A 40,823-nucleotide genomic window follows, 5' to 3' on the forward strand; every position below is an offset into this window, starting at 1 on the left:
GGTTCGACCATCTGCTGATCGAGACCGACCCGGCCGACGAGGACACCCTGCGGGTCTCGTACTACTCGCTCGTCACGCAGACCGACCGCGAGGGCAACGTCGCCTTCGAGCCGACGTTCACCGTCGAGGACGAACTGGTCCGCCAGGACGGTGTGTTGTTCACCAGGCGCCGGGTCATCCACCGCGACACCCCGGTGGCGCCCCCCGGCGGTGCCGCCGGCTGAGTCCTTCGCCCATGGGCGAGCGTCTCGTGCGCGCGGAAGGGGCCCTGAGTGATTCAGGGCCCCTTCCGCGCGCTCGAGACGAGCCGGCACCCGTCAGTCGATGCCCCGGCAGATGTGCGGTTCACTTCCGTCGTCGTCCACGTCCCCGGCCAGCAGCAGTGGCGGGGGGCCGTGCAGAGGGGACGGCAGGTGGGGGAAGTCCGCCTCCACGGACGCTGGTTGAGCGTGGGGCCGCGGTTCCGCGACGGGGGGCCGGTCTCCCGTCGGCAGCAGCCGTTCCAGCTCCATCGTCGTCATGGGCCTCTCCTCATTCCTCGTGGGTCATGCGTGACAAGCAGGCGGTCCTCCGTTGAACGCGACCATCTCCTTGAAGGACGTCAACACGTCGAGGCGTGCACCCGGCGCCAGGCCCTGCTGCTCGGCGTAGGCCCGGTGCAGATTCCCGACCAGGCGCTCGGCGTCGACCAGGGCCGCGAACTCCCCCAGGTCGGCACGCCGTGCCGCCTCCAGCGGGGTGAGGTCGTCTTTCAGTCCCTCGACGGTCAGCCGCTGCAGCAGACGCAGATACGCCTCCGTGAAGTCGAGCAGCTCCGGCCCGCCGACGGGGCCGTGACCCGGCACCACCGTGCGCGGCTCCAGCGCGCGCAGCCGCTCCAGGGCGCGCAGTGAACCGGTCACCGAGCCCATCAGGATGTACGGGGTGACGCCCGACCACACGACGTCGCCGGCGAACAGCACCGAGCGGTCCGGGACCCAGGCCACCACGTCGGTCTCGGTGTGCGCGGGGCCGACCTGGATCAGCTCGACGCGGGGACCACCCGTGTGCAGGGTGAGCCCGTCGCGGAAGGTGAGCGACGGCAGGGTCAGGGGCGTCTCGCCCCAGGCGACCTGAGGCCACAACTGCCTTAGGTGCAGGCCTGATTCGGCGCTGTCCGCGCGGGTCTGCTCGTGCGCGACGACCACCGCGCGCGGCGTGAACTGCCCGTTGCCGAAGGTGTGGTCACCGTGGAAGTGCGTGTTGACCACGAAGTCGACGCCGCCGGGCGCGACGTCCTCGACCGCCGCGCGCAGCCGCCGGGCGCGGCTCTCCGTGGCGGCCGTGTCGACGAGGACCACGCGCTCGGCGCCCACGACGAGGCCCGCGTTGTTCACGCACCACCCGCCACCCGGCTGCACGTACGCGTACACGTCGTCCGCCAGCGGCTCCAGCGAGGGCGGGGTCAGGACCGGGGCGCTCATGCGGCCCTGCCCTGGCTGGCCGACTCCGGCTGCGCCGGGCCGATTCGGGCGTATCCGCCGCGGTGGAAGAGGAGTGGGTCGGGGGCGCCCGCACAGTCGTGCAGGGCGATGACGCGGCCGATGAGCAGGACGTGGTCGCCCGCCTCGTGCTCGTCGTACAGTTCGCACTCGAAGGACGCCTCGGCCGAGGGAATCACCGCGTGGCCGAGGTCGCCCTCGACCGCACCGGTCCGCAGCATCGCGGCTTGCCCCTCGGGACGCTCGTGGCGGCAGAACTCCTCGGCGAGCGGCCGCTGCGCCTCGCTGAGCACGTTCACGGCGAACCCGCCGCCGCGCCGCACGCGCGGCAGTATCCGGGCATCGGTTCTGACCGAGACGAGGAGCAGCGTGGGGTTCAGGGACACCGAGGTCAGACTGTTCACGGTCGTCACGACCGTGTCGTCGCCGCTGCCCTGGGTGAGCAGGGTGACCCCGGTGGGGAAACGGCCCATCGCGGCACGGTAGGCCGCGAGGTCGGGAGTGGGTTCGGCGAGCAGCGCGCCACCCGTGTCGGTCATCGTGGTGCTCCGTCTCTCGTACGTAGCGGAATCAGGGCGGAATCGACGGGTGTCAGTAGTTGCCCAGGCCGCCGCAGACGTTGAGCGCCTGCGCGGTGATGGAGGCCGCGGTGTCCGAGGCCAGATAGCCGACCAGGCCCGCCACCTCCTCCGGGGTCGAGTAACGCCCCAGCGGGATCTTGGCGTTGAACTTCACCTGGATGTCCTGCTCGCTGACGCCGTAGTGGTTGGCGTAGCCCTGTCGTACGCGCTGGGCCATCGGCGTCTCGACATAGCCGGGGCACACCGCGTTCACCGTGATGCCCGTCGGGGCCAGCTCCTTGCCCACGGCCTTGGTGAAGCCGATGACGCCGTGCTTGGACGCCGAGTACGGGGCGGCGAGCTCCACCCCCTGCTTGCCGCCGGTGGACGCGATGTTGATGATGCGCCCCCAGTCGCCGTCCCGCATCAGGCCGGTGCTCAGGACCTCGCGGGTCACCCGGAACGTGCCGTTGAGGTTGGTGTCGATCACGTCGAGCCACAGGGAGTCCTCGAGCTCGGCGGTGACGCCGCCACCGCCCCGGCCCGCGTTGTTGACCAGGATGTCGATCCGCCCGTACGCGGCCACCGCCGCCTGGACCGCGGCCTTGATCTGCTCGCCCGACGTCACGTCGCAGACCGTGCCGGAGACCTCCAGGCCCTCCTCGCGCAGCTGCTTCACCACCGTGCGTACGCTCTCCTCGCCGCGTGCCACGCCGAACACCGCCACACCTTGGCGGGCGAGCAGTTCGGTCACGGCGAGGCCGATCCCGCTGGTCGCGCCGGTGACGAAGGCGACCCGTCGTCCCGCGTCTGTCATCGTGCTCTCCGTTCGGTCGAGGGTGTCTGGAATGGGCTCGACCGTGACCGCGTCGCCTAGCGCGTCACTCGCCTCCCGCCGGAGCGGCAGCGGTCCGGCCCCTCCGAGCCGGGCTCGACCCCCGGTCGAGCCGGACGGGTCAGCGTGAGGCGTCCTGTGCAGACGACTGGCGAGGAGGGCCGCCGTGCCCGAGCAGACGCAGACCATCCACGACGTACGGAAGTCGGTGACGGTGGCGGCCACGCCCGCCGACTGCTTCCGCGTGTTCACCGAGCACCCGGGTGAGTGGTGGCCGGACTCCCACGTCCTGGTGAAGAAGGAGCGGGCGGGCCTCGCCTTCGAGCCGGGGGCCGGCGGCCGCTACTACGAATGGGACGTGGACGGCACCGAGATCGACTGGGGCCGGGTCCTCGAATGGGAGCCGGGCCGCCGGCTCGTCATGACCTGGCGGATCGACGGCAACTGGCAGTCCGTCCCCGATGACGAGCGGGCCAGTGAGATCGAGGTGGACTTCGTACCCGTCGACGCGGCGCACACCACGGTGTCCCTCGCGCACGTCAAGCTCCACAAGCACGGAGAGGGCGCCGAGCGGATCTTCCGTGCCCTGGACGGGGCGAGCCCGGGGGAGACGCTGGATCTCTTCGCCAAGGCGGTCGCGCGGGGGGTCTGAGCCCTCACGGTGCGGATGTCCTGAGCCGGGTTCCGGCCTCCGAAGGCCGGTCCCGGGGGATCTCTGGGCACGGTGCCCGCCCGGCATCCGCCCGTACCCGTTCCAGCCGAAGTGCAGCTCCTTTCGAGCGCTCGGTGCGACGTTGCGGAGCGACAACACCAGGAACGAGCCATCAAGGAGTCACGAGGATGCGGACCGACACTGGCACGGGGCTGCTGCCGGCAGCGGAGAAACTGCGTGATCTCGCGGCCGAGAGCGCCTCAGGGGCGGACCGGAACCGGCGCCTCGGCCGCGATGTCGTCGACGCCATGGGCGCGGCGGGATTCGCCCGGCACTTCGTCGCCCGCCCCTGGGGCGGTACCGAGGGCTCGTTCACCGAGCTGACACAGGCGGTCATGACGGTGGGTGAGGGCTGCGCGGCCACCGCGTGGTGTGCCTCCCTGTCCGCGTACTCGGCACGGTGCGCCGCCCACCTGCCCGAGGAAGGCCACCGCGCGATCTGGGGCAGCAGCCCCGACGTGTTCATCGCCACGGCTCTGGTGCCCGGCGGCAAGGCCACGAAGGAAGGCGACGACTGGCTGCTCAGCGGACGCTGGGGTTACGTCAGCGGCGTCGACTTCGCGGACTGGGTGCTGGTCTGTGCCCAGGCGGCCGGCCAGGACGGCCCGCCCGAGCTGCGCTTCTTCGCGCTGCCGAGGGGGGCGTACCGCGTCGACGAGACCTGGGACAGCGTGGGCATGCGGGCAACCGGCAGCCATACCGTCACGATCAGCGATGTCGTGGTGCCCCGCCATCTCTCCTTCGCCCGGGCGGACATGCTGACGGGGCGCAGTTCCTGGTCCGAAGTCCCGAGCCACCATGTGCCGTTCCAGGCCGTGGCCGGACTCACCTTCATCGCGCCGGTGGCGGGCGCCGGTACCGGCGCGCTGCACGCCGCGGCAGCCGGAGTGACTCCGAAGCGGCGCACCCCGACCACCGAGACCAGGCTGGTGCGCGCCTCGGGCCGGATCGACGCGGCCAGGCAGCTGGTCGAGCAGAACGCCGCGGTTCTCGACCGCCGCGACTTCACTCCGGAGCTGATGGCGCGCAATGAACGCAACGCCACCTTCTCCGCCGAACTCCTGCAGGAAGCCGCGGAGTTGCTGATCCGCACCGCGGGCACGGTGGGGCTCGGCGAGACCCACGCCCTGCAGCGGATATGGCGTGACATCACCTCGGCGACCAGCCATGTGGCTCTGCAGTACGACACCTCGGCACGCAAGAACTACGGTGCGGTGCTGCTCGGTCCCGACAACAGCTGAGGGGCAAGCCGGGCGGATCACATGGTCGTTGCACAAGTGACGCGGTGATCTCCGCACGTCGGTTTCCCGATCCCTCCGACGGCGGAGACACCGACGCGCGGTTGTCGGGCCGGAGCACGCAATCCGCACGTCGTAAAGGCATTCTCTCAGCCATTTCTTCCGGTCCGGAAGTGCGCGGACAACAGTTATGAACTCGAACTCCAGTACAGATTGAGCAGTGACCGTCCCGGCTCCTCGAGCGGGACTCGAGTGCAAAGTGGGATGCTCAATTCCGACACTGGAGAAGGAGATCGGTATGCCCAGCCCGAAGATTCCTGCGAAGTCCCTTGAAGTTCGCCTCGCCAGGCACTTGGAGGGGCCAATCACCCTGGACCACTTCGATGTGGTGCAGGCGGAACTCGCCGAGCCCGGAGACGGGGAGGTCGTTGTCCGCAACGACTTCATGCAGCTGACCGCGGTCATGCAGGACCTGATGACCCCTGCTCCTGATCTTCCGATGCCCCCTTACGAGGTGGGCAAGCGCCTCTGGGGCGGCGGCGTCGGCACCGTGGTGCACTCGAACAGCCCGGACCTCGCGGTCGGTGACCTCGTGCAGAACATGGACGGCTGGGCGGAGTACTCCGTCGGGCCCGCCGGCCAGTACTACAAGTCGGACCCCACTCTCTACCCCTCGCCGGAGTACTACCTGACCCAGGGGCCGACCGCCTACCACGGCATCGCGGACGTCGCCGAGGTCGGCGAGGGCGACGTGGTGTTCGTGTCCGGTGCGGCCGGCGGCGTCGGTTCGCTGGCCGGTCAGATCGCCAAGTGCCGTGGCGCGAAGCGTGTGATCGGCAGCGCCGGGAGCAAGGCCAAGGTCGAGTACCTGGTGAACGAGCTCGGCTACGACGCGGCCTTCGACTACCACGACGGCCCGGTCGTGGACCGCCTGCGGGAGCTGGCTCCCGACGGCATCAACGTCTTCTTCGACACGGTCGGCGGGGAGCAGTTCGAAGCCGCCGTCCAGGTCGCGGCGCAGGATGCCCGCTTCGCCCTGTGCGGAGCGCTGTCCGGCCAGGTCGGCAACAGCGAAGGCGCGTTCCCGCGCCTGGACATCATGACCGCGATCGTCCGGCAGATCGTTCTGCGGCCCTTCGCCACGTTCCACACGCCCGAGCAGATCTGGGCCTGGCACCAGCACTTCAGCCAGTGGCTCAAGGAAGGGAAATTCGTTCTGCCGGGGACGATCATCGAGGGCGGCCTTTCCCAGGCCCCCACCGGTCTTCTCAACCTGCTGACCGGAAAGTACCAGGGGAATGTCGTGGTGAAGCTTTCCGAGAGCTGATGCCGGGCGGCCTGCCCGGGGGCTTCGGCGGCCTCCGGGCAGGTTCCAGTTCCCCTCAAGGAAGTCGGCCGAGGATGTCGTACATGACACTGGAATCGCGAGGGCCGCACAGCTTCTTTGAGCAGCAGCCCCATTGGTCTCCGAGTACCTCAGACGACGGCCTTGAATTCGCTTTCATCGAGGCCCCTCTCGATTACAACGATCCAGCCGGCCCGCGTATCTCCCTTGCGATCAGCAGGCTCCGGGCGACCGACCCCGGCCGGCGGCGGGGGACGCTTCTGTCCCTCAACGGCGGCCCCGGCGGTGACGGCGGCCTCGGGCGGCTCCTTCCGGCCCGCCTCGGCGGCCGGACCCCCCTGAACGAGATCTACGACCTCGTCGGCTTCGACCCGCGCGGTACCGGCGCCTCCACCCGTATCGAGGGGGAGAACAGCCCGACGACCACCGCCTTCGACTCCCGGCCGCCGGACTCCGCGTTCGAGGCGATCACCGCCGATATGCAGGAGCGCGATCAAGGCTGTGTGCGGGCCGGAGGCGAACTGCGCCGTCACATCACCACGCGCAACAACGCCCGTGACATGGACCTGATCCGCAGGGTGCTGGGTGAGGAGAAGATCAGCTACGTCGGCTGGGCCTACGGCACGCTGCTCGGCGCTGTCTACGGCACGATGTTCGGCGATCACCTGGACCGCAACGTCCTGGACTCCTCCGTACACCCGGACTGGGACTGGCGCCGGCAGTTCATGTCGCAGGCCGATGCGGTGCGCGAGAACGTCGACAAGTGGGCGGAGTGGGCCGCCGAGCATCACGAACGCTTCGAGCTGGGTGCCACACCTGCTCGCGTGCTGGAAAGCGTCGAGAAGACGGCCGCCGCACTCGTCGCGATGTCGGACAACGCCGCGGCCCGCACCTCCTTCGACGGAGCCGTCGGCAATCTCAGCCCCGTCCGCCCGAAGTGGGCCGAACTGGCCGATCTGGTCCGCGAGTTGGGTGCCGCCGCCGACGCCGGAGACGTGGACCGCGCCCTGAGCCTCCTCGCCGGCCAGGTCAAATGGCGCCCCGGATACGCGGCGGGGCAACTCCGTGAAGCCGTCCTGGAGGCGGTGACCTGCGAGACGGAGTGGCCGACGGATCTGGAGATCTACTACCGGGACATGCGGCACTACCGGGAACACTGCCCGTACGGATTCGGCGTGATGCGCGCCCAGCCGTGGGTGGGCACCTTCCGGACCGCCCTTCCGACGGAGCCCGCGACCCGCCTCCGGCGCACCGGTTACCCGACCGGCATCGTCGTCCAGGCGGACGGTGACCCGTGGGACTACCACCCCGGCGCGCTGGCCATGGCGGAACGCCTGGGGCACCACCTGATCACGGTGGTCGACTCCGGCGGTCACGAAATCTACGGCCTCTCCGGCAACGAGCACGTGGACCGACTGGTCAACGACTACCTCATGAACGGGACGCTGCCTCCCGAGCGTGTCACCTGCCCCGGGGATCCCCGCCCGGACATCACCCCCCACCGAACGAGGAAGGCCCCCGATGGACACTGAAGCGATGCGGCCCGCGGAGCCCAAAGACGCGGGCCAGGCCCGTCCGGCGAGGCCAGGTCTGGTTCTGGCCGCCTGCTGCCTGAGCCAGCTGGTCGTCGTGCTCGACGGCTCGATCATGAACGTCGCCCTGCCGGCGGTCCAGAGCGACCTGTCGTTCGACCAGAACAGTCTGCAGTGGGTGCTCAACGCGTTCATGATCCCGTTCGCCGGGCTGCTCCTCCTCGCCGGACGCATGGCCGACCTGTTCGGCCGCCGGCGGCTGTTCCTGACCGGGATCGCGGTGTTCACGGTCTCCAGTCTCCTCGGCGGGCTCGCGGTCAGCTCGTTGTGGCTGATCCTGGCCCGGGCCGGACAGGGCGTCGGTGCCGCGATCATCGCTCCCGCCACTCTGTCCGTGCTGAGCACCACGTTCGTGGAACCCAAGGAGCGCGCCAAGGCGTTCGGCCTGTGGGGAGCCGCGGCGGGCAGCGGCGGCGCGATCGGTGTTCTCGCGGGCGGTGTCATCGTCGAATGGCTGTCGTGGCGCTGGGTACTCCTGGTCAACATCCCGCTGGGGGCGGTCCTGATGTTCATGGTGGCCTCGGCGGTCGCCGAGTCCCGTGACCCGCAGGCCCGGCGCCGGCTGGACGTCATGGGCGCGCTGTCCGTCACTCTGGGCCTCGCGCTCATCGTCTACGGCATCGCCGAGGGAGAGCGGTACGGCTGGGGGTCGACCCGGATCTTGACGGCCCTGGGCGCCGGTGTGCTGCTCCTCGTCTTCTTCCTGGTGGACCAGGCGAAGCTGGCCGAGCAGCCGATCATGCCGCTGAGCATCTTCCGCAGCCGCTCGGTCAGTGTGGCCAACGCGGTGACGTTCTTCGGCGGCGCGGCGATGCTCAGTACGTTCTACTTCATCACGATGCAGCTCCAGCTCGTCCTCGGATACAGCGCCCTGCACACCGGTCTCGCGTATCTGCCGCTTTCCCTGGCGACCTTCGTAGGGGCCGGCGGATGCTCTGTCGTGGTGGCCAGGACCGGGTCCCGCCCGGTACTCCTCGTGGGTCTGGTGCTGGCGGCGGTGGGACTGCTGTGGCTGAGTCGGGCGGACGAGACGGCTGCGTTCGCCGCCGATCTGCTGGGCCCCACCGTCATCTTCGGCATCGGCCTCGGCCTGCTCATCACCGGCACGGCCAACGCGGCGACCGCGGATGTGCCGGAGAGTCAGCAAGGGCTTGCCTCGGGCCTGCTCAACACCAACCAGACGCTGGGCAGCGCCGTCGGCCTCGCGATTCTCGTGGCCGTCGCCAACTCCCGGACCAAGGAGGCGATGAAGAGCGTGGATCCGGCGGACGCCGTGGCGCGCGCCCATGCGCTCTCCAGCGGCTACGAGCGGGCCTTCCTCGTCACCGCCGGGGTCCTGGCCGCGACCGTGCTCATCGCGCTCGCGGCTCCGAAGGCCCGCCGGTGACGGAGCCCAGCCGGTGACGGAGCCCAGCCGGTAAGGGCCGCGGGGACAGAAGTCCCCGCGGCCCCTTCGTGCTGGGTGCGTACGGCTGCGGGGGAAGGAGTCCCCGCGGCCCCTTTGTGCTGGGTGCGTACGGCTGCAAGGCGGAGGAGGGAGTCGTGGCGGCCGACGACAAGACGCCGGAGACGTGCGCACGACAACCCCGCGGCCTACCGCGCGATCGGCCTGACGGACCCCAGCCGCACGTTCCGGGTGCCGGCGCTGTCCGCGGCGAAGGCGAGGAGCCGCTCGCCCTCCTCCTCGAGCTCCGCACGCTGCGCCGCCGAGACCGGCCTGAAGGGCCGCACGTGCAACGTGGCGGTCGAGCCCTCCTGTTCGACCCGCCAGACGCCGTGGACGAAACCGTCCAGCAGAATCGTGCCGGGGATGACTGCGTTCTTCGTGGCGATCGCCTTGCGGTCCTCGTCGCTGATGATCCGTGTGCGGTCGGCGTGCGACAGGATCGCGTTGTCGTACGGGGCCAGGTACCGCGCGGGAGCCGGCGTGTCCGGATCCGGGCGCGGGGCGTCGGGCAGGTCGAACAGCTCCGCACCGGAGGGGTCCCGGAAGGTGACCAGATCGGGCCGGAGCCGCTCGATCACCGCACGCAGCCTGGTCAGGCCCGACCACGCCTGGACGTCCTTGACCGACGCCGGGCCGAAGGCCGCGAGATAGCGCAGGACCTGGTGCTCGGGAGTGGCTGTGGGCTCCAGCGGCGCACCGAGCCACTTCTCGGCCGTGGCGTAGGTGGTCTGCCCGCCGAGACCCCAGATTCCCCGGGGCGGGACCTGGACCAGCGGCAGCAGCGCACGGACCGCGTTGACCAGGGTGGACGGCGCGCGGTCGGGCCATCTCTCCTGGAGGAGCTTGCCCAGATCCGCGGTGGTACGGGGCTCCTCCTCGATGAGGTCCCGGCTCGCGACGGCGAGTTCGGCGAGGTCGACGCCGTTCAGCTCCTTGCCGAAGGTGGTGCCGAGGGAGCGTTCCATGAAGGGCTGCAGCCACGGCCGGATCCTCAGGCAGTCGCGGGCGGTGACGAGATGGACGGTTCCGCGCATCATGGCAATGCGGACCGCTTCCCGGCTCGTGAGCAGAGCGGCCAGTTCGTCCTGCCGGAAGTCCGTCAGCCGGGTCCACAGGCCGTAGTAGGGCGGCGTGGGGGCCTGGGCCTGCAGCCCCACGAGATGCTCGATCGCGTCCTGGGCGGGCAGCGTTCGGCGCCGCAGCAGCATCTGGCGGTCCAGAAAGGCCCGGTTCAGGGCCTTGAGGCTGAGCGCGCCACGGTCGTGGGCGGTGGTGTGGGTGGGCATGTGGCTCCTCAGCGCACGAGGCGGAAGAACGTGCGCAGTTCGTCTGCGAGAACGGCCGGCTTCTCCAGGGCCGGGAAGTGGCCGCCGCTGTCGAGGTCCCGCCAGTGACGCAGGTCCCTGAAGCGCTCGCGCGCCCAAGCCCGGGGCAGCCAGGCGTCCTTGGGGAAGACGGAACATCCGGTCGGCACCGAAGTGGGGTTCATTGGTTCCTTGCCGAAGCTCTCCCAGAACAGTCGGGCGGACGACGTGGCGGTTCCGGTCAGCCAGTACACCATCACGGTGTCGAGGAGACGGTCACGTGACACGGCCTTCTCGAGGTCACCGTCGTGGTCGGCCCAGCTCCAGAACCGGTCGAGAATCCAGCCGAGTTGGCCGCTGGGGGAGTCACTCAGACCGTAGCCGAGAGCTTGCGGCTGGGTGGACTGGATGGCCGCGTATCCGGAGCGGTTCTGGCCGAAGCTGGTCATCCGCGCCATGGCCGCCCGGTCGCGCGCATCCAGCTCGACCTCCTTCTCCGGTGCCTGGGCCAAGGGCATGGTCAGATGAATTCCGGCGAGGTGGTCGGGGTCGGTACTGCCCAGGGCCGCGCTGATCCACGAGCCCCAGTCCCCGCCGTGTGTTCCGTAGCGGGTGTATCCGAGCCTGGCCATCAAGGTGGCCCAGGCCGACGCTGTCCGGCCCACGGACCAACCGGTGTGCGCGGGTTTGCCACTGAAGCCGTGGCCGGGCAGGGACGGGCAGATCACGTGGAAGGCGTCGGCCGGGTCCGGTGGATCGATGAGCAGCTCGATCAGGTCGAGGTACTCGACGACACTGCTGGGCCACCCGTGGGTGAGCAGCAGCGGCATCGCGTCCGGATGCGGCGAGCGCACCTGCAGGAAGTGCACGTCGAGGCCGTCGATGGTGGTGCGGTACTGGGGGAGGGCATTGAGCCTGGCCTCGGTCGCCCGCCAGTCGTAGTGGTGCTGCCAGTACGTGCACAGCTCCTGCATGTAGGCGAGAGTGGGGCCCTGTGACCAGTCGTCGACCGTTTCGGCATCCGGCCAGCGGGTCGCTTCGAGGCGCCGTCGCAGATCCCGCAATGCGCTGTCCGGGACCGCGATCCGGAATGGTGTGACATCCGTGGTCATCCGGGAACCTCCAGATGGATGCAGAGTGATGGCAGGGCTTCGAGGCTAGGGAATCCGGCTACAGCTGGGGTCGAGCCGCATGGGCCCTGGCGGGGTGCATTGATTCTCTAGTCCGGCTAGAGGTATTTCGGTCATTCTTCCGCCTATGAAGAAACTGCCGATAGCCGCTGCAGCGGCTGCCCTGGGTTCACTGATGGTGTTGCCCGCGTCGGCCCAGGGCGCGAACGTCAAGGCCTCGACTCCGGTGGGTAGTTGGGAAGCCACAGTGACACGACCGGGCGCCACGGAAAACGTCCAGCTGTTCTTCTCCCACGCCGGAAAGGCATGCCTGCTCACTTCGGGCGGGGAAAGCGTGGGCACCTGGTCGCCGACGGGAGTGAATTCGTTCAACTTCCGTATCAAGGAAGCCCTGGCCGATGCCGATGGCACGCAGACCGGCTGGGTATACATCAACCAGTACGCCGCTCAGGTCGGCAGTCACTTCAACAGCTCCGGAGTTTCGAACATCTACGACCTGAACGGCAACAACGTGGGATCGGTGGTCTCCAAGCTCGCCGGCACCCGTGGGAGTGCCAAACCTCCGGCACCCTGCAGCTAGCTCCGCGGCCCCTGGCGGTGGGACCCGACCAGTGGTGCCGCAATGCGAAGTGCCTTCCAGCCGGGCCGACGAGATGGGCAGACCACTCGTTGACCCGGCTGGAAGGCACTTCTTGTGTCCGGAAGGCTTCTTCTGCGTGCGGAGTGAGCGAGGAACCGCTGCTCGTGCGCAACAGTGCCGCGCTCAACTCCCCATCCGGCCAAGCATGTGGACCACACTTCCGCGGGGGCGGGTGGTTCCCTCCATCGTCAGGTGTGGGCCGGCAGCTTCTCGCGTTCCGCGGCGCGTGCGCGCCCCGGCCCGGATGAAGCCGCCCTCGCGGCCAAGGACTTCAGGTCGAATCCCGGACTGCGCGCCTCGTCGGGAGACGGCCCCGCGCCCGTGGCGAGCAGCCGCCGCGCGATGCCGTGATCGGCGGGCCTGCCGACCGACTCGACGCCGATCAGCCGGCCCCGGAGGAAGGCGAGGACCGAGAAACGGGCCCCGTCGGGATCGCCGACGGAGACCGTTTCGTCATGGCCCGCGGTCAGTCCGGCCATCTGCAGGCGCAGCGTGTACTGCTCCGACCAGAACCAGGGGACCGCGCTGTACGGTGCGGGGCCGTCGCAGATGGCCGCGGCCACGCACCGGGCCTGGTCCGACGCGTTCTGCACCGACTCCAGGCGGATGTGACGCCCCTCGTGGGGACTGGGGAAACGGGCGCAGTCACCGATCGCGTGGATCGACCTGTCGTCCGTGCGCAGCAGCCGGTCGACGACCACGCCGTCGCCGACGAGAAGCCCGGCCTCGGCCGCGAGTTCGGTACGGGGCAGCACGCCGACGCCCATGACCACCAGGTCGGCGGGCAGTCGCGTCCCGTCGCGCAGTTCCACGACCTCGACCCGGCCGGCGGAACCGCGCAGGGCCGCCAGCTCGCCGCTGAGCAGCAGCCGTACCCCCCGGTCCTCGTGCTGCCTGGCCAGCCACCGCGACATCTGCGGGGTGAGAGCGCGGGAGAGGACCCGTGACTGGGCCTCGATCACCGTCACGTCATGCCCCAACCCCCGCGCGGTGGCCGCGAATTCAAGGCCCACGAAGCCCGCGCCGATCACCGCGACCTGGCGGGGCGGCCCCTCGATCAGGCCGCGCAGCTTGTCGGCGTCCGCGAGCGTGCGCAGCGTCAGCACGCCGGACAGGTCGGCGCCGGGCACCGGCAGCGTGCGCGGGCGGGCGCCGGTCGCGAGGACGAGCCGGTCGTACGTGAGGAACCCGCCCGAGGCCAGGACCACGCGCCCCCGGTCCGGCTCGATGCGCAGTGCCCGGTCACCGGTGACCAGGGTGATGTCCTGGTCCCCGAAGAACGACTCCGGACGCAGGGTCAGTTCGGGGTGCCCGACGGCGCCCGTCAGATAGCCCTTGGACAGCGGTGGCCGCTGGTAGGGCAGCACCGGTTCCTCGCCGACGAGGGTGACCGGGCCCTCGTACCCCTTGGCGCGCAGCGCGGCCGCCGTGTCCAGGCCGCCCTGTCCGGCGCCGATGACGACGACCCCCCGGGCGGCCATCAGCTCTGCGCCTCGGGCAGATGCACGAGGAGGCCGTCGAGCGCGTCCGTGACCGGCAGTTGGCAGCTGAGGCGGCTGTTGTCCTGCCGTGGGCACGCCGTCCCGTACAGCACGTCGTCCTCCACGTCGTCCATCGGTGGCAGCGGCACGGTGGACTCCTCGTCGACGTAGACGTGGCAGGTGCCGCACTGCGCGGAACCGCCGCACTGCGCCTCGATGCCGTCGATGTTGTTCAGCTTGGCGCCGCGCATGACCGTGTTGGGTGCCTGCACGTCGACGGCGGTGACGGTGCCGTTGGGATGCTGGTAGGTGATCTTGGCCATGGCGCTCTCCTCGGGAAATGTCGGCTGGCCCTGGTACGGAGTTCGAAGGGCGACTGTGGACGCCCGGTCTGGAGACGGCCTTGAGCGTTCCTCAGGCGAGTGGCGGCCGGGGACGGCTCGACCCGCCCCCGACCGGCGGTCGATCGCGGCGGCGCAGCGTGCCCGTGCGGCCACGTCGACCCCGCGGACCACACCGCGAGCAGCGGCTCAGGGTCCGGCACGAGAGGGCCCGGCACGAGAGGGCCCGGCACCGATCGGTACCGGGCCTCCTCGCCGTACGGACTCGGCGTTGTCACCACTCGACCGGCAGCTCCCACAGGCCGTAGATCACGGCGCCTTCCTTGCGCGGGATCTCCAGGAACGGCTTGGTGAGCTTCAGCGTGGGGATCCGCTGGAACAGCTTGCTCCACACGATCTCCAGCTCCAGACGCGCGAGGTCCGCGCCGATGCAGTGGTGCACCCCGTGCCCGAAGCCCAGGTGCTTGCGGCTGCCACGGGTGATGTCGAGCTTCTGCGGCTCGGGGAACACCTCCGGGTCGCGGTTGGCGGCGAGCCCCAGGCACAGGATGCCGTCGCCCTTGCGGATGACCTGGCCGCCGATCTCGATGTCCTCCAGGGCGACCCGGGGTACGGCCGTGTCGCCGATGGTCGCGTAGCGCACCAGCTCCTCGACGGCGGGCCTCGCCAACGACGGGTCGTCGAGCAGGAGCTGGAGCTGGCCGGGGTTCTCCAGGAGGCAGGCCGTGCCGAGCGATATCTGGCTGGCGGTGGTCTCGTGGCCGCCGTTCATCAGCAGCCGCACCATGTTGAACAGATCGCGGTCGGTGTACTCCTCGCCGGACTCCTCGTAATCGGCCATGGCCCGGCTCAGCAGGTCCTCGCCCGGCTCGCGCTTCTTGAGCTGGATCAAGTCGTTGACGTACTCGTTGACTTCCACGATCGCGGCCTGCCGCTCCTCCGTGGAGCTGTGCCCGCCGAGCAGCGCCGTGCCGTGCTTGATGAAGAAGTCGTGCCGGTCCTGCGGGATGCCGAGCAGCTCACAGATGACGGTCATGGGTACGGCCAGCGAGAACACCCGGTGGAAGTCCGCCGGCGGCTGCAGGGCGAGGAGCTTGTCGATGTGCTCGTCGACGATTTCCTCGATGCGCGGACGCAGCCGCTGCACCTGCCGGTTGGTGAACGTCAGCGCGGCCTTGCGGCGGGTGGAGCTGTGCGCCTTGCCGTCGTAACCGATGAAGGAGGTCTCGGTGCGGTACTCGGGCGGGGCGACGAAGTAGAACGGGAACTGCTCGTGCTTGCGCGAGGCGCTCACCCGCGGGTCGGTGAGCAGCTCGCGGATCGTCTGATAGCCGGTGATGGTCCAGATCCGCAGACCGGAGCCGGTCAGCGTGACCTGCGAGACGTCCTTCTCGACCATCTCCGCGTATTCGGCGGGCGGGGTGAAGGGGCAGGTGCGCGCGTACGGGAACGTCTTGGCCTCGGCCGGTGCGTCCGTCTCGGTGGCACTGGTGGTCACGGTGGGTCCTTTCGTGAAGGTGAATACGGGCAGGAGCGCCTGTCGAACGGCGATGCCGAGACCGTCGTCGACCGTGGTGAGCTGTCCGGTGACCAGCGTGTTCGCCCGGACCGGAGCGCGGGTGATCCAGGGGCCGCGGGCATCCGGTCCCCCGGCCCGGCCCGCCGGGACGGGTGAACCTGACGCGGACGAACCGGTCCGTCGCCTGCTGAGGCGCGAGCCGCTCGGCCGCGCGGGCTCCGCACGGCCGATGCCCGTGCCACCTCCCGTGACGACGGTCTGATCCGCGAAGGCCTGTCCCGCACGGCACCTCCCTGGCTGGTCCGGTCCGAGGGGTCAGTACACCGGGCCGGTCTCGGGCGCCGGTTGAGCCCGCGACGAGTTCGCGCGCCACGTGCGGAACCGGCCGTCCGAGCGGGACCACCGCCGACCCTGCGTCTACCGGGGAGGCGCGACCGGAGTACGACTTGAACCGGCCGTCCGGGCGGGAGCACCGCCGGTCGTGCGCTTACCGGGGAGGCGCCCGGAGTACGACTGGAACCGGCCCCTCCGGCGGGGCCCGTTCGAGCGGGCCACCAGCGGGGCTCCAGGCGCCGCCCCCAGCGTGCCGAGTCCGACGAGGAGGAGCCGCAGATGGCGACAGGCACAGGACCGCTGCACGGCCTACGGGTCGTGGAACTCGCGGCGATAGGGCCCGCCCCGTTCGCCTGCATGATCTTCGCGGACCTCGGGGCCGATGTGCTGCGCGTCGACCGAGCCGACGGGGCCCGGTCGTTCGCGGACTGGCACGGCGAACTGGACCGCGGACGCCGCACGGTGGAGCTCGACCTGAAGGATCCGGGTGACGTGGACTGGCTGCTGCGGCAGGTGGAGCAGTCCGACGTACTGGTCGAGGGTTTCAGACCAGGGGTTGCCGAGCGCCTCGGCATCGGTCCCGATGCCTGCCTCGGGCGCAACCCCCGCCTGGTGTACGGCCGGATGACCGGCTGGGGGCAGGAGGGGCCGCTGGCATCGGCCCCGGGCCATGACATCAACTACCTTGCGCTGACCGGGGCGTTGTACGCCATCGGCGAGGCCGGCGGGCCACCGGTGCCGCCGGTCAACCTGCTCGGCGACTTCGCGGGCGGCTCGATGTTCCTGGTCGCCGGGGTGCTGTCCGCGCTGTACGAGCGACAGCGGTCGGGCCGGGGGCAGATCGTGGACGCGGCGATCGTGGACGGAGCCGGCGCGATGCTCGGCATGCTGACCGCGATGGCGGACGCGGGCCAGTGGCGCCACGAACGCGGGGTCAATCTGCTGGACGGCGGGGCGCCGTTCTACTGCTGCTACGTGTGCGCGGACGGTGGCCACATCGCCGTCGGCGCTCTGGAGGAACGTTTCTACAGGGCGTTGCTCGACGGCCTGGGACTCGACCCGGAGCGACTGCCCGACCGGTCCGACCCCGTCAACTGGCCTTCGCTGAGGCGCGTGTTCGCACACCGCTTCCTGACCCGCGACCGGGACACCTGGGGTCGTCACTTCGAGGACACGGAGGCCTGTGTGACACCCGTCCTGAACGTCACCGAGGCGGCCGCCCATCCGCACCACCGGGCCCGGGGGAGCGGCCCGGCCGCCCCCGCGCCGCGCTTCAGCGGAGTGGACGTGACGGCGCAGTCCCGCTGACGCCTGTCCCGCTACCCCCGGCCCCCATCCCACTGCCCCTGACCGAGCCCGGTCAGGGGCAGTGGGATGGGAGCCGAGCCCGGCCAGGGACCGGTTCCCACCGAGGGCCGGACGGCACATCAGCCGTCCGGCCCTCGGGGCGTCTTCCGGGCAACGCGCCGGGGTGCCGGGCGGCTCCTGGATGTACGAGGGGGTGCCATGCGCCCCCACCTGTGCCCGCGTGTTCGAGCTGAGCTCCGGCGGCCTTCGAGTCCCGGGCTGGACGGTGAGGAAACCAGCAGCGGCAGACCGGCGCCGCAGGACAGTAAGGAGGGGCGATGGCGGAGCGGAGCTTTCAGCTCTACGACACGACCCTGCGCGACGGAACCCAGATGGAGGGCCTCGCTCTCACGGTCGACGACAAGCTCACTGTCGCGCGCAGCCTGGATGCCCTCGGCGTGGGATTCATCGAGGGAGGCTGGCCCGGAGCCATACCCAAGGACACCGAGTTCTTCCGCCGGGCGCGCACCGAACTCAACCTGAACACAGCACTGTTGACGGCGTTCGGCGCCACCCGCAGGCCCGGCGTCCTGGCGGCGCAGGACCGGCAGGTGCAGGCGCTGCTGGCGGCGGAGACCCCCGTGGTCACCCTCGTCGCCAAGAGCCACACCGGGCACGTGGACCGGGCCCTGCGCACCACGCTCGCCGAGAACCTCGCCATGATCCGCTCGACCGTGCAGCACCTGGTGCTCGCCGGGCGCCGGGTGTTCCTCGACGCCGAGCACTACTTCGACGGCTATCTCGTCAACCGCGAGTACGCCCTCGAAGTCGTGCGTACGGCCGCTGAGGCCGGCGCCGAGACCGTGGTCCTGTGCGACACCAACGGAGGCTCGCTGCCCGAGGAGGTGCGGGCCGTCGTCACGGACACCGTCGCCATGACGGGTGCCGCCGTCGGCATCCACTGCCACGACGACACCGGCTGCGCGGTCGCCAACACCATGGCGGCCATCGACGCGGGCGCGATCCACGCCCAGGGCACCGCGCACGGCTACGGCGAACGCTGCGGCAACGCCAACCTCCTGACCGTCACCGCCAACCTCGTCCTCAAGCGGGGCCGCGAGGTGATCCCGCGGGAGCGGCTCGCCGACCTGGAGTCGACCGGCCGGGCCATCGCGCGGGTCACCGGTGTCCCCGGCGCCCACGCGGCCCCGTACGTCGGTGCCGCGGCGTTCACGCACAAAGCGGGCCTGCACGCCTCGGCCCTGCGCGTCGACCCCGGCCTGTACCAGCACATCGACCCGGCGCGCGTCGGCAACGCCATGCGCGTCCTGGTCTCCGACATGGGGGGCCGCTCGTCCGTCGAGCTCAAGGCGCGCGAGCTGGGCTACGACGTCAGCGCCGGCTCGGAGGCGGTGGGCCGGGCCACCGACCGGATCAAGGAACTGGAGAGCCGGGGCTACAGCTTCGAGTCCGCCGACGCCTCCTTCGAGCTGCTGTTGCGCGCGGAACTGTTCGACCGCCCCCAACTGCCGCCGTTCGACGTCGAGTCGTGGCAGGTGGCGCTCGACGGGACGCGCGGTGGCGCCGAGGCCTCGGTGCGCCTTCGCGTCGACGGGGTGCCGCTGACGGCGAAGGGCGTGGGACGGGAACCCGTGCATGCCCTGGACGACGCGCTGCACACGGCGCTCACCCCGTTCTTCCCCGAGACGGCCCGGCTGCGGCTGGTGGAGCACCGGGTCACGGAGCTCGGCGGAAACCCCGGCGAGCCGGCGGGCTGCCCGCCCGCCGTGCGGGTGTTCCTCTCCTTCCAGGACGGGGACCGGTCCTGGGGCACCGTCGGTGTGGACGCGCACGCGGCCGGTGCGGCCCTGCGGGCGCTGCTCGACGCCGTCCACTACGTCCTGTCCGACGGCCCGGGCCGGCGCCAGGACGCTCCGCGCCTGATGGCCGCACCGGTCGGCTGACACCCTCGAACCCACAGGAGCGGCTGTGCGTGTGGAAGACATCTACATACGGGCGACTTCCGTACATCTCCCGTCCCTGCTGAGCATCGACGACGCGGTGGCCGCGGGCAGCTGCCCGCCGCGCCTCGCCGCCGCCACGGGCGCGCAGTCGGTGGCGTACTCGCCCGACGAATCCGCCGCCGAAATGGCGGTCCAGGCCGCGAGGGCCGTACTGGCCCGGTCCCGCAGTACGGCCGGCGACGTGGACCTGCTGCTGCACGCGGACACCTACCACCAGGGCCAGGACCTGTGGCCCGTCGCCTCGTACATCCAGGGCGAGGCGCTCGGGAACAGCTGCCTCGCCCTGGAGATCCGCCAGATGTCCAACGGCGGACTCGCCGCCCTCGATCTCGCCGCCGCCTACCTCACCGCGGGCCACGGCCACGGCGACGCGCTGCTCACCACCGCCGACCGCTTCTGCGAGCCCGGCATCGACCGCTGGGGGACCGACCCCGGCACCCCCTACGCCGACGGCGCCAGCGCCCTCGTGCTGTCCCGGCGCGGCGGTTTCGCCCGCCTGGTGTCTCTCGCGCTGCACGCCGATCCGGACCTGGAACCCATGCACCGCGGCGACGAGCCGTTCACCCGGGCGCCGTTCAGCAACCGGATGCCGGTCGACTTCGAGGAGGCCAAGCGCGCCTTCATCGGCCGGGCCGGAATGTCGTACGCCATCACGCGGGCGCACAACGGACAGCAGACTGTCATCAAGCAGGCCCTCGCCGACGCCGGCATGGACCTCGGTGACGCGCGCTGGGTGGTGCTGCCGCACTTCGGAAGGCGGCGGCTGCAGTCCATCTACTACAAGCCGTTCGGCATCGACCCGGCCAGAACCACCTGGGAGTTCAGCCGGACCGTCGGCCATCTCGGGGCGGGCGACCAGTTCGCGAGCCTCGACCATCTGATGGTCACCGGCAAGGCCGCGCCCGGTGACCGCTGCGTGCTGATCAGTGTCGGCGCGGGCTACAGCTGGGGCTGCGCCGTCGTGGAAATCACCGAACGACCCGATTGGGCCTGAAGAGTCCCCTGCCCGGGCCCGGCTTGAATCCGGTGGTTCTCCACCTGCTGTCAAGGCGCGTTCGAGGCACCTGTGCAAATCTGCTGACGCCGTCCCGTACGGCACCGACCGAAGGAAGGACCGCCGTGGCGACGACCGTTACGAGCGAGACACCGGACACCCTCCCCCTCACCGGCCCCCATGTCACGGAGCACTCCATCACCGTGGCGGCGTCACCGGACGCCGTCTACGCGCTGGTGGCGGATGTCTCCGCGTGGCCTCAGGTCTTCGGGCCCACCGTCCATGTCGAGGTACTCGAAGAGAGCGACGCGGCCGACGGGGCGCACGACGCCGCCGGCGAGCAGCTCCTGCGCATCTGGGCCATCGCCAACGAGCAGGTACGCACCTGGACTTCGCGCCGCACCCTCGACCCACGCGCCCGCGTCATCCGCTTCCGCCAGGTCGTCTCGGCGGCCCCGGTGGCCTCGATGGGCGGCACCTGGCGGATCGAGGCCGTCGACGGCGGCACGACCCGGGTGGTGCTGCTCCACGACTACCGTGCGGTCGGCGACGACCCGGAGGCCGAGGAGTTCATCGAGCGCGCCATCGACCGCAACAGCGTCGCCGAACTCGCCGCCCTCAAGAACGCGGCGGAACTCGGCGACAGCGCCGAGGAACTCCGGTTCACCTTCAGCGACTCGGTGACGGTCGCCGGAGCGGCCGGAGACGTGTACGGCTTCCTGGACCGGGCGGACCTGTGGCCCGAGCGGCTGCCGCACGTGGCGCGCCTCGACCTCACGGAGGCCGAACCGGGCATCCAGCACATGGACATGGACACCCGCAGTCCGGACGGCTCCCTCCACAACACCACCTCGTTCCGGGTGTGCTTCGAGGACCGCGGGCAGATCGTCTACAAGCAGCTGCGGGTCCCGGTCGCGTTGCGCGTGCACACGGGGCGGTGGACCATCGAGCCGTCCGGCGACGGCGAAACGCTCACCGTCACGTCCTGGCACACAGTCGTCCTGGACCCGGAGGGCGTACGCACCGCACTGGGTTCCGAGGCGACCCTTGCCGAAGCAAGGTCGCTGGTCCGTAAGGCCCTTGGCACCAACAGCTCCACGACTTTGCGCCACGCCAAGCAGTTCGCGGAGGAAGTGCATGCCGGGACGTGACATCGGAGGGCCCGTCACGGTCATCAACCGCTTCGAGGTCAAGGGCGACACCGAGAAGTTCGAGCGGCTCTTCCGTGAGCACTCCCAGTTCTTGCGCCGCCGCAGCGACTTCGACTTTCTGGTGACCCTGCGCCTCGCCGACCTGCCGCAGGTGTACGTCCACATGGGGCACTGGCGCACGCTCCGGGCCTTCCTCGACACCGTGCACGACGAGACCTTCCTCGGGCACGTCGAGCGCCTCGAACCACTGGTCGAGACGGAGGTCGACCAGGCCGTCAGCATCAGCCGTGTGCTGCGGGACGAGGCGGCCGCCGGCACGCAGAGCGTGGCCCTGCTGCGTGCGCGGGTCGGCGGGAACTGCCGTGCCTTCGAACAGCGCTTCGCCGAACTCACCGACCAGCTCGCCGAGGCAGGAGGGTTCGGCGGCAGCAACCTGCTGCGCTCCATCCTCCGCCCCGCGCAGTACACGGGCGTCCTGTGGTGGTCGGACGCCGGTGCGCTCGAACGCGCCCTGGACAGCGAGCAGTTCCAGGAGGGGCACCGGGAGTTGAGCCGTGCGGCGGACGTCGTCGTCGAGCGGACCCAGCACGTCGCCTATGAGCGTCTGATCGACTGAGGCGGGCCTTCTCCACCGCACTGCAGACCGCACTCCAGCGGGGCATGAGCCGAGGACTTCCGGTCCTCGGCTCACTTGCGTTCAGGCCGCGAGGAGTGCTCGAGCAGGGGGGTGCACGCTGTCCCCATGTCGAACGAGACCCACATCACCGTGGTGCGCGGCCAGCCCGACGAGGTCGAACTGGCCGCCGTCTCAGCCGTGTTGCTGGCACTGTCGCGCCGCCTTCCGGAAGTGGACGAGGCGACCCTCGCCGCGTACGCGGACTGGACCGTCAAGGGCGGCCGGCGCGACCCGGCGGCGGGCTGGCCGAGGCGACGGCAGGCACCCGCACCCGCCCGTCCCGACGACGCACATCAGCAGAGGGGGAGGCGATGACCGGCCATCGGACATACACCGAGAGGATACGAGGCAGGGTCGCGGAGTCGCCCGGGCGTGCGGCGCTGATCCTGCTCACCGAACAGGACGGAGTGCTGCGCCCGGAGGAGGTCTCCTACGCGGAACTCGACGCCCAGGCACGGTTGTTGGCGGTCCGGATCGCGAGCCATGCGTCCCCCGGCGACCGCGTGATGATCCTCCAGGCCTCGCCCAGGCAGTTCAGCGTCAGCTTTCTCGCCTGCCTGTATGCGGGCGTGGCCGCCGTACCGGCCGCGCCGCCGGGCGACCTCGGCCGGCACGACGAACGCATCGCGGGCATCGCCAAGGACGCGGCGGCCACCTGCGTGCTGACCTCGCTCGACGAAGCCCCCGACGTCACCCAGCTGATGGCCCGCACCGGATACGGGGACATGACCTGTATCCCCACCGATGCCCCGGGGTCCGGGGGCGACGAAGCCGAGGAGTGGCAGCCGCGGCAGCAGTCGCCCGACGATGTGGCCTTCGTGCAGTACACGTCGGGTTCGACGCGCGAGCCACGCGGTGTGATCGTGACGCACCGCTCGCTCCTCGCGAACAACGAGGCGATCAGTACGGCGCTCGGCACCACCCCGGGGAGCAGGATCGGCGGCTGGCTGCCCCTGCACCACGACATGGGCCTGGTCGGCCAGCTGCTGCACGCCCTCTGGCTCGGCGGCACCGCGGTGCTGCTGTCCCCCGTCGCGTTCGCCAAGCGCCCGGCCCACTGGCTGGAGACCATCTCGCGCTACGGCCTGACCGTCAGCGGGGCACCCGACTTCGCGTACGACCTGTGCGTGCGCAGGATCAACGACAGCCAGCTCGCCGGGCTCGACCTGTCCGGCTGGCAGGTCGCCGTCAACGGCGGTGAGCCGGTGAGCGCGGCGACCATGCGGGCCTTCGCCGACCGCTTCGCCCCCGCAGGGCTGCGCCCCGAGGCGCTCGTCCCCTGCTACGGCCTCGCCGAGGCGACCCTGCTCGTGTCCGGCAACCGCGGCGCCTCCGCGTTCCACACCCACGACCTGCGGGTTCCCGACTCCCTCGGCGGCCTCGTGCGCGAGGCCGTGGCCTGCGGCCGGGCCGCCGGTGCCGACCTGCGCATCGTCGATCCGGGCACCCGCGAAGCGCTCGACGACGGCCGGACGGGAGAGATCTGGCTGCGCGGCGACTCGGTGGCACGCGGCTACTGGGGCAGGCCGGGGGAGAGCGCGGACACCTTCGACGGGCGGATCAGCGGCGGCGACGGCGGCTATCTGCGCACCGGTGACCTCGGCGCGATCGTCGACGGCGAGCTGTACGTGACCGGCCGTATCAAGGACATGATCGTGGTGGGCGGCCGCAACCTGTATCCGCAGGACCTGGAGCGCACCGTCCGCGAGGTCAGCGCCCTGTTCGGCTCCGGCACCGCCTTCGGGGTCACCTCCGGCCGGGAACGCATCGTCGTGGTCCAGGAGTTGAGGGCGCGCAGCCGCTACGGCGTCGACCTGGAAGAGCTCGCCGCGTCCATCCGGCGCACGCTGAGCGAGCAGTACGAAGTGCGCGCGGGCGGAGTGCTCCTGGTACGCCCCGGCACGGTCCGCCGCACCACCAGCGGCAAGCTGGAGCGGGCCGCGATGCGCCGCCTGTTCCTGAACGGCGAGCTCGGCGCGCTGTACCAGTCGGTCGATCCCGAGGTGGAGCTGCTCGTGACGAGCGGCGGCCGGGCGAGCGGCGGAAGCAGGGAAGGCGAAGGCGCCGGGGGTATGGGAGGAGGACGACGATGAGAGCGGCGACGGATCCCCTGCTCGAGCGCATCGACGCCCTCGAGGCCGCCTTCGGCCCTCTCGACGACCCGGACAACCCGCTCGGCGGTGCCGCCCTGCTCGCCGCCGACGCCGCCGGCACACAGGTTCCCGGCGCCGAGCGGATCCTCGACGCGTACGGGCTCAATGCCGAGTTCGTACCCGTCGAACTCGGGGGCAGGCTGCGCCGCCTGGACGACCTGGGCCGGCTCCTGAGACCGCTGTTCCGCCGCGACGCCTCACTGGGATTCGGCTACGGACTCAGCTGCTTCTTCGCCGCGGTGCCGGTGTGGACCGCGGGCAGCGCCGAACAGCGCCGCCTGGCGGCCCGGCTGCTGATCGGCGGTGACCGCGTCGCCGTCGCCCGCCATGAGGTGGCACACGGAAACGACTTCGTACGCGACGAGTTCACCGCCCGGCCCGTCTCCGGCGGGCTGCTTCTGAGCGGCAGCAAGACCGCCATCGCCAACGCGGCGCGGGCCCGGGGCCTGGTGCTCTTCGCCCGCACCGGGGACGGCAGCGGCGGCCGCAGCCACTCCGTGCTCCTGATCGACCGCGCCGAGCTGCCCGCGGACAAGATCACGGACCTGGACCGGCACCCCACTCACGGCATGCGCAGCGCCGAGTTCGGCGGCCTCACCGTCACCGGCTGTGTGGTGCCGGAAAGCGCCGTCCTCGGCCGCATCGGCGACGGCTACGAACTGTCGCTTCGCTCCTCACTGATGATCCGCGGCCTCATCCCCTCGATCGTGCTCGCGGGCGTCGACACCGCCCTGCGCACGGTGGTCACCTTCGCCACGCGGCGCCGCGACGACGGGCATTCCTCACTCGACGTACGGCACGTACGGGAGGTACTGACCGGGGCTTTTCTCGACCTGCTGCTCATCGACTGTCTCGCCCTGGTGGCCACCCGGGCGCTGCATCTGCTGCCGCAGCAGATGAGTGTCTACGCGGCGTCGGCGGCCTATCTGGCGCCCCGGCTCGCCACCGAGGCGATGGACGACATGTCGGCCGTGCTCGGCGAGGAGACCTTCGCCGTGAGCGGGGCGTACGGGATGTTCCAGAAGCAGCTGCGGGACCTGCCGGTCACCTCCCTCGGACACGCGGGCAGTGCCGGCCGTCAGGTCAGCATCCTTCCGCAGCTGCCGCACTTCGCCCGGTACTCCTGGTTCGCCGAACCGGAGGCGCCCGCCACTCTGTTCAGGCCGTACGACGATCTGCCGCCGCTCGAGCCGGCCGGCCTCGCGCTGCTCGGCGACAGCGATCCGCTGGCGGCGACCCTGGTGGCCTGCACCGACTGGCTCGAGTCGGCCGACCTCACCCGGCCGGGGCGCGAGGGCTGGCCGCTGCTGCGGACCCTTGCACGGACGTTCACCGGTGAACTCGGCGACCTGGGCAAGGCGTTCGCCGCGGTGGACCCCGGTGACCGCGCGGCTCTCGCGAGCCCGCACCACTTCGGGCTCGCCGACCGCTACACCATGGTCCTCGCGGCGGCGGCCTGTCTCGGTGTGTGGCGCGAGCAGGTGAAGGACGGTACCGACCCGTTCCTGGCCGATCCCGCGTGGCCGTCGGCGGTGCTCTACCGCCTCGGCCGACGCCTCGGTCTGCCCCTGCCCGACCGCCCCGTCGCCGGTGAGCAGCGCGTGCTCGCCGAGGTGCTGGCCCGGCTGCACGGCCGACGCAGCTACGACCTGTACGGCTCTGCGCTGGCCTGACCGGTCTGCGGTGTCACCCGTCCGAGCCCACTATGGAGCACAGACCATGCCTGAACCTCAGCGAGACGATTCCTTCGACGCGGCCCACCGCGAGTGGCTCGTCGAAAGGCTCACCCGGTATCTCGGCGTCCCCGTCGACGAAGGCGTGCCCTTCCACGAGTACGGACTCGACTCGGTGGCCGCGCTCAGCCTGTACGGCGACATCGAAGAGGAGTTCGGCCCCCTGATCGACCCGACGGACATCACGACGTACCCCACCGTGCGTGAGCTCGGCGGGCACATGGCCCGGCGCGACCCGCGCCCCGCGGGCGGCGGCCTGGTGCGGGCGGCCTTCGTGTTCACCGGCCAGGGGTCCCAGCACCCCGGCATGACGTCCGGCCTGTATCTGAACTGCACCGGATACCGCACACATCTCGACGAGGCCGCGAACGCGCTGCTGCCCTACACGGGCACGTCCATGGTCGACCTGATCCTCGGCGACGACCCGCGTATCCACCAGACGGCCTTCACCCAGCCGGCGCTGTTCGCCGTCGAGTACGCGCTCGCGCACACCCTCCAGGACGCGGGCGTCACGCCTGTCGCCGTACTCGGCCATGGCATCGGCGAGTTCGCGGCGGCCACCGTCGCGGGCGCCCTCACGCTCGAAGACGCCGCCAAACTGGTCGCGCTGCGCGGCGCCTTCATGCAGTACCTGCCGTCGGACGGCGGCATGATGGCCACCTGCGCCGCCCCCTTCGAGGCGGCGGAACTGGTCGCCCCCGAGCCGGGCGTCGGCATCAGCGCCATCAACGCGGCCAAGGCCACCGTGCTGTCCGGTGACCGTGCGGGACTCGAACGGATCCAGGACCAGCTGGAGCAGCGAGGCATCGCCTGCCGCCACCTGACGGTCACCCACCCCTTCCACTCCCCGCTGATGGCCCCGATGGTGCCGAAGTTCGAGTCGGTGGCGCGCCGGGTCCCGGGCGGGGCGGCCCGGGTGCCCTTCTACTCGACGGTGTACGGCAGGCTGACCACCGAGCCGCTGTACGGCCCGTACTGGAGCGAGCAGATCACCGCCCCCGTCCGGTTCGCCGACGCCGCCCGGGCGATGCTCGGCCAGCAGACGCCCACCCATGTCGTGGAGATCGGACCCCGGGTCGTACTCACCCCGTTCCTGCGCCGGATGGGCGGCACCGGCGGACCGTCGTGCCTGGGAGTGTGCCGTGGCCCGGAGAGCGACGCCGTGGATCTGGCCGGCGTGATCTCCGTACTCGACGCGGGTCCCCTCGCGGCCGTGCTGGCAGAGGCGTGAGCGGATGACGGCCATCGGGCGGCCGCTGCCCGCACATGGTCCGGACGCCTCGTGGGAGCTGGTTCGCGACGCGCTGGTGCGCACCGGGAGCGTCCTGATCCACGGAAGGATGCCGGGCTGGCAGCCGGCCGGTGACCCGGAGAAGGTACGCCCGCTGCTCGGCCGTGACTGGGTCCGCTACGAGACGTTCACCCGGCCGCGGACGCGCGAGCGCTTCCTCGCCTCGCGGCTGTTCCTGCGGTACGCGGCCGCGGCGGCCCTTCAGACGCTTCCGCAGCTGGTGGACCTGGCGTACCAGCCGGGAGGCCGCCCGTATGTGCGCGGCTGCGACCAGATCGACATCAGTCTCAGTCACACCGAGGAGATGATGGTCGTCGGGATCACCCGCAGGGGCAGGATCGGCGTCGACGTGGAGCGCGCCGACCGCAGGCTCGCCCGCACCGGCTTGGAGGCGCAGGCCTGCACCCCCTTCGAGAAGGAGCACCTCGACCGCCACGGCGAGGAGGCACGCAACGACACGATGGTGCGCCTGTGGACCTTGAAAGAGGCCTACAGCAAGGCACTTGGCCAGGGTCTGCGCTTCCGCTTCACCGAGTTCGGTTTCGCCCTGCGCGGTGTCACGGGTGCCTGTCTGGTACGGCCCGACGGCAGGGCCACGAGCGACGACGGCTGGACGTTCGCGACGTTCGCGGCCGACGAGCGCTACGTGGTGAGCGCCGCGGTGCACGACGCGGGGTTCGGGGCGCCCGCGGATCTGTCGGTGGGCACGACGCTGGACGAGGGCCTGCTCGACGCGTTGCTCGGGGCGGCGGGCCCGGGGGGCTCAGGGAATCCAGCCGGCTTCCTCGGCGATGCGTACGGCGTCGATGCGGTTGCGCGCCCCGAGTTTGCCGACGATGGCGGTGAGGTAGTTACGGACGGTTCCCTTGGTGAGGTATAGACATCCGGCGATCTCGGCGGCCTCTGCGCCCCGGGCCGCGAGCCGCAGCACCTCCATCTCCCGGCGGGAGAGCGGATTGTCGGGGTAGTCCCAGGCGGTGAGGGCGAGTTGCGGGTCGACCACGCGCCGGCCGGTGGCCACCGACCGTACGGCGCTGGCGAGTTGATCGGGAGGTGAGTCCTTCAGGAGGAAGCCGGACACGTGCGCGGACATGGCGCGGCGCATCGTGCCGGGCCGACCCAGGCTGGTGAGGATGAGGCAACGGCAGCTGGGCAGTTGCTCGTGCAGCTCGGCGGCAGCCGTCAATCCGTCCATGCCCGGCAGGTCGACGTCGATCACCGCTACGTCCGGCCGGGCCTCGAGCGCGGTCTTGACGATGATGTCGCCTCGTTCCACCGCGGCGACGACTCGCAGATCGGGCTCGAGCTGGAGCAACGCGATGAGTGCGCCGCGAATCATGTGCACGTCCTCCGCCAAGAGGATGTTGATGGACAGCACCTGTTCCCCCAAACAAGCGGTGTTCCGGCGCTCAGGCCGCGGTTCTGTCAGTGTCGTGTGCAGTGGCTTCCGCTGCCACCTCTCCGCCGTGCGGCTGAAGGGGGGCGCGGGCCTCGAGGCGGAACTGACCGTCTTCTCCGACCCCTGCCTCCAGCTCTCCGCCGATCTCGGTGAGCCGGGTGCGGAGGTTGCCGAGGCCGCTCCCGCCGCTGGAACGAGCGTCCGTCTTCCCGCGGTTGTCGGTGACACCGTCATTGACCAGTGTGAGAAGGATCGTATCTGCTGCACTGGTGGCTTTGATGGTACAGACCTCTGCCTTGCTGTGCCGGAGGATGTTCGTGATCCCCTCGCGCAGGGCGGTCGCGAGAACCGTGTCGATCACCGGGTGCAGCCTCGCGTCGCCGATGTCGACCTCGGCGCGGACGTCGGCCGACGAGAGGACCTCGGCCGCCGACACCGCCTCGTCGCGCAGCGACATGTCCCGGTATCCGCGCGAGACGAGGCGCACGTCCGCGAGGGCCTGACGGGCGACGAGGAGCAGCGAGAGGGTCTCCTCGGCGGCCTGCTGCGGACGCGGCCGGATCAGCCGGCTGACCAGCTCACCCTTGAGCGTGATGGTGGAGAGGCTGTAGCCGAGCAGATCGTGCAGGTCCCGTGCGAAGCGCAGTCTTTCCTGGGTGACGGCCATCTTGGCCAGCTGCTCGCGGGTGTCGTGCAGTTCCTTGACCAGGTCGGTGAGGCGGGTGAGGCCGTAGATGACCAGGCCGGCGAGAGCGCAGGACATGACGAGATAGCTGCTGTAGAGGACGCCCGTGCCCCGCGTCAGGGTGTAGATGGGCGTGCCGGCGAGGACGAGGCCGAACATCGGCCAGGCCGCACGGGCCGGCAGGGTCAGGAGCACGGTGGCGGCGAGAGGCCCCTGCATGCTGCCCCAGCTGAGGCCGAGCCAGACCGTAGGCAGATAGGTCAGAACGGCTTGTGCCACCAGGGCCAGGACGCGTAGTTCCAGGGGCCAGCCACGAGCACCGGGTGAGGAGAGGGCGAACTGCACGGCGAACACCAGGAGTACGACACCGGTGCAGACGGCAAGCTCGCCATGGCTCGCCCCGCCCCCCTGAAGCACGTTGATGATCACGATGGAGCAGTAGCAGCCGAGTACGGCCACCATGATGGAGCGGGCCAGCCGGGGAGCCATGGCCGTGCGGGCCGATGCGTGCAGGAAACTCTGGGTGCTTTCGGTACTTTGCGCACCTCGGAAAACCGCCCGCATCATGGTCTCCCCCCCCGGGACAATGTGCAACGCATCGTAGGGCTCGCAGTTGAATCGGGCCACTGATGAGAGCATTCCGCCGGATTCAGACGAACAGCGGAATCGGGTTGAGTTCGCCGTAGTGCGTCGGACGGGGGACGCGGCCGAGTGCCGCGGGGACATCGAAGAGCCGGCCCGGCGCGAACCTCGCCCAGAAGGAACGCATCCCTGGAACGATCACCTTGACCACGGGAAGCTGCAGGTCGGGCCGAGTCTGGTCGAGGACGAGGAGCTCCAGGTCCCGAGCCTTCAACAGGTCCTCGGCCAACGTGAGATCGCTGAGCAGGTCATCCTGTGGCTCGTACACGTAGCGGTCGGGTGTCCGAGGGGACTCGGCTGGATCCGGTGCGAGGTATGGCTGATTCCGGATGGTCGCTTCGGACCACCAGGAGTCGAGCTCCGGGGGGAGGGGGGCCGACTCGTCGCCTCGTCCGCCGTCCGGGTCCGGGGGCGGAAGCAGTTGCGCCATTTCGGTGACCGCACGCCGAAGCGCCGTGCGGGGGTCGAAGTGGGCGCCGAACCCCAGGCAGATCCGCGGGGCCGTCCCGTCGTTGCGGCAGGACACGGCGCCCATGACCGGAACACCCAGGTCGGCGGTCAGGTCCAGCACCCACAGGTCCCGGCCCAACCGCGCGTACGCCGTGCGGACTTGGGTGAGCCAGGGCTCGTCGAAGGCGTCCAGGTCCACCGCGGGCTGCCGGGTGCGGTTGTACCACCAAAGGGCCACCGCGTCGCGCTCGACCACTTCGAGGAATCCCTGGACCGCCGCGTCCTCGAGGCTGCTGCCGGCCGCGTTGCCGTTGGAATCCGCCCAGGGGGCACCCGGACTCCCCTCGGGACCGGGCCCGAAGTACAGCATCGAGGTGGGCAGCAGACGATGGGTGCGGGCGGTGACCGACCACACCGGTGTCCACTCCCGGGGGACACCGGGGTCGAAGGGCGGCGGTACCTGCTGGAACGCCGCGGCCGAGCGGTTCCATTCGTCCCGCTCCGCGAACTGCCGGTCGGCGTAGAGCTGACAGGAGTTGGGGTGAACGGCGCTCTCGCCGAGTCCCGCGAAGGAGTCGACGACGACGGGCTCGTCTCCGTGGCGGGTCGCGCTGTACCGCTCCACGGCCTCGCACAACGCGCCGACCTCGGCCTCGACCGGCGTCGTCCCCTTGCCCCCGCTGTGGCTGCGCAGTCCATGGCGCAGCGCGGCGAGCGAACCGGCCCGGAGTGCGGGATTGCGCCCGGACACATAGCGGTTGAGGCCGTCGGGAGTCCCGGGGGCGGGCCTCACCTCGGGCACCGCTCCGGTGAGCGGATCGACGAGGTGCCGGTAGCGGGCGAGCATGGCCTCGGGAGGCAGGGACCGGTGACCGCCCCCTGTCGTACCCGACTTGGGGCGGGACGCGAAGGAGACGGGCTGCCTGACCCGAGTGGCCACCAGACCGGGGTCGCCGCACTCCGCGCACTGCGGACGGCGCGTCACCCGGTGGTGGCGCGTGCGCAGCGTACGCGTGTCCAGTGTGCGCAGGTCGGCCTGCTCCTCGTAGCGCATCCCGGCCGCCCACTTCACCGCCTCGAGCAGGGCCGTCTGAAGCCCCAGGGAGCGTACGGACGTCAAGCAGGCCTCCGGGACCGGGACCGGGCCCGGCAGCCCCAGCACCCGCTGGACCGGCTCCTGCGCCGTACGGTGTCCGCGCAGCCGGTGGGCCAGACAGGACCAGCAGGCCTGCTGGGGCATCCCGAACACCGGGCCCACCCAGGCCTCGACACCGCAGGGCTTGGCCAGCAGCCAGGGGCGGCCGGCCGCGCGGTGCCAGGCGTCCACCTCCGCCAGTTCCGGGTCGAGGTAGTCGTCGCACAGGACCAGCGTGAACGCGGCCGCTTCCCCCGGACCCGCGAGCGGCAGGCCGGCGGCGAGACACTCCGGCCGGACGGCGTCCGCTTCCATCCGTCCCAACGTCACCAGCTGCACCGGTGTGCTGCGCAGGGCCAGTTGGGCGCCCGCCCCGTTGAGGCCGGAGAGTTCCCAGTACGCCTCCGCGGCGGAATCGTCCGACGGCCCCCGATAGCCGATCAGTTCGGCCCTGGCGAGCGCGGCGATCGTGTCGCCCGCGGCCGCCGTGGGCAGCACGGCGGCCGCGTCCCGCAGCACGGCCTCCAGGGTGCGGGTGCCGTCGAGCAGCGGGGCGAGAGCCTCGACGTGCGCACCGTGCAAGGCGGTCGTGCCGCTCTCCGACAGGAGATAGACGGCCTCACCGACGACGACTTCGGCCCGCAGGTGAGGCTTGAACCCCAGCCGCAGCATCGCGGGGGAGGCGGTCACGCGCGGGGTATCCCGGAGAGGGAGTGCTGGTCAGTGGTGCACGCGTGGCTGAAATAGCTGACGGTGGTGTCCATCCGGTCCAAGTCCTCGATCACCAGGGCCTGGCCGCCGCGCCCCGCCAGATAGACCGGCTCCGACGCCAGGACCCCGAACTCCGCGAGTACCGACACCGGGTCGTTCAGGTAGCGGGCCGCCAGCTCCGGTTCAAGTCCGGTACGGGCGGTGAGCAGCGCGATGCGGTGGTCCTGCGACAGGGCCTTCGTCTGGCCGGCCGGTGCAAGAGTGGTCAACGTGCTCATGGAACCCTCCAGTTGAGTCCTGAGTACTGAGAAGCGGTGACCGGACCTCGATGGCGGTCGGTGCCCCGCGGCTCGAATTCTGGAGTTGACCCGATATAGACGGCCAGTGCCGACGTCATCACCGCGGCATGACATTTTCATGGGTCCGTTCATGACGCGCTCACTGTGGCTGGAAAGGGCCTGATGCCAGGCTCATGGCACGCTCGGGCGGCAACGACCGCGGCTCACCGGCCGGCGGACATCGCCCAGGCGAGACGGGAGAGCGAACACATGGACATCAAAGTACTGGGCCGGCTCACAGCCGAACTGAACGGCGTGTCAGTGGTGCCGAGCGCCGCGAAGCCGCGGCAGATTCTTGCCCTGCTCGCCCTGCAGCCCGGACGCGTCGTCACCGTTCCCACGCTGATGGAGGAGATCTGGGGCGAGGACATCCCGCGCAGCGCTGCCACCACCCTGCAGACGTACATCCTGCAGCTGCGGCGCATGATCGCGGCGGCCCTCGACGGCGACCTGATCCGCCACCACCCCAAGGACATACTCGTCACCCAGCACGGCGGCTACCTCCTCGAGGTGCTGCCGGGGCGCATCGACGTGCAGGAGGCCGAGCAGCTGTACGCCTCCGGCCGTGACGCCCACGAGGCCGGGGACTACCGCACGGCGTCCGAACTCCTCGGCCGGGCGCTCGACCTGTGGCAGGGCCCCGCCCTGGTGGACGTACGGGTGGGCAGCGTGCTCGAACTGGAGACGCTGCGGCTCGAGGAGGACCGGATGGCGGCTCTCGAACTGCGCATAGAGGCCGACCTCGAGCTCGGCCGGCACGCCGAGATCGTGCCGGAGCTGCGCGTCCTGGTGGCCAAGAACCCCATGCACGAGAACTTCTGCGCGCATCTGATGACCGCGCTGCACCGCTCCAACAACGTCTGGCGTGCCCTGGAGGCGTACCAGCGGCTGCGCGGCTCGCTTGTGGAGGAGCTCGGCCTCGAGCCGTCCGCCCCGCTGCAGCGGCTGCACCAGTCGATCCTCTCCGCGGACCCCAAGCTCGATCTCGGGGTGTCCTCCTCCGCGTGAGGGGGGCGGGTGAGGCGGGCCGGGCTCGTGCCTCGACCCGCCTTCGAGGCGCCGTGCCTATGTTCGGCCGATGACGATCCTCGACGACCTGACGGTCCCATCGACAGCTCCTGACCTGCAACGAGCCGCCGCGGAACTGCGCCGCATCAAAGAGGAAGTGGGCCGCGGGCCCGATCCCGAAGCAACGCGGCGTCAGCACGCGAAGAACAAGCTCACCGCCCACGAGCGGCTCACCGCCCTCTTCGACGAGGGCACCTTCACCGAGATCGAGCCCCTGCGCAGGCACCGCGCCACCGGCTTCGGCCTGGAGGCGAAGAAGCCCCACGGCGACGGCGTCGTGATCGGCTGGGGCCTGGTCTACGGCCGTACCGTCTTCGCGTACGCCCATGACTTCCGCGTCTTCGCCGGGGCGCTGGGCGAGGCCCACGCCGCCAAGGTGCACAAGGTGATGGATTTGGCGGAGGCGGCCGGCGCGCCCCTCGTGTCCCTGAACGACGGCGCGGGCGCCCGCATCCAGGAAGGCGTCACCGCGCTCGCCGGCTACGGCGGGATCTTCCGGCGCAACGTCGCGGCCTCCGGAGTCATCCCGCAGATCAGCGTGATGCTCGGCCCGTGCGCCGGAGGCGCCGCCTATTCGCCCGCGCTCACCGACTTCGTGTTCATGGTGCGCGAGACGGCCCAGATGTTCATCACCGGCCCCGACGTCGTCCAGGCCGTCACCGGCGAGAAGATCACCCACAACGGCCTGGGTGGCGCCGACGCCCACGCGACGGCGTCCGGCGTCTGCCACTTCGCCTACGACGACGAGACGGAATGCCTGGAGGACGTACGCTTTCTGATCGCCCTGCTGCCCGCCAACAACCGTGAGGCGCCGCCCAGTTCACCCGCCGACGACCCGGTGGACCGGCGGAACGACGCCCTCGTCGACCTGGTGCCCGCCGAGTCGGAGCGCGCCTACGACATCCGCGCCGTCATCGAGGAAGTCGTCGACGACGGCGACTACTTCGAGGTCCACGAGGCCTGGGCGCGCAACGTGGTGTGCGCCCTCGCCCGCATGGACGGACACACCGTCGGCATCGTCGCCAACCAGCCCGCCCACCTCGCCGGGGTGCTCGACATCCACGCCAGCGAGAAGGCCGCGCGCTTCGTGTCCACCTGCGACGCCTTCAACATCCCGCTGATCACCCTCGTCGACGTACCCGGCTTCCTGCCCGGCGTCGACCAGGAACACAACGGCATCATCCGGCACGGCGCGAAACTCCTGTACGCGTACTGCAACGCCACCGTGCCCCGCATCTCCCTGGTCCTGCGCAAGGCGTACGGCGGCGCGTACATCGTCATGGATTCCCGCTCCATCGGCTGCGACCTCTCCTTCGCATGGCCGACGAACGAGATCGCGGTGATGGGCGCCGAGGGCGCAGCGAACGTCATCTTCCGGCGGGAGATCGCCGCGTCCGACGACCCCGAGGCGGTACGGGCGCAGCGCATCAAGGAGTACAGGACCGAGCTGATGCACCCCTACTACGCCGCCGAACGCGGCCTGGTGGACGACGTCATCGACCCTGCCGAGACGCGCTCCGTACTGATCCGCTCGCTCGCGATGCTGCGCGGGAAAAAGGCCGAAATACCTGCTCGCAAGCATGGCAACGTCCCCACCTGAGGTGCCGCCGCGGCAGTTCCACGCGGACCCGAGCGACCGTCTAGGACCTGCACGTTCCATGTGGTTACCGGACACGGCGGCACGCCACAAGCGGCCCGTCGGCCGGCCGGCCGGGGCGCGATCCACCCGCGAGCGTCCCGGCCGAACGAGACAGCAGAGCGCTCCGGACGAAAGGGATCGACAGTGGCCCGCACAGCTCCATCCGGCAGGGAGTGCAAGAAGCACCCCGCCCCGTCGAAGGCGAGGTAGATGATGCGTCGAGTTGCCATCACCGGACTGGGCGTCGTGGCCCCCGGCGGGATCGGCGTCAAGGAATACTGGGACCTCCTGACGGCCGGCCGTACCGCGACCCGCACGATCTCCTTCTACGACCCCTCCCAGTTCCGCTCCCGGGTCGCCGCCGAGTGCGACTTCGACCCGCTGGCCGCCGGGCTCTCCCAGCAGGAGGCCCGCAGGCTCGACAGGGCCGCGCAGTTCGCGGTCGTCTCCACGCGGGAGGCGCTCGCCGACAGCGGCCTCGACACCTCGGGCCTCGACCCGGGCCGGATCGGTACGTCCCTCGGCAGCGCGGTCGGCTGCACCACCAGCCTGGAACGCGAGTACGCGGTCGTCAGTGACGGCGGCCGCAAGTGGCTCGTCGACCACGAATACGCGGTTCCCGAGCTGTACCGGCACTTCGTGCCCAGCTCGATGGCGGCGGAGGTGGGCATGGCGGCCGGCGCGGAGGGGCCCGCGGCCGTCGTCTCCACCGGCTGCACCTCGGGACTCGACTCCCTCGGCCACGCCGTGGAGCTGATCCGCGAAGGCACCTGCGACGTGATGATCGCCGGGGCCACCGAAGCGCCGATCTCACCGATCACCTCGGCCTGCTTCGACGCCATCCACGCCACGACCCCGCGCAACGACACCCCGGAGAGCGCCTGCCGTCCCTTCGACAGGACCCGCAGCGGCCTGGTCCTCGGTGAGGGCGCCGCAGTCCTCGTACTGGAGGAGCTGGAGAGCGCCCGGCGCCGGGGTGCGCACATCTACGCCGAGATAGCGGGCTTCGCGGCGCGCTGCAACGCGTACCACATGACAGGTCTCAAGCCGGACGGCCGGGAGATGTCGGAGGCCATCGACGTGGCCCTCGACGAGGCCCGCCTCGATCCGACGACGATCGACTACATCAACGCGCACGGCTCGGGCACCAAGATGAACGACCGCCACGAGACAGGGGCGTTCAAGCGGAGCCTCGGCGAGCACGCGTACCGCACGCCCATCAGCTCGATCAAGTCGATGATCGGGCACTCGCTCGGCGCGATCGGCTCTCTGGAGATCGCCGCGTGCGCCCTCGCCATGGAGCACGGCGTCCTGCCGCCCACCGCCAACCTGCACGAGCCCGACCCCGAACTGGACCTGGACTACATCCCGTTGACCGCCCGGGAGAAGCAGGCCGATGTCGTCCTGAGCGTGGGAAGCGGCTTCGGCGGCTTCCAGAGCGCGATGGTCCTCGCGCGGCCGGAGAGGAGCATCGGATGAGCACGCCCACCGTGGTGACCGGAATCGGCATCGCCGCGCCCAACGGGCTGGGCACCGAGGACTACTGGAAGGCCACCCTGGCCGGTGAGTCGGGCATCGGTCCCGTCACCCGCTTCGACGCCTCGCAGTACCCGGCGCGACTGGCCGGTGAGGTACCCGGATTCGTCGCCGAGGACCACATCCCCAGCCGCCTCATGCCGCAGACCGACCACATGACCCGGCTCGCCCTGGCCGCCGCGGACTGGGCGTTCAAGGACGCGGGACTCGACACCGCCGAACTCCCCGAGTACGGCATGGGTGTCGTCACCGCGGCATCCGGCGGTGCCGTCGAGTTCGGTCAGCGCGAGCTGCAGAACCTGTGGAGCAAGGGCAAGGACTACGTCAGCGCCTACCAGTCGTTCGCCTGGTTCTACGCCGTCAACACCGGCCAGATCTCCATCCGGCACAAGATGCGGGGCCCCAGCGGAGTCCTGCTCACCGAGCAGGCCGGTGGTATCGACGCGATCGGCCATGCGCGGCGCCATGTCCGCAAGGGCTTCCCGGTGGTCGTCTCCGGCGGTGTCGACGCGGGGATCTGCCCCTGGGGCTGGGTCCCGCAGCTCGCCTCGGGACTGATGAGCACCGAGGACGACCCGGCCCGCGCGTATCTGCCCTTCTCCGCCGACGCCTCCGGATACGTGCCGGGGGAGGGCGGCGCGATCCTCGTCGTCGAGGACCTCGCCGCGGCCCGCGGGCGCGACGCCGCCCGGATCTACGGAGAGATCGCCGGGTACGCCGCCACCCTCGACCCCGCCCCCGGCTCCGGACGTCCCCCGGGACTGGGCAGGGCCGCCCGCAACGCCATCGCCGACGCGGGCCTCACACCCGAGGACATCGACGTCGTGTTCGCCGACGCCTCCGGCGTCCCCGACCAGGACCGGGCCGAGGCCGAGACGCTCGCCGAGCTCTTCGGGCGGTACGGCGTGCCGGTCACCGCCCCCAAGTCGATGACCGGGCGGCTGCTCGCCGGCGGCGCGGCCCTGGACGCGGCGACCGCCCTGCTCGCCCTGCGCGACGGGGTGATCCCGCCGACCGCCCATGTGTCCGCCGCCGCCCCCGACTACCCGATCGACCTCGTCACCGGGGCACCCCGGGAGGCACCTCTGAACAACGCCCTCGTCCTGGCCCGGGGCCACGGCGGCTTCAACGCGGCCCTCGTCGTACGCCGGGCGCAGTGACGCACAGCGGTCCCGCACACGGCGTACGGCGGTGACCGGTCCGCGCGGGCGCAGTGCCGCACCCGCGCGGCACCACAGCACGTCATGACGCGTACTCCGGCCACCATCCGAGTACGACAGCACATCCCACACCCAACGGAGGAAACCATCGTGACCACGACCACGACGACCACCAAAGTGACCCTCGCCGACCTGACCCGCATGCTGCGGGAGAGCGCCGGTGAGGAGGAGGGCGTCGACCTCGACGGCGACGTCATCGACACCCCGTTCCTCGAGCTCGGCTACGACTCGCTCGCCCTGCTCCAGGTCATCGGTGAGATACAGCGGGAGTACGGCATCAGCGTTCCGGACGACGCGGTCGTCGACGCGGAGACGCCGGGCGCGCTGCTCGCCCTCATCAACTCCGGTCAGGACAGCGCTGTCTGAACCGGATCCGCGCGGTCGCCCCGTCCTGCTCCCCCCGGCCGGCGGGGCGGCCGCTGTTTTCGTCGACTTCGTCCACACCACACATCCGAGCCACCGCACCGGCCGCTCCATGCGGCCCACGAGGAGGTAACCATGCCGCTCACGGCTAAGAGCGCGGTGATCCGCAGGCTGGTTGTCAGCCCGGGGCCCGCGGGACACGACACGGCGCCCGTCCAGGCGTCGGCCGCCGGGATCTCGGCGGTGCTGCGGGCCTTCGGCCGGTCCCCCGAGGACCTTCCGGTACGGACCGTCGTGTACGTCGGGGCGAACGCGCCGAGCCCGGCGCTCGCCCCCGAGCACGAGGGCTTCGCGGTCCGTACCGCGTCGTCGCCGGGACGGGCGCTGCGCCTGGCCCACCGTGAACTCCTGGACGGCACAGCGGACTTCGCTCTCGTCGCCGGATTCGGTGAGCTCGACGCGGGGTCCATCACGGTGTACGCGGTCAAACGCGCCGCCGAAGCGGTCGCGGACGGCGACCCCGTCATCGGCACGCTCGACCTGGGCACCACCACCGGGCCGGGCGCGCCGGCCGACCCGGACACGACGCCGCCGCTCGCGGCACTCGACCACGGACACCGCCTCACCGAACCGGCCCACCACCGCCTGCTGCTGTGGTCGGGCCGGGACGAGGGCGACGAGGAGCGGGTGCGCGGCGAACTGGTGCCGATGCTCTCGGGGTTGCACTGCGAGGGGTTCCCCGCACTGCCCACCGTGCTGCCGTGCGGCACCGAACCCGGCCCGGTGCGTGCCGCCGCCGTCACCGTGGCCTCCCTGGCCGCCGCCACCGTCCACAAGGCCAAGCCGGTGGCCACCCGCCGGCCGCGTCCCGTCGCCCTGCTCTTCCCCGGCCAGGGCTCGCAGCACCACGGCATGGCGGCCGGACTGTACGGACGCGAGCCGGTGTTCACCGCCGCCGTCGACGCGGCCCTGTCCCACATGGGTGCAGAGGCCCCGCAGATCCGCGCGGACTGGCTCACGGCCGGCCGCCCCCGGATCCCGATCGACGACGTACGCCGTGCTCAGCCCCTGCTCTTCGCGGTCGACTACGCGCTCGGCCGCATGGTGATCAGCTGGGGCATCCGGCCCGCCGCGGTGCTCGGCCACAGCGCGGGCGAACTCGTCGCCGCGACCATCGCGGGCGCCGTGGCGCTGCCCGACGCGGTCGCCATGGTCATGGAACGGGTCCGCCAGGCCGTGAAGATCCCGCCCGGCGGCATGCTCGCGGTCGCCGCGGACGAACAGCGCCTGCGCCCCTACCTGGGCGCCGACGTGGCGATCGCGGCGGTCAACGCCAACCAGCAGACGATGCTGGCGGGTTCGGCGGCCCCGCTCGCCGAGGTGGCCGAACGGCTGCGGGCCGACGGGCTCACCGTGGTCACCGTCCCGGCCACCAGCCCCTTCCATTCCCCGGCGATGGCCCCCGCGTCCGCCGCCGTCGAGGCCGCCTACCAGGGCATCCCGCTGCGCCCGCCGACGCTGCCGCTGTACTCCGGCTACACCGGTGAACTGCTGCGTCCCGACGAAGCCGTGAGCCCGCGCTTCTGGGCCCGTCAGATCACGGACACGGTGTACTTCAACAAGGCCCTCGAATCCCTGCTGCTGGCCGACGACATGCTGCTGATTGAGGCGGGACCGAGGCAGACGCTCACGGCCTTCGCCCGCAGGCACCGTGCGGTACGGCTCGGCGCCAGCGTCGCGGTCCCCCTGCTCCCGGGCCGCCCGGGCACCGCGGAGGCCGACCGCCAGTCGGTGCTCGCCGCCGCGGCCCGGCTGTGGACCGACGGCCACGAACCGGACGCGAACGCCCTGGCGAGGCTGTGGACCTGGAGCGCGTCGGACGGCCCGCGCGAGGCCGGGAGCCCCGAACCCCGGGCGCTGGTCCCGGCGGCGACCGCGTGAGAGGCGGCCACAGATGACCGTGTCGCGCGTACTGAAGGCGATCTACCGCTCCCTGGTGGCGGCAGGCAGCATGTACGTCTGGATTCCCCGCGACGACGCCGAGCCGACCCTCGTGACCATCCCCCCTTGGCACCCGGAGCGTCTGTGCCCCGACATCCCCCTGACGGAGTCGGAGCAGGCCCTGGACCGCCAACTGGCGGCGAAGGACTGACACTTCAGCTCCGGGCCTCGCCGGTGCACCCGCCTCGCGGCGGGTGCACCGGCTTTCGCTTGTGCACGGCTCCCGGCGCCGAGGACCGCGCCGGTCACTGGCCGGCCCGGCGTCCGGTCCTTCCGGGCCGACGTGAGGAGGCGGGGAGCCGATCGGGGGCCCCCCACCCCCACACCCCCCCCGGGCCGGCGGTGGGACCCCCCCCGCGGGTTGTGGGT

Annotated in this window: 37 protein-coding genes (1 of these 37 only partly in view); 24 read left to right on the forward strand and 13 right to left on the reverse strand. The window is 70.9% G+C overall.

Translation table 11 applies throughout. The features are described 5' to 3' along the window. Positions 1–224, forward strand: partial view of a nuclear transport factor 2 family protein gene (locus ACFVYF_RS26540; protein WP_389459275.1) — the 3' portion only. It extends 244 nt beyond the left edge of the window; 224 of the gene's 468 nt are visible here — the last part of the coding sequence; its start codon lies beyond the left edge, outside the window; its stop codon occupies positions 222–224. Between the two features lie 93 nt (positions 225–317). Here ACFVYF_RS26540 and ACFVYF_RS26545 read toward each other — a convergent pair whose 3' ends face one another. The 4 genes from ACFVYF_RS26545 to ACFVYF_RS26560 are packed head-to-tail and all read right to left on the reverse strand — an operon-like array spanning position 318 to position 2,858. Further along, entirely contained in the window at positions 318–521 is a 204-nt protein-coding gene (locus ACFVYF_RS26545) for a hypothetical protein (RefSeq protein WP_389459277.1), read from the reverse strand. Positions 522–545: 24 nt separating this feature from the next. Beyond that, positions 546–1,463: an MBL fold metallo-hydrolase gene (locus tag ACFVYF_RS26550; RefSeq protein WP_389459278.1), complete on the reverse strand. Its 918-nt coding sequence runs from the start codon at positions 1,461–1,463 to the stop codon at positions 546–548. After that, a complete protein-coding gene (locus tag ACFVYF_RS26555) occupies positions 1,460–2,020 on the reverse strand; it encodes a flavin reductase family protein (protein WP_389459280.1) in 561 nt (186 codons plus the stop codon). The genes ACFVYF_RS26550 and ACFVYF_RS26555 overlap by 4 nt, the downstream gene beginning before the upstream one ends. A gap of 52 nt (positions 2,021–2,072) precedes the next feature. Beyond that, complete coding sequence (locus ACFVYF_RS26560; protein ID WP_389459282.1) at positions 2,073–2,858, reverse strand: SDR family NAD(P)-dependent oxidoreductase; 786 nt, start codon at positions 2,856–2,858, stop codon at positions 2,073–2,075. A 184-nt stretch (positions 2,859–3,042) separates the two neighbouring features. Between ACFVYF_RS26560 and ACFVYF_RS26565 the strand changes: the two genes are divergently transcribed. From ACFVYF_RS26565 to ACFVYF_RS26585, 5 genes are all read left to right on the forward strand, one after another. Beyond that, positions 3,043–3,528 carry an SRPBCC family protein gene (locus ACFVYF_RS26565; protein ID WP_389459283.1) on the forward strand — a complete coding sequence of 162 codons (486 nt, stop codon included), beginning with the start codon at positions 3,043–3,045 and terminating at the stop codon, positions 3,526–3,528. A 188-nt stretch (positions 3,529–3,716) separates the two neighbouring features. After that, a complete protein-coding gene (locus ACFVYF_RS26570; RefSeq protein WP_389459285.1) occupies positions 3,717–4,829 on the forward strand; it encodes an acyl-CoA dehydrogenase family protein in 1,113 nt (370 codons plus the stop codon). Between the two features lie 295 nt (positions 4,830–5,124). Continuing rightward, a complete protein-coding gene (locus ACFVYF_RS26575) occupies positions 5,125–6,153 on the forward strand; it encodes a zinc-binding dehydrogenase (protein WP_389459287.1) in 1,029 nt (342 codons plus the stop codon). Between the two features lie 83 nt (positions 6,154–6,236). Then, entirely contained in the window at positions 6,237–7,703 is a 1,467-nt protein-coding gene (locus ACFVYF_RS26580) for an alpha/beta fold hydrolase (RefSeq protein WP_389459289.1), read from the forward strand. After that, entirely contained in the window at positions 7,693–9,150 is a 1,458-nt protein-coding gene (locus tag ACFVYF_RS26585; RefSeq protein WP_389459291.1) for an MFS transporter, read from the forward strand. The genes ACFVYF_RS26580 and ACFVYF_RS26585 overlap by 11 nt, the downstream gene beginning before the upstream one ends. Positions 9,151–9,356: 206 nt before the next feature. Here the strand turns inward: ACFVYF_RS26585 and ACFVYF_RS26590 are convergent, their stop codons facing one another. Further along, positions 9,357–10,496 carry a winged helix DNA-binding domain-containing protein gene (locus ACFVYF_RS26590; protein WP_389459293.1) on the reverse strand — a complete coding sequence of 380 codons (1,140 nt, stop codon included), beginning with the start codon at positions 10,494–10,496 and terminating at the stop codon, positions 9,357–9,359. An 8-nt stretch (positions 10,497–10,504) separates the two neighbouring features. Then, positions 10,505–11,626, reverse strand: a complete 1,122-nt coding sequence (locus ACFVYF_RS26595) for an epoxide hydrolase family protein (protein WP_389459294.1) — start codon at positions 11,624–11,626, stop codon at positions 10,505–10,507. Between the two features lie 145 nt (positions 11,627–11,771). Here ACFVYF_RS26595 and ACFVYF_RS26600 point away from each other — a divergent pair, with 145 nt between their 5' ends. After that, positions 11,772–12,224, forward strand: a complete 453-nt coding sequence (locus ACFVYF_RS26600; protein ID WP_389459296.1) for a hypothetical protein — start codon at positions 11,772–11,774, stop codon at positions 12,222–12,224. 248 nt (positions 12,225–12,472) lie between these two features. On the opposite strand, the gene ACFVYF_RS26605 is transcribed toward ACFVYF_RS26600, so the two are convergent. The 3 genes from ACFVYF_RS26605 to ACFVYF_RS26615 all read right to left on the reverse strand — a co-directional run bounded on the left by ACFVYF_RS26605 (position 12,473) and on the right by ACFVYF_RS26615 (position 15,604). After that, positions 12,473–13,765, reverse strand: coding sequence for an NAD(P)/FAD-dependent oxidoreductase (locus ACFVYF_RS26605; protein ID WP_389459298.1), 1,293 nt, complete (start codon positions 13,763–13,765; stop codon positions 12,473–12,475). Continuing rightward, on the reverse strand, positions 13,765–14,088 hold the full coding sequence (locus ACFVYF_RS26610) for a 2Fe-2S iron-sulfur cluster-binding protein (protein ID WP_389459299.1): 324 nt from the start codon (positions 14,086–14,088) through the stop codon (positions 13,765–13,767). Before ACFVYF_RS26610 ends, ACFVYF_RS26605 begins: the two co-directional genes overlap by 1 nt. A gap of 292 nt (positions 14,089–14,380) precedes the next feature. Next, positions 14,381–15,604 (reverse strand): cytochrome P450, encoded by a 1,224-nt coding sequence (locus ACFVYF_RS26615; protein WP_389459301.1) that lies wholly within the window; start codon positions 15,602–15,604, stop codon positions 14,381–14,383. A 633-nt stretch (positions 15,605–16,237) separates the two neighbouring features. On the opposite strand from ACFVYF_RS26615, the gene ACFVYF_RS26620 reads away from it, so the two are divergent. The 10 genes from ACFVYF_RS26620 (at position 16,238) to ACFVYF_RS26665 (ending at position 28,147) form a co-directional block, all read left to right on the forward strand. Continuing rightward, a complete protein-coding gene (locus ACFVYF_RS26620; RefSeq protein WP_389459303.1) occupies positions 16,238–17,266 on the forward strand; it encodes a CaiB/BaiF CoA transferase family protein in 1,029 nt (342 codons plus the stop codon). 317 nt (positions 17,267–17,583) lie between these two features. Then, positions 17,584–19,209, forward strand: a complete 1,626-nt coding sequence (gene cimA / locus ACFVYF_RS26625) for a citramalate synthase (RefSeq protein WP_389459304.1) — start codon at positions 17,584–17,586, stop codon at positions 19,207–19,209. 25 nt (positions 19,210–19,234) lie between these two features. Then, positions 19,235–20,263, forward strand: coding sequence for a ketoacyl-ACP synthase III family protein (locus tag ACFVYF_RS26630; RefSeq protein ID WP_389459306.1), 1,029 nt, complete (start codon positions 19,235–19,237; stop codon positions 20,261–20,263). A 125-nt stretch (positions 20,264–20,388) separates the two neighbouring features. Continuing rightward, on the forward strand, positions 20,389–21,414 hold the full coding sequence (locus tag ACFVYF_RS26635; RefSeq protein ID WP_389459308.1) for an aromatase/cyclase: 1,026 nt from the start codon (positions 20,389–20,391) through the stop codon (positions 21,412–21,414). Beyond that, entirely contained in the window at positions 21,401–22,030 is a 630-nt protein-coding gene (locus ACFVYF_RS26640) for an antibiotic biosynthesis monooxygenase family protein (protein ID WP_389459310.1), read from the forward strand. Before ACFVYF_RS26635 ends, ACFVYF_RS26640 begins: the two co-directional genes overlap by 14 nt. A gap of 126 nt (positions 22,031–22,156) precedes the next feature. Further along, positions 22,157–22,405, forward strand: coding sequence for an acyl-CoA carboxylase subunit epsilon (locus tag ACFVYF_RS26645; RefSeq protein WP_389459311.1), 249 nt, complete (start codon positions 22,157–22,159; stop codon positions 22,403–22,405). Beyond that, positions 22,402–24,183, forward strand: a complete 1,782-nt coding sequence (locus tag ACFVYF_RS26650; RefSeq protein WP_389459313.1) for a fatty acyl-AMP ligase — start codon at positions 22,402–22,404, stop codon at positions 24,181–24,183. The genes ACFVYF_RS26645 and ACFVYF_RS26650 overlap by 4 nt, the downstream gene beginning before the upstream one ends. Continuing rightward, on the forward strand, positions 24,180–25,916 hold the full coding sequence (locus ACFVYF_RS26655) for an acyl-CoA dehydrogenase (protein ID WP_389459314.1): 1,737 nt from the start codon (positions 24,180–24,182) through the stop codon (positions 25,914–25,916). The genes ACFVYF_RS26650 and ACFVYF_RS26655 overlap by 4 nt, the downstream gene beginning before the upstream one ends. Before the next feature lie 46 nt (positions 25,917–25,962). Next, the gene (locus tag ACFVYF_RS26660; protein WP_389459316.1) at positions 25,963–27,207 is read left to right on the forward strand and encodes an acyltransferase domain-containing protein; all 1,245 of its coding nucleotides are present in this window, start codon (positions 25,963–25,965) and stop codon (positions 27,205–27,207) included. A gap of 4 nt (positions 27,208–27,211) precedes the next feature. Further along, entirely contained in the window at positions 27,212–28,147 is a 936-nt protein-coding gene (locus tag ACFVYF_RS26665; protein WP_389459318.1) for a 4'-phosphopantetheinyl transferase family protein, read from the forward strand. Here the strand turns inward: ACFVYF_RS26665 and ACFVYF_RS26670 are convergent. The 4 genes from ACFVYF_RS26670 to ACFVYF_RS26685 form a co-directional block, all read right to left on the reverse strand. Beyond that, entirely contained in the window at positions 28,031–28,642 is a 612-nt protein-coding gene (locus ACFVYF_RS26670; RefSeq protein ID WP_389459341.1) for a DNA-binding response regulator, read from the reverse strand. The two genes, ACFVYF_RS26665 and ACFVYF_RS26670, sit on opposite strands and share 117 nt — an antisense overlap. Positions 28,643–28,676: 34 nt before the next feature. Beyond that, on the reverse strand, positions 28,677–29,840 hold the full coding sequence (locus ACFVYF_RS26675) for a sensor histidine kinase (RefSeq protein ID WP_389459320.1): 1,164 nt from the start codon (positions 29,838–29,840) through the stop codon (positions 28,677–28,679). Positions 29,841–30,000: 160 nt separating this feature from the next. Further along, a complete protein-coding gene (locus tag ACFVYF_RS26680; RefSeq protein ID WP_389459343.1) occupies positions 30,001–32,250 on the reverse strand; it encodes a TOMM precursor leader peptide-binding protein in 2,250 nt (749 codons plus the stop codon). A gap of 14 nt (positions 32,251–32,264) precedes the next feature. Further along, positions 32,265–32,567, reverse strand: coding sequence for a hypothetical protein (locus ACFVYF_RS26685; protein WP_389459321.1), 303 nt, complete (start codon positions 32,565–32,567; stop codon positions 32,265–32,267). A 270-nt stretch (positions 32,568–32,837) separates the two neighbouring features. Between ACFVYF_RS26685 and ACFVYF_RS26690 the strand changes: the two genes are divergently transcribed. The 7 genes from ACFVYF_RS26690 (at position 32,838) to ACFVYF_RS26720 (ending at position 40,605) form a co-directional block, all read left to right on the forward strand. Further along, the gene (locus ACFVYF_RS26690; protein WP_389459323.1) at positions 32,838–33,635 is read left to right on the forward strand and encodes a BTAD domain-containing putative transcriptional regulator; all 798 of its coding nucleotides are present in this window, start codon (positions 32,838–32,840) and stop codon (positions 33,633–33,635) included. Positions 33,636–33,705: 70 nt separating this feature from the next. After that, on the forward strand, positions 33,706–35,295 hold the full coding sequence (locus ACFVYF_RS26695) for an acyl-CoA carboxylase subunit beta (protein ID WP_389459325.1): 1,590 nt from the start codon (positions 33,706–33,708) through the stop codon (positions 35,293–35,295). Positions 35,296–35,547: 252 nt separating this feature from the next. Then, on the forward strand, positions 35,548–36,813 hold the full coding sequence (locus ACFVYF_RS26700; RefSeq protein ID WP_389459345.1) for a beta-ketoacyl-[acyl-carrier-protein] synthase family protein: 1,266 nt from the start codon (positions 35,548–35,550) through the stop codon (positions 36,811–36,813). Beyond that, positions 36,810–38,030, forward strand: coding sequence for a ketosynthase chain-length factor (locus ACFVYF_RS26705; RefSeq protein ID WP_389459327.1), 1,221 nt, complete (start codon positions 36,810–36,812; stop codon positions 38,028–38,030). The genes ACFVYF_RS26700 and ACFVYF_RS26705 overlap by 4 nt, the downstream gene beginning before the upstream one ends. A 147-nt stretch (positions 38,031–38,177) precedes the next feature. Continuing rightward, positions 38,178–38,456, forward strand: coding sequence for an acyl carrier protein (locus ACFVYF_RS26710; protein ID WP_389459347.1), 279 nt, complete (start codon positions 38,178–38,180; stop codon positions 38,454–38,456). Positions 38,457–38,588: 132 nt separating this feature from the next. Further along, positions 38,589–40,394, forward strand: a complete 1,806-nt coding sequence (locus tag ACFVYF_RS26715; RefSeq protein WP_389459329.1) for an acyltransferase domain-containing protein — start codon at positions 38,589–38,591, stop codon at positions 40,392–40,394. Between the two features lie 13 nt (positions 40,395–40,407). After that, positions 40,408–40,605, forward strand: a complete 198-nt coding sequence (locus ACFVYF_RS26720) for a DUF6059 family protein (protein ID WP_389459330.1) — start codon at positions 40,408–40,410, stop codon at positions 40,603–40,605. The last annotated feature ends 218 nt before the right edge of the window (positions 40,606–40,823 follow it).

The organism is Streptomyces sp. NPDC058274 (assembly GCF_042881375.1).
Taxonomy (GTDB): Bacteria; Actinomycetota; Actinomycetes; order Streptomycetales; family Streptomycetaceae; genus Streptomyces.

Excerpts from the sequence above, each read along its gene's own strand:
- ACFVYF_RS26655 (WP_389459314.1), top strand. The coding sequence starts at position 24,180 with ATGAGAGCGGCGACGGATCCCCTGCTCGAGCGCATCGACGCCCTCGAG.
- ACFVYF_RS26665 (WP_389459318.1), top strand. The coding sequence starts at position 27,212 with ATGACGGCCATCGGGCGGCCGCTGCCCGCACATGGTCCGGACGCCTCG.
- ACFVYF_RS26600 (WP_389459296.1), top strand. The coding sequence starts at position 11,772 with ATGAAGAAACTGCCGATAGCCGCTGCAGCGGCTGCCCTGGGTTCACTG.
- ACFVYF_RS26605 (WP_389459298.1), bottom strand. The coding sequence starts at position 13,765 with ATGGCCGCCCGGGGGGTCGTCGTCATCGGCGCCGGACAGGGCGGCCTG.
- ACFVYF_RS26715 (WP_389459329.1), top strand. The coding sequence starts at position 38,589 with ATGCCGCTCACGGCTAAGAGCGCGGTGATCCGCAGGCTGGTTGTCAGC.
- ACFVYF_RS26705 (WP_389459327.1), top strand. The coding sequence starts at position 36,810 with ATGAGCACGCCCACCGTGGTGACCGGAATCGGCATCGCCGCGCCCAAC.
- ACFVYF_RS26685 (WP_389459321.1), bottom strand. The coding sequence starts at position 32,567 with ATGAGCACGTTGACCACTCTTGCACCGGCCGGCCAGACGAAGGCCCTG.
- ACFVYF_RS26585 (WP_389459291.1), top strand. The coding sequence starts at position 7,693 with ATGGACACTGAAGCGATGCGGCCCGCGGAGCCCAAAGACGCGGGCCAG.
- ACFVYF_RS26700 (WP_389459345.1), top strand. The coding sequence starts at position 35,548 with ATGCGTCGAGTTGCCATCACCGGACTGGGCGTCGTGGCCCCCGGCGGG.
- ACFVYF_RS26645 (WP_389459311.1), top strand. The coding sequence starts at position 22,157 with ATGTCGAACGAGACCCACATCACCGTGGTGCGCGGCCAGCCCGACGAG.
- ACFVYF_RS26595 (WP_389459294.1), bottom strand. The coding sequence starts at position 11,626 with ATGACCACGGATGTCACACCATTCCGGATCGCGGTCCCGGACAGCGCA.
- ACFVYF_RS26720 (WP_389459330.1), top strand. The coding sequence starts at position 40,408 with ATGACCGTGTCGCGCGTACTGAAGGCGATCTACCGCTCCCTGGTGGCG.
- ACFVYF_RS26610 (WP_389459299.1), bottom strand. The coding sequence starts at position 14,088 with ATGGCCAAGATCACCTACCAGCATCCCAACGGCACCGTCACCGCCGTC.
- ACFVYF_RS26640 (WP_389459310.1), top strand. The coding sequence starts at position 21,401 with ATGCCGGGACGTGACATCGGAGGGCCCGTCACGGTCATCAACCGCTTC.
- ACFVYF_RS26550 (WP_389459278.1), bottom strand. The coding sequence starts at position 1,463 with ATGAGCGCCCCGGTCCTGACCCCGCCCTCGCTGGAGCCGCTGGCGGAC.
- ACFVYF_RS26590 (WP_389459293.1), bottom strand. The coding sequence starts at position 10,496 with ATGCCCACCCACACCACCGCCCACGACCGTGGCGCGCTCAGCCTCAAG.
- ACFVYF_RS26545 (WP_389459277.1), bottom strand. The coding sequence starts at position 521 with ATGACGACGATGGAGCTGGAACGGCTGCTGCCGACGGGAGACCGGCCC.
- ACFVYF_RS26695 (WP_389459325.1), top strand. The coding sequence starts at position 33,706 with ATGACGATCCTCGACGACCTGACGGTCCCATCGACAGCTCCTGACCTG.
- ACFVYF_RS26580 (WP_389459289.1), top strand. The coding sequence starts at position 6,237 with ATGACACTGGAATCGCGAGGGCCGCACAGCTTCTTTGAGCAGCAGCCC.
- ACFVYF_RS26560 (WP_389459282.1), bottom strand. The coding sequence starts at position 2,858 with ATGACAGACGCGGGACGACGGGTCGCCTTCGTCACCGGCGCGACCAGC.
- ACFVYF_RS26620 (WP_389459303.1), top strand. The coding sequence starts at position 16,238 with ATGGCGACAGGCACAGGACCGCTGCACGGCCTACGGGTCGTGGAACTC.
- ACFVYF_RS26555 (WP_389459280.1), bottom strand. The coding sequence starts at position 2,020 with ATGACCGACACGGGTGGCGCGCTGCTCGCCGAACCCACTCCCGACCTC.
- ACFVYF_RS26680 (WP_389459343.1), bottom strand. The coding sequence starts at position 32,250 with ATGCTGCGGCTGGGGTTCAAGCCTCACCTGCGGGCCGAAGTCGTCGTC.
- ACFVYF_RS26570 (WP_389459285.1), top strand. The coding sequence starts at position 3,717 with ATGCGGACCGACACTGGCACGGGGCTGCTGCCGGCAGCGGAGAAACTG.
- ACFVYF_RS26675 (WP_389459320.1), bottom strand. The coding sequence starts at position 29,840 with ATGGCTCCCCGGCTGGCCCGCTCCATCATGGTGGCCGTACTCGGCTGC.
- ACFVYF_RS26575 (WP_389459287.1), top strand. The coding sequence starts at position 5,125 with ATGCCCAGCCCGAAGATTCCTGCGAAGTCCCTTGAAGTTCGCCTCGCC.
- ACFVYF_RS26690 (WP_389459323.1), top strand. The coding sequence starts at position 32,838 with ATGGACATCAAAGTACTGGGCCGGCTCACAGCCGAACTGAACGGCGTG.
- ACFVYF_RS26660 (WP_389459316.1), top strand. The coding sequence starts at position 25,963 with ATGCCTGAACCTCAGCGAGACGATTCCTTCGACGCGGCCCACCGCGAG.
- cimA (WP_389459304.1), top strand. The coding sequence starts at position 17,584 with ATGGCGGAGCGGAGCTTTCAGCTCTACGACACGACCCTGCGCGACGGA.
- ACFVYF_RS26650 (WP_389459313.1), top strand. The coding sequence starts at position 22,402 with ATGACCGGCCATCGGACATACACCGAGAGGATACGAGGCAGGGTCGCG.